General features: G+C 64.6%; 43 protein-coding genes and 1 tRNA gene (1 of these 44 cut by a window edge). 30 read left to right on the top strand and 14 right to left on the bottom strand.

Going from position 1 to position 57,671, the window contains the following annotated elements; all coding sequences use genetic code 11:
* Nucleotides 1-184: 184 nt before the first annotated feature.
* Nucleotides 185-559 (bottom strand): hypothetical protein, encoded by a 375-nt coding sequence (locus ACQR13_RS08005; protein WP_316172064.1) that lies wholly within the window; start codon nucleotides 557-559, stop codon nucleotides 185-187.
* Nucleotides 560-1,221: 662 nt separating this feature from the next.
* On the opposite strand from ACQR13_RS08005, the gene ACQR13_RS08000 reads away from it, so the two are divergent.
* From ACQR13_RS08000 to ACQR13_RS07985, 4 genes are all read left to right on the top strand, one after another.
* Complete coding sequence (locus ACQR13_RS08000) at nucleotides 1,222-2,214, top strand: AraC family transcriptional regulator (RefSeq protein WP_315714599.1); 993 nt, start codon at nucleotides 1,222-1,224, stop codon at nucleotides 2,212-2,214.
* Nucleotides 2,215-2,652: 438 nt separating this feature from the next.
* On the top strand, nucleotides 2,653-3,645 hold the full coding sequence (locus ACQR13_RS07995) for an AraC family transcriptional regulator (protein ID WP_315714598.1): 993 nt from the start codon (nucleotides 2,653-2,655) through the stop codon (nucleotides 3,643-3,645).
* Between the two features lie 502 nt (nucleotides 3,646-4,147).
* The gene (locus ACQR13_RS07990; RefSeq protein ID WP_315714597.1) at nucleotides 4,148-4,519 is read left to right on the top strand and encodes a tRNA-binding protein; all 372 of its coding nucleotides are present in this window, start codon (nucleotides 4,148-4,150) and stop codon (nucleotides 4,517-4,519) included.
* 20 nt (nucleotides 4,520-4,539) lie between these two features.
* Nucleotides 4,540-6,501, top strand: coding sequence for an alpha amylase C-terminal domain-containing protein (locus ACQR13_RS07985; RefSeq protein ID WP_434862721.1), 1,962 nt, complete (start codon nucleotides 4,540-4,542; stop codon nucleotides 6,499-6,501).
* A 105-nt stretch (nucleotides 6,502-6,606) separates the two neighbouring features.
* On the opposite strand, the gene ACQR13_RS07980 is transcribed toward ACQR13_RS07985, so the two are convergent.
* Entirely contained in the window at nucleotides 6,607-7,539 is a 933-nt protein-coding gene (locus ACQR13_RS07980) for a sugar kinase (protein ID WP_316192734.1), read from the bottom strand.
* Nucleotides 7,526-8,563, bottom strand: a complete 1,038-nt coding sequence (locus ACQR13_RS07975) for an SPFH domain-containing protein (protein WP_434862720.1) — start codon at nucleotides 8,561-8,563, stop codon at nucleotides 7,526-7,528. The genes ACQR13_RS07980 and ACQR13_RS07975 overlap by 14 nt, the downstream gene beginning before the upstream one ends.
* A gap of 107 nt (nucleotides 8,564-8,670) precedes the next feature.
* On the opposite strand from ACQR13_RS07975, the gene ACQR13_RS07970 reads away from it, so the two are divergent.
* Nucleotides 8,671-9,411: an NUDIX hydrolase gene (locus ACQR13_RS07970; protein WP_315749553.1), complete on the top strand. Its 741-nt coding sequence runs from the start codon at nucleotides 8,671-8,673 to the stop codon at nucleotides 9,409-9,411.
* Between the two features lie 119 nt (nucleotides 9,412-9,530).
* On the opposite strand, the gene ACQR13_RS07965 is transcribed toward ACQR13_RS07970, so the two are convergent.
* On the bottom strand, nucleotides 9,531-10,097 hold the full coding sequence (locus tag ACQR13_RS07965; RefSeq protein ID WP_434862719.1) for a hypothetical protein: 567 nt from the start codon (nucleotides 10,095-10,097) through the stop codon (nucleotides 9,531-9,533).
* A 346-nt stretch (nucleotides 10,098-10,443) separates the two neighbouring features.
* On the opposite strand from ACQR13_RS07965, the gene ACQR13_RS07960 reads away from it, so the two are divergent.
* Nucleotides 10,444-11,670: a CaiB/BaiF CoA transferase family protein gene (locus ACQR13_RS07960; RefSeq protein WP_434840914.1), complete on the top strand. Its 1,227-nt coding sequence runs from the start codon at nucleotides 10,444-10,446 to the stop codon at nucleotides 11,668-11,670.
* Between the two features lie 236 nt (nucleotides 11,671-11,906).
* On the opposite strand, the gene ACQR13_RS07955 is transcribed toward ACQR13_RS07960, so the two are convergent.
* Together ACQR13_RS07955 and ACQR13_RS07950 are read right to left on the bottom strand one after the other, a co-directional pair.
* Entirely contained in the window at nucleotides 11,907-12,146 is a 240-nt protein-coding gene (locus ACQR13_RS07955) for a hypothetical protein (RefSeq protein ID WP_315749556.1), read from the bottom strand.
* A gap of 51 nt (nucleotides 12,147-12,197) precedes the next feature.
* The gene (locus ACQR13_RS07950; RefSeq protein ID WP_315714589.1) at nucleotides 12,198-12,860 is read right to left on the bottom strand and encodes a TetR/AcrR family transcriptional regulator; all 663 of its coding nucleotides are present in this window, start codon (nucleotides 12,858-12,860) and stop codon (nucleotides 12,198-12,200) included.
* A 230-nt stretch (nucleotides 12,861-13,090) separates the two neighbouring features.
* On the opposite strand from ACQR13_RS07950, the gene ACQR13_RS07945 reads away from it, so the two are divergent.
* Together ACQR13_RS07945 and ACQR13_RS07940 are read left to right on the top strand one after the other, a co-directional pair.
* Nucleotides 13,091-14,326, top strand: coding sequence for an acyl-CoA dehydrogenase family protein (locus tag ACQR13_RS07945; protein ID WP_315749560.1), 1,236 nt, complete (start codon nucleotides 13,091-13,093; stop codon nucleotides 14,324-14,326).
* 280 nt (nucleotides 14,327-14,606) lie between these two features.
* A complete protein-coding gene (locus tag ACQR13_RS07940) occupies nucleotides 14,607-15,665 on the top strand; it encodes a phosphotransferase family protein (RefSeq protein ID WP_315714587.1) in 1,059 nt (352 codons plus the stop codon).
* Between the two features lie 117 nt (nucleotides 15,666-15,782).
* Here ACQR13_RS07940 and ACQR13_RS07935 read toward each other — a convergent pair whose 3' ends face one another.
* The gene (locus ACQR13_RS07935) at nucleotides 15,783-16,064 is read right to left on the bottom strand and encodes a hypothetical protein (RefSeq protein ID WP_315749562.1); all 282 of its coding nucleotides are present in this window, start codon (nucleotides 16,062-16,064) and stop codon (nucleotides 15,783-15,785) included.
* A gap of 303 nt (nucleotides 16,065-16,367) precedes the next feature.
* On the opposite strand from ACQR13_RS07935, the gene ACQR13_RS07930 reads away from it, so the two are divergent.
* Nucleotides 16,368-17,324, top strand: a complete 957-nt coding sequence (locus tag ACQR13_RS07930; RefSeq protein ID WP_315749563.1) for a phosphotransferase family protein — start codon at nucleotides 16,368-16,370, stop codon at nucleotides 17,322-17,324.
* A 963-nt stretch (nucleotides 17,325-18,287) separates the two neighbouring features.
* Here the strand turns inward: ACQR13_RS07930 and ACQR13_RS07925 are convergent.
* The gene (locus tag ACQR13_RS07925; protein ID WP_315827325.1) at nucleotides 18,288-19,073 is read right to left on the bottom strand and encodes an SDR family NAD(P)-dependent oxidoreductase; all 786 of its coding nucleotides are present in this window, start codon (nucleotides 19,071-19,073) and stop codon (nucleotides 18,288-18,290) included.
* A gap of 146 nt (nucleotides 19,074-19,219) precedes the next feature.
* Here ACQR13_RS07925 and ACQR13_RS07920 point away from each other — a divergent pair, with 146 nt between their 5' ends.
* Both ACQR13_RS07920 and ACQR13_RS07915 read left to right on the top strand, forming a co-directional pair.
* On the top strand, nucleotides 19,220-19,927 hold the full coding sequence (locus tag ACQR13_RS07920) for a histidine phosphatase family protein (RefSeq protein WP_316188416.1): 708 nt from the start codon (nucleotides 19,220-19,222) through the stop codon (nucleotides 19,925-19,927).
* Between the two features lie 172 nt (nucleotides 19,928-20,099).
* Nucleotides 20,100-20,867: an SDR family NAD(P)-dependent oxidoreductase gene (locus ACQR13_RS07915; protein ID WP_315714582.1), complete on the top strand. Its 768-nt coding sequence runs from the start codon at nucleotides 20,100-20,102 to the stop codon at nucleotides 20,865-20,867.
* A gap of 105 nt (nucleotides 20,868-20,972) precedes the next feature.
* Here the strand turns inward: ACQR13_RS07915 and ACQR13_RS07910 are convergent, their stop codons facing one another.
* Complete coding sequence (locus ACQR13_RS07910; RefSeq protein WP_434862718.1) at nucleotides 20,973-22,208, bottom strand: serine hydrolase domain-containing protein; 1,236 nt, start codon at nucleotides 22,206-22,208, stop codon at nucleotides 20,973-20,975.
* A 150-nt stretch (nucleotides 22,209-22,358) separates the two neighbouring features.
* Between ACQR13_RS07910 and ACQR13_RS07905 the strand changes: the two genes are divergently transcribed.
* Nucleotides 22,359-22,434: transfer RNA gene (locus ACQR13_RS07905), tRNA-Trp, on the top strand.
* An 89-nt stretch (nucleotides 22,435-22,523) separates the two neighbouring features.
* On the opposite strand, the gene ACQR13_RS07900 is transcribed toward ACQR13_RS07905, so the two are convergent.
* The gene (locus ACQR13_RS07900; protein ID WP_315749604.1) at nucleotides 22,524-23,765 is read right to left on the bottom strand and encodes an ABC transporter substrate-binding protein; all 1,242 of its coding nucleotides are present in this window, start codon (nucleotides 23,763-23,765) and stop codon (nucleotides 22,524-22,526) included.
* Nucleotides 23,766-24,190: 425 nt separating this feature from the next.
* On the opposite strand from ACQR13_RS07900, the gene secE reads away from it, so the two are divergent.
* The 4 genes from secE to rplA all read left to right on the top strand — a co-directional run bounded on the left by secE (nucleotide 24,191) and on the right by rplA (nucleotide 26,302).
* Nucleotides 24,191-24,382 carry a preprotein translocase subunit SecE gene (gene secE, locus ACQR13_RS07895; protein ID WP_006611822.1) on the top strand — a complete coding sequence of 64 codons (192 nt, stop codon included), beginning with the start codon at nucleotides 24,191-24,193 and terminating at the stop codon, nucleotides 24,380-24,382.
* The gene (nusG, locus tag ACQR13_RS07890; RefSeq protein ID WP_284423110.1) at nucleotides 24,382-24,939 is read left to right on the top strand and encodes a transcription termination/antitermination protein NusG; all 558 of its coding nucleotides are present in this window, start codon (nucleotides 24,382-24,384) and stop codon (nucleotides 24,937-24,939) included. The genes secE and nusG overlap by 1 nt, the downstream gene beginning before the upstream one ends.
* 235 nt (nucleotides 24,940-25,174) lie before the next feature.
* Nucleotides 25,175-25,603, top strand: a complete 429-nt coding sequence (gene rplK, locus ACQR13_RS07885; RefSeq protein WP_012045056.1) for a 50S ribosomal protein L11 — start codon at nucleotides 25,175-25,177, stop codon at nucleotides 25,601-25,603.
* A 6-nt stretch (nucleotides 25,604-25,609) separates the two neighbouring features.
* On the top strand, nucleotides 25,610-26,302 hold the full coding sequence (gene rplA, locus ACQR13_RS07880; RefSeq protein WP_315714579.1) for a 50S ribosomal protein L1: 693 nt from the start codon (nucleotides 25,610-25,612) through the stop codon (nucleotides 26,300-26,302).
* A gap of 132 nt (nucleotides 26,303-26,434) precedes the next feature.
* On the opposite strand, the gene ACQR13_RS07875 is transcribed toward rplA, so the two are convergent.
* From ACQR13_RS07875 to nirB, 3 genes are read right to left on the bottom strand one after another with little or no spacing between them, the layout of a single operon-like run.
* Nucleotides 26,435-29,119 (bottom strand): nitrate reductase, encoded by a 2,685-nt coding sequence (locus ACQR13_RS07875; protein WP_315749605.1) that lies wholly within the window; start codon nucleotides 29,117-29,119, stop codon nucleotides 26,435-26,437.
* A gap of 10 nt (nucleotides 29,120-29,129) precedes the next feature.
* Nucleotides 29,130-29,456 carry a nitrite reductase small subunit NirD gene (nirD, locus tag ACQR13_RS07870; protein ID WP_315749607.1) on the bottom strand — a complete coding sequence of 109 codons (327 nt, stop codon included), beginning with the start codon at nucleotides 29,454-29,456 and terminating at the stop codon, nucleotides 29,130-29,132.
* Nucleotides 29,453-31,912, bottom strand: a complete 2,460-nt coding sequence (gene nirB, locus ACQR13_RS07865) for a nitrite reductase large subunit NirB (RefSeq protein WP_315827329.1) — start codon at nucleotides 31,910-31,912, stop codon at nucleotides 29,453-29,455. Before nirB ends, nirD begins: the two co-directional genes overlap by 4 nt.
* A gap of 601 nt (nucleotides 31,913-32,513) precedes the next feature.
* Here nirB and ACQR13_RS07860 point away from each other — a divergent pair.
* The 12 genes from ACQR13_RS07860 to ACQR13_RS07805 all read left to right on the top strand — a co-directional run bounded on the left by ACQR13_RS07860 (nucleotide 32,514) and on the right by ACQR13_RS07805 (nucleotide 55,363).
* Nucleotides 32,514-33,773, top strand: a complete 1,260-nt coding sequence (locus ACQR13_RS07860; protein WP_315714575.1) for an MFS transporter — start codon at nucleotides 32,514-32,516, stop codon at nucleotides 33,771-33,773.
* Between the two features lie 38 nt (nucleotides 33,774-33,811).
* Entirely contained in the window at nucleotides 33,812-35,524 is a 1,713-nt protein-coding gene (locus ACQR13_RS07855) for a bifunctional protein-serine/threonine kinase/phosphatase (protein WP_315714574.1), read from the top strand.
* Between the two features lie 35 nt (nucleotides 35,525-35,559).
* Entirely contained in the window at nucleotides 35,560-36,510 is a 951-nt protein-coding gene (locus ACQR13_RS07850) for a 2-hydroxyacid dehydrogenase (protein ID WP_316204153.1), read from the top strand.
* 174 nt (nucleotides 36,511-36,684) lie between these two features.
* The gene (locus tag ACQR13_RS07845; protein ID WP_316171205.1) at nucleotides 36,685-37,149 is read left to right on the top strand and encodes a (2Fe-2S)-binding protein; all 465 of its coding nucleotides are present in this window, start codon (nucleotides 36,685-36,687) and stop codon (nucleotides 37,147-37,149) included.
* A 2-nt stretch (nucleotides 37,150-37,151) separates the two neighbouring features.
* Complete coding sequence (locus ACQR13_RS07840) at nucleotides 37,152-39,335, top strand: xanthine dehydrogenase family protein molybdopterin-binding subunit (protein ID WP_316171206.1); 2,184 nt, start codon at nucleotides 37,152-37,154, stop codon at nucleotides 39,333-39,335.
* Nucleotides 39,332-39,979, top strand: a complete 648-nt coding sequence (locus ACQR13_RS07835; RefSeq protein ID WP_315749613.1) for an Isoquinoline 1-oxidoreductase subunit — start codon at nucleotides 39,332-39,334, stop codon at nucleotides 39,977-39,979. The genes ACQR13_RS07840 and ACQR13_RS07835 overlap by 4 nt, the downstream gene beginning before the upstream one ends.
* Nucleotides 39,980-40,692: 713 nt before the next feature.
* Nucleotides 40,693-41,211 (top strand): 50S ribosomal protein L10, encoded by a 519-nt coding sequence (rplJ, locus tag ACQR13_RS07830; RefSeq protein WP_008963452.1) that lies wholly within the window; start codon nucleotides 40,693-40,695, stop codon nucleotides 41,209-41,211.
* Between the two features lie 60 nt (nucleotides 41,212-41,271).
* Nucleotides 41,272-41,649 carry a 50S ribosomal protein L7/L12 gene (rplL, locus tag ACQR13_RS07825; protein WP_172108050.1) on the top strand — a complete coding sequence of 126 codons (378 nt, stop codon included), beginning with the start codon at nucleotides 41,272-41,274 and terminating at the stop codon, nucleotides 41,647-41,649.
* Nucleotides 41,650-42,198: 549 nt separating this feature from the next.
* Complete coding sequence (gene rpoB / locus ACQR13_RS07820) at nucleotides 42,199-46,317, top strand: DNA-directed RNA polymerase subunit beta (protein ID WP_315714569.1); 4,119 nt, start codon at nucleotides 42,199-42,201, stop codon at nucleotides 46,315-46,317.
* Nucleotides 46,318-46,448: 131 nt separating this feature from the next.
* On the top strand, nucleotides 46,449-50,648 hold the full coding sequence (gene rpoC / locus ACQR13_RS07815; RefSeq protein WP_315714568.1) for a DNA-directed RNA polymerase subunit beta': 4,200 nt from the start codon (nucleotides 46,449-46,451) through the stop codon (nucleotides 50,646-50,648).
* Nucleotides 50,649-50,986: 338 nt separating this feature from the next.
* Nucleotides 50,987-53,050, top strand: a complete 2,064-nt coding sequence (locus ACQR13_RS07810; protein WP_315714567.1) for an FAD-dependent oxidoreductase — start codon at nucleotides 50,987-50,989, stop codon at nucleotides 53,048-53,050.
* 240 nt (nucleotides 53,051-53,290) lie between these two features.
* Nucleotides 53,291-55,363 (top strand): ABC transporter ATP-binding protein, encoded by a 2,073-nt coding sequence (locus ACQR13_RS07805; protein WP_434862717.1) that lies wholly within the window; start codon nucleotides 53,291-53,293, stop codon nucleotides 55,361-55,363.
* Here the strand turns inward: ACQR13_RS07805 and ACQR13_RS07800 are convergent.
* Nucleotides 55,300-56,523, bottom strand: a complete 1,224-nt coding sequence (locus ACQR13_RS07800; RefSeq protein WP_434862716.1) for an FAD-dependent oxidoreductase — start codon at nucleotides 56,521-56,523, stop codon at nucleotides 55,300-55,302. The genes ACQR13_RS07805 and ACQR13_RS07800 overlap by 64 nt on opposite strands.
* Nucleotides 56,524-57,166: 643 nt before the next feature.
* On the opposite strand from ACQR13_RS07800, the gene rpsL reads away from it, so the two are divergent.
* Together rpsL and rpsG are read left to right on the top strand one after the other, a co-directional pair.
* The gene (gene rpsL / locus ACQR13_RS07795; protein ID WP_006611834.1) at nucleotides 57,167-57,538 is read left to right on the top strand and encodes a 30S ribosomal protein S12; all 372 of its coding nucleotides are present in this window, start codon (nucleotides 57,167-57,169) and stop codon (nucleotides 57,536-57,538) included.
* 30 nt (nucleotides 57,539-57,568) lie between these two features.
* On the top strand, nucleotides 57,569-57,671 hold the 5' portion of the coding sequence (rpsG, locus tag ACQR13_RS07790; RefSeq protein WP_006611835.1) for a 30S ribosomal protein S7. The gene runs 368 nt beyond the window's last position; 103 of the gene's 471 nt are visible here — the first part of the coding sequence; the start codon lies at nucleotides 57,569-57,571; its stop codon lies off the right edge, out of view.

Below are 57,671 nucleotides of genomic sequence, written 5' to 3'. Positions count from 1 at the left end.
TTGAATTTCGTCCAATAGAACGTCGCAAAGCGCGATCTGCGACAGCAGGGCGGCCTCTGTCGATTGGTGCGACGTCGGCCGATCGAGGTGTAGCTTTGCTGTGCGGATTCTGCTTAGCGATTTCAATACCGAATGATTGGACAGGTCGCCGCCTCGAATATCGGTCATTTTGCCTGCACCACCACTACACGAGATCTGTCGCATCAGGACCAATTTGGTTCAAAACAATCGGTATGCCGCGAAGGGGGCCGCGAGCGGACAGCGCGACCTTGCGGGTCCCTCCGGCGTCTGCAAAGCAGCGCCCACGGACATCAATCGGCGGTTTACAGTTGGTTCCGAAATTGAAACTTGGCACGTTGAGTTGACGCTTTGCCTGCCTGATTGGCAACTTATCGCTCTTGGTCGAGCGATTGGCGACCTGCTGATGACCTATTGCAGCCGTGCCAGACTGGAAGACGCTCGCTGTGCCCGGCGAGGGGATGACCTGGTGCACCGCCACTGAACTGGTAATGCCTACAAGATAACTAAGAGAATGCAACGTGACCGTCTTGATCAGCATGATTGGACTCACTTCATCTCGCCTCATATCGACAGGCGTGTGGACGTTGCCAGGTTCGCGTTGTGACAAGGGCATAAGTTCATCGCTTCGGTGACCTGCTTCGCAAGATCGAGAATCTCAAGCGCCGAGCGTCGCCGGTTAGGTGTGTTGGTGTTCCGAACATTATCGTCTCCCCAAAATGCCGCGGGTCTCGGCTCGCTCGGTCACGTTCAACCCTGTCTGTCGCTGCGAGGATGCGCTTAGCGAGTCTTGATTTCGTGGTGGAGTTTTGCCCGGCCTTGGGCAGGGGATCACCGCCTCGTCCAGCACGGAACTCATGAGTTCCACTTCGCCGGGATGCCGGTTCCCGTGCCGCCACGTTCATCTCCTCTCTTACGGTCGCACTCTACAGAACCTGCTGCCTGCTCATCTCAACGAGATTGAAGCGCGTCGCGCGGCGATTTTGAAGTTATTCTCAAGTCCAAACTCTGCAAACGTTGCTCAGAATTAGCCGCAACACTAGCCAGTTACCTGCTCAAGTTAACATGTGAGAAGTCGGGAACATGATCGAGCTGCGGCGCCTGGCCGCCTCCCGCGTGACGGGAGTTTCTCGGAGTTGACTTGGATCAGTCCGGAGGACGTACTCTTCAGTATTCAAGCGAGCCGTGAGCGAGGACAGACCGATGAACTTGGACCGATCCGTGAGCCTATTGAGCCGGGCTCCCGTCATTCGTACGGACGATCCGGAGGCGATGGAGCACGCGTTGCGTACGGTCTACGGGGCAACTGGCTTCGCAGTCACCAAGGCAGATGGCTTCCAGGGGGTGGGCAACTACCTTCAGCTTGCGAATATCGGCCTTGGCTTTTGTGCCTATGGCGGGGCGAGGGCGGTCGTCAAGTTCCCGGAAAGCGACTACGCGCGCCTGCAAATTGGCCTCAAAGGCAGCGCTTTGACCGTTCTGAATCGCACGGCGATCGCGATAACCGAGCGGCAGTCCTGCATAGTTGCGCCTGGCGAACCCAACAGGATTGTGTTCGAGCCAGGTTATGAGCAGCTCATTCTTCGAATAAGCGCGAGGGCGTTGGAGCAGACATTGACGACGCTGCTCGGTGCAAAGCCAGCCGGTGTCCTCAAGTTTGATCCCATAGCGGCTGCGGTGCAGCCGAACGCTCTGGTCTTGCGCGATCTGGCGATGTTCCTCGCTCATCAGCTGGATGCGACGGCGACAGAGCTGCCGCGCGCGGTGCTGGCCGAACTGGAGCAGGCTCTCATCGTTTCCTTCCTGTCGGCTCACCGCCACAATTTCAGCGAGCTGTTGGAGAGAGCCGAAAAGGATGTCGTGCCGCGGATCGTCCGGCTGGCCGAGGAGTATATCGAGGCCTCTTGGGACCGCGCCATCACGATCGAGGCGCTGGCGTCGCAGACAGGCGTCAGCATCCGCGCGCTCTATACTGCGTTCAAGAAGAGCCGCGGATACTCGCCGATGGCGTTTGCGAAAACGGTGCGATTGCGACGGGCAAAGCAGATGCTCTCGGGGGCAGATCAGCGCACCTCCGTCTCTGCAGTCGCCTACAATTGCGGCTTCGGAAATCTCGGACACTTCGCAAGAGACTATCGCGAGATGTTCGGTGAGCTTCCATCCGAAACTCTGTTGCGCTCGCGACGAGCCGCCTAGCTCGCCTTACAGAAGCGTCGGTCAGGCCAGTCCCAATAGCGCTTGGGCAGCGGCGAAGCAAAGCGCGGGTCGCCAACTCAAGCTGAGAGCCAATCATGATGACGCCGTCCGACTGCGGCGAGGCGCCAAGAAGCGGGTCAGGTCTTTCGAATATTCTCGTCTCGTAGAAAGCGCCGCGCTTTTCAACTTGTTCGGGTCACGTTCACCTGACGTCGCTGCTGGATATACGCGTAGCGAGCTTCAACTTCATGGCGGATATTCTCTCGGGGGTAGGCGGGAGGGTTGCCGCGTCGTCCAGCGCAGACCTCAGATGAGGCCAAGTAGTAATCTGGAAGGAAATTGAAGCGCGTCGATGAAGAAGATGGAACTGCGACACCTCGCCGCTGACCGGTGTTTTCCCGGAGTATCAGTTCGGTCAAACCGAGGTACCATCTTCCGATGAACCTAGATCAATCCGTAAGCCTGCTGAGCCGCGCTCCCGTCATTCGTACAGACGATCCGGAGGCGATGGAGCACGCGTTGCGTACCGTCTACGGGGCAACTGGCTTCACAGTCACCAAGCCAGATGGCTTCCTGGGGGTGGGCAACTACCTTCGGCTTGCGAATATCGGCCTTGGCTTTTGTTCATATGACGGGGGAACGTCGGTCGTTAAGTTCCCGGAGGGCGACTTCGCGCGCCTGCAAATTGGCCTCAAAGGCAGAGCTTTGACCGTTCTAAATCGCACGGCGATCGCGATAACTGAGCGGCAGGCCTGTATAATTCCGCCGGGTGAACCGATCAGGATTGTGTTCGAGCCAGGTTATGCGCAGCTCATTCTTCGAATAAGTACGGGGGCGCTGGAAAGGTCGTTGACGACGCTCCTGGGCGCAAAGCCGGCTGGCGTCCTCAGGTTTGATCCCATGGCGGCTGCGGTGCAGCCGAACGCTCTGGTTTTGCGCGATCTGACGATGTTCCTCGCTCATCAGCTGGATGCGACGGCTACAGAGCTGCCACGCGCGGTGCTGGCCGAACTGGAGCAGGCTCTCATCGTTTCCTTCCTGTCGGCTCACCGCCACAATTTCAGCGAGCTGTTGGAGAGAGACGAAAAGGACGTCGCGCCGCGGATCGTTCGGCTGACCGAAGAGTATATCGAGGCCTCTTGTGGGCGCGCCATCACGATCGAGGAGCTGGCATCGCAGACAGGCGTCAGCATCCGCGCGCTGTATGCGGCGTTTAAAAAAAGCCGCGGATACTCTCCGACGACGTTTGCAAAAACGGTGCGATTGCGACAGGCAAAACAGATGCTCTCGGGGGCAGATCAGCGCACCTCCGTCTCTGCAGTCGCCTTCAATTGCGGCTTCGGAAATCTCGGACACTTCGCAAGAGACTATCGCGAGATGTTCGGTGAGCTTCCATCCGACACTCTGTCGCGCGGGCGGCGAGCCGCCTAGCTCGCCTGACAGAGGCGCCGGGCAGGACCATTCCAAAGAGCGCCGGGGCCAGCAACGCGCGGTGGGCGGTTGTGCCCGGCGAAGCTTGCTGATGATGTCCAGTATTCGCAGCCAGGCTGGGCCACCGTGCTGGGTCTGGAGGCAAAGCGACCGAACTGCGACATTACGGGCGACGTGTCATAGTCATGCGCTCGGCGGCGGACATGCTGCAGGGCGGGTCAAGGCGTGCACGCGGCCATTCGCCGCTAGCGACATGCCATGGCGATTCACGCACCTCCCGCTCGGCGATGGGGGGCAGCTGCACCCCCGCTTGCCTGGCCTGCGATTGAAGGCTCCGCAGGCTGCGACCGGCCTGCCACACCAATACAGCCAATCGTCCATATGCCGTGCCGTCGCCGGGCGCGTGCATTGTCAGGAGCCCTTATGGCGATTAAAGATTCCGACCCAGACCGCGTCGGCACCGCTAGCCTTCCCGCGCGGTCGCGCATTCGATGAGGCCGCCATGCATCTTGCCCATGATCCCACAGCGCCGGTGGCGGCAGGGATCAGCTTCGACCAGTTCCTGGCCGTCGACATCCGCATCGGCACCATCGTCGCGGCCGAGCCCTATCCGGAGGCGCGCAAACCGTCGCTGAAGCTGACCATCGATTTCGGGCCCGGCATCGGCACCAGGCGCTCCAGCGCCCAGATCGCCACGCTCTACGATCCGGCCACCCTGGTCGGCCGCCAGGTGGCCGGCGTCGTCAACTTCCCGCCGCGCCAGATCGGCAAGTTCATGTCCGAGGTGCTGACGCTCGGCTTTCCCGATGAACAGGGCAACGTCGTGCTGTTCCAGCCCGACAAGCGCGTGCCGAACGGCGCGCGGCTGTTCTGACGCGCGGAGAGCCGACCGCCATGGATATGCTGCTCGAACCTGTTACGCTGCCGCCGTTTCCCGAAGGCCTCAGGATTTCGCTCAGGCAGATGCATCTTCTCCAGGCTCCCATGGGCGGCACCCTGGTGACCGGCGGCGCCACCTTCCGCGTGTTCGCGCCGCATGCCAAGGCGGTCTACGTCTCCGGCCCGTTCAACGACTGGGCGCAGGACGCGAGCTGCCGGCTGGCGCCGATCGGCAACGGCCATTGGGCGATCTTCGTGCCGTCTCTGAAGGACGGCGACGCCTATATGTACTTCGTTGAGGGTGAAGGCAGCTCCGGCTACAAGCGCGATCCGCATGCACGGCTGCTCACGGTCGATCCGCCGTTTCCGCAGGCGCATTCGGTGCTGCGCAATCCGCACGCCTTTCCCTGGCACGACACCGACTACACGCCGCCGCCCAACAACGAGCTCGTGATCTATCAGCTCCATGTCGGCACCTTCGACATGAAGGCGGGCAATCCCGACGGCTGCTTCTTCGACGTGATCGAGCGCGTGCCGCATCTGGCGAAGCTCGGCGTCAACGCGATCGAGCTGCTGCCGGTGCAGGAATTCCCCACCATGTTCAGCATGGGTTACAACGGCACCGACCTGTTCAGCCCGGAGAGCGAGTACGGGGAGGCAGAAGACGCGCATCTCGCGGCCTACTTCAAACGCACCAACGAGATCCTCGTCGCAGCCGGCGCGACACCTTACGCCGATATCGGCGTGGTGCGTCACTGTGACGACCAGCTCCGCGCGCTGATCGACGTCTGCCATGTCCATGGCGTCGCCGTGCTGTTCGACGTCGTCTACAACCACGCCGGCGGCGGTTTTGACGAGAGCAGCATCTGGTTCTTCGACCGTCAGGCCTATGGCGATCCCAATCGCAGCCTGTATTTCACCGATCAGGGCTGGGCGGGCGGCCAGGTGTTCGCCTACTGGAACGCCGACGTGCGGCGGTATCTCGTCGACAACGCCGTGATGTTCTATCGCGAGTATCACGCCGACGGCCTGCGTTTCGACGAGGTCAGCGTGATGGACCGCTTCGGTGGCTGGGCGACCTGCCAGCAGCTCACCGAAGCGCTGCGCGCGGAGAAGCCGGATGCGATCCAGATCGCGGAATACTGGCCGGTGAACCCGTGGGTGGTGAGGGACATCGCGCATGGCGGCGCCGGCTTCGATGCGACCTGGAGCGACGGATTGCGGCTCGCGGTGCGCGGCGCCGTCGCGAGCGCGGCCGGCGGCGCGGGCGCCGTCGTCCCGATGCAGCCGATCGCCGCGGCGATCGCCGATCTCAGCCTCGACAAGCGCTGGCGCGCGGTCAACTCGATCGAGAACCACGACATCGTCTATGCGGGCCGCGAGCCGCGCATCCCGCGCCTCGCCGATCCCGTCGACAGCCGCTGCTGGTATGCGCGCAGCCGCAGCCGCGTCGCCACGGGCCTGTTGCTGACCGCGCCGGGCATCCCGATGCTGTTCATGGGCCAGGAACTGTTCGAGGACAAACCATGGAGCGACACGCCGAACCCCGACACGACGATCAGTTGGGGGCTGCTCGACGGCGAGGACAAGATCACCGCTGATGCGATCCGCTTCACGCGCGAGCTGATCGCGATCCGCCGCACCCATCCGGCGCTGACCGCGGAGGGATGCGCCATCGTCCACGTCCATGACGGCAACCGCGTGCTCGCCTTCCACCGCTGGGACGGCCAGGGCGACGACGTGATGGTGATCGTCAGCCTCAGCGAGACGCCATGGCGCGACTACGCGATCGGCTTTCCGGCCGCGGGGCAGTGGAAGGAGGTATTCAACAGCGACGTCTATGACAACTGGGTCAATCCGGATGTGGTTGGTAACAATGGCTCGGTCACCGCAGGCGGCCCGCCGCTGCACGGCCAGCGCAGCTCGGCTGACGTGACGATTCCGGCGAATGGCGTGCTGGTGTTCGCGAGGGAGTGACGGACGCGTAGCCCGGATGAGCGCAGCGATATCCGCGGTCCCACGACTGTTGCGATGATCCCGGATGTCGCTGCGCTCATCCGGCCTACGAGCTTCGCCGTGTGGCTACACGATCAACCGCCCCTGGCGCTCCGCGATCCCGATCACCGCTTCCGTGCCCGCATTGAAATCGAGGTGATCCGCCTCGATGCCGTCGGAGAAAATGACGCCGTTCTCGGGCATCAGCGAGCGCAGGCGCAGTGTTTCGGCGCCGTTCAGTCCTCCGCAGACCAGGGATGTCTGTGACGTCTTGCTCGGGAACGGCTCGCGCACGGCAAAGCGCAAGCTCCGGGCGTCCCAGGGCAGGGCGGTGTAGTCGCCGCCCGTCGTGGGGCTGCCGAAGTTGCGGGCGATCGCCAGCGCGCCGGTGACGATGCTCTTGAACCACGCAGTCGAGCCGAGTCCGGTCGCGACGATCAGGCCGCTGGAGGACTGCCGCTCCTGATGCTCGCGGGTCGCGATCTCGTAGCGGGCCGAGACATGCGTGCGCGCGCCGATGAAGAGGTCGTTGACCGCATGGAGCACCTGGCCGTCGGCGAGGCTCGCGCGCGCCATGGTCACCGTCTTGGCCGCGCGCCGGTCGGCAGCAACCTCCGGCAGCAGGTTCGCGAGATCGGCCGGCGCGAACGGCAGCAGCACGCCGTCATGCCGGGCCGCGTCCGGGTTCAGGCCGAGCAGCGGCTGGCCGTCGAGATATTTCATGGTGTTGGCGACGAGCCCGTCGGGGCCGAGCGCCGCGACGATGTCGGCGGGGCCGAAGATGAAGTTCGGCAGGAAGCCGCGGTCGACGATCTGGTAGCGGCCCCAGCGCTCCAGCGTCTGGACGCTGGTCAAGCGCGCGGCCTGGTAGGCCGCGTGCTCGCGTTCGTAGTCGGAGAAGTCGGCGCCGAGATGCTCGACATAGAAGCGGGCCTGGTCCGCGGTGAGGAATCTGGTGATCAGCTCCTCGAGCCGCGTTCTCCTGACAACCAGCACCACCTTGCGGTCATTGCCGGACACGGGCGGCCTCCGCGGGCTTCTGCAGCAGGCTGTTCAACAGCTCCGGCGAGACGTTCAGCTGCCCGATCTTCTCGGCCTTTTCGGCGAGGCCCGAGAACGCCTGCGCGATCAACTGGCCGGGTTGCATGCCGGTGGCGGCGAGCGCCTGGATCACGCGGGTGTCGACGCCCTCGAAGATCTTCATCAGCGCGCCGACGCGATAGGCTTCGGCAGCCGCCAAAGTGCGGGTGTTCGCCGCATTCAGCGACACGAAATCCTTCCGCCTGGCCTCCAGCCCGATATCGGCGACCATGCCGGCCTCGCGCAGCTGGTTCTTCTTCGCGGCGACGCTGGCCTCGGCATCCATCTGCGTCTCGCGGATCGAGCGCTTCTTCTGCTCGACCGCGATCTCCGTGTCGAGCTCGCTCTCGCGGATCGCCCGCTCGCGCTCGACGGCGAAATTGCGCCGCGCGAAGATGGCTTCGTCCGCGGTCCTCAGGATCGCCTCGCGCGCCTCGGCCTCCAGCGCCTTGGCGGTCTCCGGCGTCGGCTTCACCGCGCGCACGGCGACGCCGAGGATCTCCAGGCCCAGCGCCTCGATGTCGGCGCGCCGCTTCAATCCGGCCGCAATCGTCTCGGCGATGCGGTCGGAGGCACGCAACGCCTCTTTCAGGGTCATGTCCTTGACCGCCTGCTGCGCCAGCACCTCGACCGCGCCGAGCACGCGCTGCGGCAGCTCCTCCGAGTCATCGGACTCGTAGGTCTTGCCGTCGCGCTTGAGCGTGAAGTTGAGCATCGCCGCCGCCTTCCTCGGCTCGCCGATGCGGTAGGTCACCTGGCCCTGGATCGTCAGCGTCTGAAAGTCGCGGGCGATCTGCTGGAAGATGAAGGCGGCGTCGCGGCTGCCGATGGGGATCGCGACCAGGGAAGTGGCGGGCCCGTAATAGAAGGTGGAGAGCCCGGCACCTTCCTCGACCACGCTGCCGGCGCGGTACTTGAGGAGATAGGTGGTGGGTTGGGCCTTGATGAAGCGTAAGCCGAACATGGCGGCCTCCTGACGTTCAATGGCATAAGTGTGTCACGCCAACTTAGTAAGTTGGACAGTACAACTAAGTGTGCTAGTGTCAAGGGACAAATTCGGGGGCGGACGGTATGGCAGCACGGCAGGGGCAGGGCGGCGGAGCGGCTGCGAGAGCGGGCGGACTGGATTTTCCGCGGCCGCTGACCACGGTGGACATCGTCATCTTCACGATCCGGCTGGAGGCGCTGCACGTGCTGCTGGTGCGGCGCGGCCACGGCGAGGGAGAGCCGTTCCCGGACGCGTTTGCGCTCCCGGGCGGCTTCGTCGATGTCGACAAGGATCGCGATCTCGAAGCCTGCGCGCGGCGCAAGCTTGCCGAGAAGACCGGCGTCATCAGCACCTATCTGGAGCAGCTCGGCAGCTGGGGCAGTGCGCACCGTGACCCGCGCGGCTGGTCGGCGACGCACGCGTATTTTGCGCTGATCCCGGCGTCAGCGGCGGAGGCCGCGCTCGCGGCCGATGCGCAATGGTTTCCGCTCGCGGGCATGAGCGTGAAGCCGAATCTCGCGTTCGATCATGCCGAGATCCTGCAGGCCGCCGTGCGGCGGCTGCGCAACAAGGTCGAGTACACCTCGCTGCCGGCCTATCTGATGCCGGAGGAGTTCACCTTGCCCGAGCTGCAGCGGACTTACGAGATCGTGCTCGATCGTCCGCTGGAAAAGAGCGCCTTTCGCACCCGCATGCTCTCGGCCGACCTCATCGAGCCGATCGCCAAGATGCGCAAGGGGCCAAACCGGCCGGCGCAGCTCTATCGGCTGAAGGCGGCGGCGGCGCCGGTGTATTTCGCCAGAACGTTCAACGCGCCGGATTGACGGCGTGTCGCCTCTTCCAGCCCCGCATGAGCGAAGCAACATGCGGGTCTCACGCGGAGTCTCGGAGAACCCGGATGTCGCTGCGCTCATCCGGGCCAAACGGCTCCATCTCTCGCCGGTCAGGCCGAGAAATCCACCACCAGCGACTTGCTGGTCGAGCTCGACGAGCTGGTGCCGCTGGCGCTGTACGAGGAGGTCGTGCTGCTGTTCGAGCTCTGCAGCGCCTCGAGCAGCTTCTTCAACAGCTCCTCGACCTGGGATGAGGACGATGAAGACGACGAGGAGGAGGTGCTCGACGTGGTGTCGGTGCTGGAGTCATCGCTCGGCGGGGCCGGCGGCGGGCCGCCGGCGCCACCCGCGCCGCCCGGACCGCCGGAGAAGGCGTTGGCAAATACGTTCTTCAGCTCGGTCGCCTGGTCCGAGGTCAGCTTGCCGCTGTCGACCTCGCTCTGGATGAGATCGTCGATCTTCGACTGCATCTCCTTGGGCGACGGCGGCGCGCTGGAGCTCGACGATGACGACGAGCTGCCGCTCTGCAATGCGGAATCGATGTCGTCGAGCGCCGAGGACAGCGCAGTCTGGTCGGCGGAGCTGACCTTGCCGGCCGAGACTTCCTTGGTGAGTTCCTGCTTGAGCAGGTCGAGCGGCGAATATCCGCTCATGGAGGATGCAGAGATCGACGTCATGGCGTGCTCCGGGGTGCGACATCAAACCTGCGCCCAGGTGCGACCGGAACGCTTAACAGCTCCTTGTTCCGTGTTTCTGGATGTGTCCCGCCGCAGGCTGCACACAAAACGAAGCAAGAAAGTCAGCATGGCTGCGTAGCCCGGATGAGCGCAGCGACATCCGGGTTCGGCACGAGCGCGGGTGGAGACCCCGGATATCGCTGCGCGCATCCGGGCGACGGTCCGCGGCAAGGCGGCATGCCGCCAGCGCAGTGCTCCGGCGCGGGAAATGGTGTATCCGCGGGTGACAGGCGGGGCTCTCGCTCGGGATGTCCGCCACAAGGAATAAAGCCCCCGGAGGAACTCCATGTCGGCCCTGCCGCTTTCTGGCATCAAGATTCTCGATCTGACCCGCGTGCTGGCCGGACCGCTGTCCGCGCAGATGCTGGCCGATCTCGGCGCCGAGGTGATCAAGATCGAGCGGCCCGGCACCGGCGACGATGCGCGCGCGTTCGGTCCGCCCTACCTCAGGGACCCCGATGGCAAGGCCAACAACAACAATTCCTTCTACATCTGCGCCAACCGCAACAAGAAGTCCGTCACGGTCAACATCGCCTCGCCGGAGGGGCAGGAGATCATCCGCGCGCTCGCCAAGGACTGCGACGTGTTCATGGAGAACTACAAGGTCGGCGATCTCAAGCGCTATGGCCTGGACTATGAGGCGATCCGCGCCGTCAATCCCGAGGTGATCTATTGCTCGGTCACCGGCTTCGGCCAGACCGGGCCGTATGCACCGCGGGCGGGCTACGATGCGATCTTCCAGGCCATGGGCGGGCTGATGAGCGTGACCGGCCACATGGACGGCGAACCGGGGGCGGGGCCGATGAAGGTCGGTCCCTCGATCGTCGACTACATGACCGGCATGAACACCTCGATCGGCATCCTCTCCGCGCTGTATCACCGCGACGTCAATGGCGGCGGCGGCCAGCACATCGACGTCTGCCTGTTCGACACCGTGATCGCCTCGCTGTCGCACTATGCCCAGATCTTCCTGATCAACGGCAAGTCGCCGCCGCGCCGCGGCACCTGGGGCAATGGCGGCATGCCGGCCGGCGTGTTCCGCTGCACCGACGGCGAATTGATGCTGGTGGTCGGCAATGACGCGCAGTTCGCGCGCACCTGCGCGGTGTTAGGGGCGCCAGAACTGGCGACCGACCCGAAATTCGTCAGGAACAACGACCGCGTCGTCAACGGCAAGGAGATCATGGCGATCTTTGCCGGCCTGTTCCTGAAGAACTCGGTGGCGCATTGGCTGGAGGAGCTGGAGAAGGCGGGCGTGCCGTGCGGGCCGGTCAACGATTTTGCGCACGTGTTCGCCGATCCGCATGTCCGCTCGCGCGGCATGGAGGTGAAGGTCGAACACCCGTTCGAGCCGCATCTGTCCCTGATCCGCAACGCGCTGACCTTCTCCGGTACCCCGATCACCGAGTATCGCGCGCCGCCGCTGCTCGGCGAGCATACGCAGGACGTGCTGTCGGGGCTCGGCTACGACGCGGCGAAGATCGCGGCGCTGAAGCAGCAGGGCGTGGTGTAGCTCCTCCGGATCCCCGCTCTCTCCGTTTGTCATTCCGGGGCGCGCGTAAGCGCGAGCCCGGAATCCATAGCCACAAGCGGTCATGGTAGAGCGAGCTGGACGTGGCCGCTGTCTCCGAACGACTGCTGTTCGTGGTTATGGATTCCGGGCTCATTCGCGCTGTTTCAAGATGGCTTCGCCATCTTGCGCGCGAATGCCCCGGAATGACAGCGGGAATGGAGCAGGCGGACGCGCGGCTATCGCGTGCGGTGATGCCTATGCCGCTTCGATTTGGGGCGGTGATAGCGCGGCTCTGCCACGTATGGGGCAGGCGGCGGCGTGCCGAGCTGCTGCCGGGATTCCTGCAAGCGGCGCTGATAGCCGGGCGAGTTCATGATGCTGGCGGCGGCGCCGCGCGCCAGCGCCGGCTCGCTCGCCATCATCATGGCGAGCGCACTGGCCGCAGCGGCCAGGATCAATCGCGAACGGACCGTCATCGGGCGAGTTCCATTGTCATTGGTGGCGACGTCATCTGTGGCGATCGGCGCTCAGCGCGCTGCAATCCTGGCCTTCGACTTTGCCGTCTGATCGCGCGTGGTCAAGCCGAGCACGGCGCCGCGCACCACCCGCGCGATCACATCCTCGACATCGTCGAGGTCGCATCGGCCGTCGGAGAGCTTGGTGAGGCGCTCGCTCTCGCGGATGGTGTGATGCGCCATGGCGAGCGCAAAATGCAGGCCCCAGAACAGATCGACCTCGGAGCTGTCGGGCAGGGCGCGCTGCATTGCGCCGGCGAATTTGCGCAAATGGTCGATTTCCTTGGTCTTGATGCGGCGAATTGGCGGCACCGATTCGATCGAGGCGCGGATCATGAACTGCGCCACCGCCGAGCGTTGGTTCTCAGGGCCAAGGCAGCCGCGCAGGATCGGGCCCACGAGGGCGCGCAGGATGTCGGAGATGTCGGCGCGACCGCCGCCCGCATCCTCGGCTTCACGCAATTCGCGCAGGCGCTCGCGGTTGAGCGCGATCGAGCGGGTCACGAACAGTTCGGCGATCAGCTCGTCCTTGGAGCCGAAATGATAGTTCACCGCGGCGAGATTGACGTTCGCCTCCGCCACGATGTCGCGCAAGGTCACGTCGGAGAAGCCGCGTTCGGCATAGAGCCGCTCGGCGGCGATCAGGATCGCAGTCCGGGTCTGGTCGGTCGCCATGCTCGTCCTCCCGAACGATGAAGCGGGGTGGGAGTTGCGTTTCAAACAATTGTATGAAACTATTGTTTGAGACGGCCGCAATGTCAATCACGGTTCTTCCGTGGGGCGACATTTCGGCGCTGCAGCGACGGTTCGCGCGGTCGTGTCGCGCAAGATCACACTTGCACGGACGCCGTGGGCGGGCCGACACTGCGGCCAAAGTTTCAGAGGAAACACCCAAGGAGAGTCCCATGGACTTCACGATGTCGGCGAAGCAGCAGGAATGGCTGGAGCGCGTGCGCAGCTTCATGACCAAGCATGTCCGCCCGGCGGTGCCGATCTACAAGCAGCAGGACGCCGAGGGCGACCGCTGGAAGGTGATCCCGATCCTGGAGGACCTCAAGGCCAAGGCGAAGGCGGAAGGCCTCTGGAACATGTTCATGCCGCCGTCGCCGCATGAGGACGACGAGTTCCGCGGCGCCGGCCTCACCAATCTCGAATATGCGCTGCTGTCCGAGGAAATGGGCCGCATCTCCTGGGCGTCCGAGGTGTTCAACTGCTCGGCGCCCGACACCGGCAACATGGAAGTGTTCATCCGCTACGGCACCAAGGAGCAGAAGCGCAAATGGCTGCGCCCGCTGATGGACGGCGAGATCCGCTCGGCCTTCCTGATGACGGAGCCGGCGGTGGCCTCGTCGGATGCCACCAACATCGAGACGCGGATCGTGCGTGACGGCGATCATTACGTCATCAACGGCCGCAAATGGTGGTCGTCGGGCGTCGGCGATCCCCGCTGCAAGATTGCGATCCTGATGGGCAAGACCGATCCGTCGGCCGCCAAGCATCAGCAGCAGTCGCAGATCCTGGTGCCGCTCGACACCCCCGGCATCAAGGTCGAGAAGATGCTGCCGGTGTTCGGCTTCGACGACGCGCCGCACGGCCACGCCCAGGTGCTGCTCGAGAACGTCCGCGTTCCTGCGGAAAACATTCTGCTCGGCGAGGGCCGCGGCTTCGAGATCGCGCAGGGCCGTCTCGGTCCGGGCCGCATCCATCACTGCATGCGCACCATCGGCAAGGCCGAGGAGTCGCTGGAGAAGATGGTGCGCCGGCTGATGACGCGCCAGGCCTTCGGCAAGAAGATCATCGAGCATTCGGTGTGGGAGCAGCGCATCGGCGAGGCCCGGACCAACATCGAGATGTGCCGGCTATTGTGCCTCAAGGCGGCCGACATGATGGACAAGGTCGGCAACAAGACCGCACAGGGCGAGATCGCGATGATCAAGGTCGCTGCCCCCAACATGGCGCTGAAGATCATCGACGACGCCATCCAGGCGTTCGGCGGCGCCGGCGTGTCGGATGATGCGGGTCTCGCCAAGGACTACGCCAACATTCGCACGCTCCGTCTTGCCGACGGCCCGGACGAGGTGCACAACCGTGCCATTGCCCGGCTCGAGATGAAGAAATACGCCAACGAGCCGCGGCATTGAGCGTCGACTTCTAGGGTGGGCAAAGCGTCCGTCGCCGCGCAGAGCGCGGGGGCGGATGCGTGCCCACCCACTTTCGAGTTCAAAGCAACATGGTGGGCACGCTTCGCTTTGCCCACCCTACGAATTCTAATGCCGAGCGGTGACTCACCACTTGCGTCATTCCGGGGCGACGCGCAGCGTCGAACCCGGAATCCAGAGATGGGTCCGCCAAGATAGAGATTCCGGGTTCAGCCCTGCGGGCTGCCCCGGAATGACGAACACGTGAGAAGGGAGCCTCGTCGTGGCCGACGGCGTCAAGAAGGACGAAGAATTCTCCGGCACCAAGCCGGTCGAGGAGCGGCATCGTTTCGACGAGGCCAAGCTCGCGGCCTGGATGGCCGAGCATGTCGAAGGCTATCAGGGCCCGCTGACCGTGCTGCAGTTCAAGGGCGGCCAGTCGAACCCGACCTATCGTCTGAACACGCCGGCGCGTTCCTACGTGCTCAGGCGAAAGCCGTTCGGCAAGCTGCTGCCGTCGGCGCACGCAGTCGATCGCGAATTCCGCGTCATCGCCGCGCTCGGCAAGCAGGGCTTTCCGGTCGCCAAGGCCTATGCGCTGTGCAACGACGACAGCGTCATCGGCGCTGCCTTCTACATCATGTCGATGGAGGAGGGCCGGGTGTTCTGGGATCCGACCCTGCCGCATGTCGCAGCGCCCGAGCGGCGCGCGATCTTCACCAGCAAGATCGAAACCTTGGCCAGGCTGCACAGCTATGATCCGGCGGCGATCGGCCTTGCCGACTTCGGCAAGCCCGGCAACTACTTTGCCCGCCAGGTCGACCGCTGGACCAAGCAATATCGCGCCTCCGAGACCGAGCATCTGCCGGAAATGGAGAAGCTGATCGAGTGGCTGCCGCGCACCTTGCCGGCGCAGCAGCGCGTCTCGATCGTGCATGGCGACTACCGGCTCGACAACATGATCTTCCACGCGACCGAGCCGCGCGTCATCGCGGTGCTCGACTGGGAGCTGTCGACGCTTGGTGATCCCATGGCGGACTTCACCTATTTGCTGATGCAGTGGATCATGCCGGGCCTCGACGGCGTCGACCTGAAAGCGCTGAACATCCCGACCATGGAAGAGGCGGCGGAGATCTATCGTGGGGTCACCGGCACCGAGCTGCCCGATCTCAACTGGTACTTCGCCTACAATCTGTTCCGGCTCGCCGGCATCCTGCAGGGCATCATCGGCCGCATCCGCGACGGCACCGCCGCCAACGACAAGGCGATCGAGTCGGTCAAGCGCATGGTGCCCATGACCAAGCAGGCCTGGTCCTATGCGCAGAAGGCGGGGGCGGTGTAGTCTCCTGTAGCCCCGGATGAGCGAAGCGACATCCGGGGTCTCACGCGCTGCGGCGATGAACCCGGATGTCGTTTCCGCCCATCCGGGCTACGAATTCCGCGCGCCGGCTAGGGCCAATCACCGCCCACCGCCGCCACCGCCGCCACCACCACCGCCGCCACCGGCCGTGGTCATCGCGCCGCTGTAGCGCGGATCGGTCTGCTTCATGTAGATCGGCGAGGTGTCGCGGCTCTGACGGCGCATGGCTTGCTGCACCTGGACCTCGGTGCCGCAGGCTGTCCAGGAGACGAGCTCACAGCCCGGCCACTGGAATTCACGGGCGCTTGCGTTCGTCACCGGCGAGCCAGCCGCCGTGGCGGCCATCAGGGTGAGCAGCGCGAGCTTCGATAGTCTCGACATGTTAACCATCCTTCGTTTCGGCGAGGCCGGAATGGTCCGCTTGCGAGGTTCGACGGCGGCTCGGAGAAGGGGGTTCGAGGACGTGGGCGTAAAAAATCGCCGGTCATTAGGGGGGCATGCTTGAACCCGAGCGTGGCTCATGGCGACGCGATGGTCTTGCCGCCACGCTCCATGGACACGGGTTGGTCCGCGCGGCGCATTGACCTGACTGACGGGAGCTTGACCACGACGGGCGCGCGCAGTTAGGAAACGGTCGTCGCAGGCCATCTCGCAAGAATGTCCCGCGAGCGGAGCTTTGCTGCCATGTCGCCGGTTTCGATTCGCCCGGATCTCGAGGTCGATCCCGCAACCGCCGATGCGATGCTTGCGCGCGCGGAGATCGACGCGCGGGTCGCTTCGGTGTCGCTGTTGCATGGTGGGGAGATCAGTGCCGTGTATGCGCTGGCTCTGCAAGGCAGCCAGCCGTCGCTGGTGCTGAAGATCTATCCTGACAGCATGAGCTGGAAGATGCGCAAGGAGGCGCGCCTGCTCGATCTGGTCCGGGACCGCCTGCCGGTGCCGGCGCCGCGGCTGCGCGCGGCGGACGCCTCGCGCGAGCTGATCGGCCTGGACTACGTGGTCATGAGCCGGCTCGACGGCGATCCGCTCGGTCCTCTCGAACAAGCGCTGTCCGCGCCGGAGCGGCGTGAGGCTTTCGAGCAGCTCGGTCGATTGTCGCGTGCCTTTCACGACATTGCGATGGATGCGTTTGGCTACATCGGCGCCGACGGCATCATGTCGGGCCATGCCGACAATCGTAGCTATCTCACCTCCCAGTTCGAACGCAAACTGGGCGAATTCCGCAGCCGCGGCGGGCCGGCTGATCTCGCCGCGCGCATCGCGCGCCAGGTGGCCGACGCGAGTGATCTGTTCGCCGCCTGCGGCGCGCCGGTGCTGTGTCACAATGATCTTCATCCCGGGAACGTGCTTGCGCGCGTCACCGGGGGCCGGGTCGAGCTCACCGGTGCGGTCGATTTCGAGGGCGCGCTGGCCGGCGACCCGCTCAAGGATGTCGCCAAGGCGATCTACTATCTCTCGCCGGAGCAGCGCGAGGCGTTTCTGGGCGGCTATGGTCCGATGAGCCGAACGAAGATCGAGCCGACGCTCGCGATCTATCGTCTGCTGTTCTCGCTGGAGCTGTGGTGCTGGTATCGGCAGTTTGGGGCGGCCGAAAAGCTCGCGCCGCTCATCGAGGACCTCGACCGCCTTGTGAGCGGCTAGAGCATGATCCGGAAAAGTGGAAACCGGTTTTCCGAAAGGATCATGCTCAAACAAAAAGAGATGAGATCATGATGCGTTTCCTTGGAAGCGCATCGTGATCCAGGTCCGTTCGGCCAACGCTTGCCCGTCGGGCAAATCGGCATGTGCGAGCGTGGCGTTGTCGGCCCCGCGCAGGCTGCGGTTATGACTGCAATCATCGTCGCCGATGAAGAAAGTTCGCGAGCGCGGTCAATGTGATGGTCTCGTCCAGTCCGGAAGGCTAAAAGATTTTGCTTTCGCTTTTTCGGAATTTATGATCTGATGCGCCCATCCCGTCCCACCGAAGGGGCGTTGCGCGCGATCGTCACGACACGCGGGGCGGGGAGCGGTGGCCGCGATCATGTCGCAGCGTGTCCGGAGGGATGCGCGGACGAACGGCATGGCGCGGACGTGAAGTCGCAGCGTGCTGGCACCCCGATGCTGGTGCTACGTCGCGACGGCGCTTGCGCGCCGCGCGGGCAATGGTGGCCAGAAAGCCCGGCGCACCAGGCAGACTGCGTATAAGCGTGAAGACCATCGCGCAGGGAAGGCCGGGCGTTTTCCGGCTGCACCTGTGGTACCTGCCGCCTGCATTTTTTTACGCAGGCGGGCCGCAGGCGTCAGCCGACGCCTGGCCTTCCCTGCGCCCTTCGATGGAAGGGCGGTGAAATTCAGGATCACTCGGGCGCGGGGGCGTCGCGAGATCGCTCACGCATGTCGATGAGTTCGACAGCGAGCGATTTGTGGGGCGCGATGCCGGCAGTCCCAAGCTCGTCATGCCCGGGCTTGTCCCGCCTGCGCGGCCGAAGCCGCTTCGGCGCGGCGAAGGCCCGGGCATCCACGTCGCTCCTCGCGTGCCGACCGACGTGGATGGCCGGGACAGGCCCGGCCATGACGGATGACAGAGGAGAGGCGATGTCGACACCAGTGCGAGGGGCGACAGCGCTAGATCGGTTTTCCCGCGTACGGCATCGACGCCGTGAGGCCGCCGTCGACCGGGAAAGCCTGGCCGTTGACGTAGGAGGCCTCGTCGCTGGCGAGGAACAGGGCCATGGCGGCGATCTCATGCGGCTGGCCGGCGCGCTTCAGCGGATTGAGCTGGCCGATCTTGCCCTCGGTGCCGCGCTCCTTGGCGCCGTCGAAGATCGGCTTGGTCATGCCGGTCTCGATCAGGCCGGGACACACCGCGTTGATGCGCACGCCAGTGCCGGAGAGGGAGTACGCCGTGGTCTGCACCAGGCTGATGACGCCGGCCTTGCTCGCCGCGTAGGGATGGCCCGAGGCGCCGGATTTCAGGCCCGCGACGGAGGCCGTGCAGACGATCGCGCCGCGCTGTTGCCGCACCATGTGCGGCATCGCGTATTTCACCGCGAGGAACGGGCCGATCAGGTTGATGCGCAGGATCTCCTGCCAGTGCTCGACGGTCTGCTCGGCGATCGGGATCAAGCCGCCGGAGATGCCGGCATTGGCCCAGATCACGTCGAGCTTGCCGTAGGTCGCCACGGCGCGGTCGATGAAGCCCGAGACATCGGCCTCGGAGCCGGCGTCGGCGAGCACGGCTTCGGCAATGCCGCCCTGCTGCTTGACCATCTCGACCGTCTCCTTGACGGCCTCGCTGCGATCGACCGCGATCAGTCGCGCGCCTTCTTTCGTGAACATCAAGGATGCGGCGCGGCCGATGCCGCTGCCGGCGCCGGTGATGATGACGGATTTGCCTTCGAGGCGGCCCATGTTTCCTCCTGCTTCAATTGTGATCAGTTGCGTGCCGCGCAACGGAATTCAAACGCCGTTTCAAACGTGCTGAGATCGCCAAGCGGCTTGAGACGATCTGGGCCTTCACGTACAGCGGGAGACGAGCGGAGGGAAGGGTTTGAGCGATGTCGGCTGATGGAACGAAACCTTCTGTCGTCACCACGCGCTGGTGGTGGGTGCGTCACGCGCCGGTGCGCAGCGACGGCGGCAACATCTACGGCCAGTCGGACATCGCCTGCGATACCTCCGATCGCGAGGTGTTCGAGGCGGTCGCGAAAATCCTGCCGCGCCGCGCGGTGTGGTATGCGAGCAATCTGATGCGCACGCATCAGACGGCGGAGGCGATCTGGGCCGCCGGATTCCCGCGTCCCGCAGCAATGATCAGGGAGGCCGCTTTTGCCGAGCAGCATCTCGGGCAATGGCAGGGCATGAACCGCGCCGCGTTCCTGGCCAGCCGTCCCGCGGGCAGCCACTGGTTCGCCGACATCGATGAGCCGGCGCCGGGCGGCGAGAGCTACATGGATCTGTACACCCGCGTGACAGCGGCGATTGCGCGCATCACGGTTTCGGAAGCCGGCCGCGACGTCATCGCCGTCGGCCATGGCGGCACCATCAAGGCGGCTGTTGGCCTGGCGCTCGGCGGCCTGGTCGAGAAGGGGCTCGCCTTCGACATCGACAATTGCTCGGTGACCCGGCTCGACCACATCGTGGCCGGCGAGACGAGTACATGGCGGCTGCCGATGGTCAATCAGCAGCCCTGGATCGCGGACGCCGCGCACCGCGCGATGCACCAGCCGGCCGGGCCGGAGGTGACGACGAGCAAGCTGGCGTGAAACGAGATAGTGAGTTGCTATGCGCGTCGTTCAAAAATCTCGCCCGCACGGGCAGTGCACCCTCTTCCCTTGTGGGAGAGGGCGCAGTCACTGGCACCGCGGAAAAGTCTCGTGGACGTCGCCGTGCCAATTTCGAAACCGACAACAGCCAAATAAGTAGGAGGAACTCCCCATGACCCTGTTCGACATGACCGGCAAGGTCGCCGTCATCACCGGATCCACGCGTGGCATCGGGCTCGCCATTGCCGAGCGCATGGCCGAGCACGGCGCCAAGGTGGTGATCTCCTCGCGCAAGGCCGATGTCTGCGACCAGGTGGCGCGCGAGATCAATGACCGCTTCGGTGCAGGCACGGCGGCGGCAGTCGCCGCCAACATCTCCAGCAAGGAGAACCTGCAGAACCTCGTCGACGAGGCCAACCGCATCTACGGCAAGATCGACGTGCTGGTCTGCAACGCGGCGTCGAATCCTTACTACGGGCCGCTCGCCGGCATCTCCGACGATCAGTTCCGCAAGATCCTCGACAACAACATCGTCGCCAACAACTGGCTGATCAGCATGGTCGTGCCGCAGATGATCGCGCGCAAGGACGGCTCGATCATCATCGTGTCGTCGATCGGCGGCCTGAAGGGCTCGACCATCCTCGGTGCCTACGCGATCTCCAAGGCTGCCGACATGCAGCTCGCGCGCAACCTCGCCTGCGAATACGGCCCGCACAATGTGCGCGTGAACTGCATCGCGCCCGGCCTGATCAAGACCGATTTCGCCAAAGCGCTGTGGGACAATCCGGAGAACCTCAAGGCCTCGACCGCGCGCTCGCCGCTGCTCCGCATCGGCATCCCCGACGAGATCGCCGGCGCCGCGGTCTTCCTGGGCTCCGCCGCGGGCAACTTCATGACCGGCCAGACCATGGTGATCGACGGCGGCGCGACGATCAGTTGAGGGGGACATACGGGTGTGGTGCGCGGTGATGCCGCCACACTCTCAACTGTCGTCCCGCGAACGCTAGGCGTTCGCCGGGACGACAGCATTTGCTGCGCGCCGCCCTCATTCCACCGCCGCGTACACCACGTCGCGCACCAGCGTGCGCAGGTAGTCGCGCTGCCCGGGGGCCTGCGCCATGAACACGCAGAACAGCTCCTCCTTCGGATCGATCCAGAAGAACGTGCCGGCGATGCCGCTCCAGAAGAAGGTGCCGGGCGAGCCGGGGAAGGGCGCGATGCCGGCCTCGCGGCGCACCGCGAAGCCGAGGCCGAAGCCGTGACCGGGCGCCAGCAGCGTGCCGACCGTCTTCACGTGCGGACCGAGATGGTCGGAGGCCATCAGCTCGAGCGTCTTGCGGCCGACCAGCCGGGTGCCGTCGAGGCTGCCCTTGCTGAGCAGCATCGCGCAGAACCGGGCGTAGTCCATCGTGGTCGCCACCAACCCGCCGCCGCCGGATTCCATCAGCGGCTGCTCGGTCATCTTGAACAGGTTGACCGCCTCGCCGGTCCACGGGTCCTTGGCGAACGGCTCGGCCAGCCGGCCAGCATTCGCCTCGGCGGTGGAGAAGCCCGTCTCCTTCATGCCGAGCGGCTCGAGGATGCGCTCGGAAAGGAAGGGGCCGAGCGTCTGGCCCGAGACGACCTCGATGATGCGCCCGAGGATGTCGGTCGAGCGGCTATAGTTGAACTCGGCGCCCGGCTGGCAGATCAGCGGCAGGCCGGCGACGATCGTCGCGTGCTCGGCATTGGTGATCTTGCGGCTGCGCACCCGCGATTGCTGGTAGAGCTGGTGCACCGGCCCGGTGCCGGTGTGCTCATACGTCAAGCCCGAGGTGTGGCGCAGCAGGTCCTGGACCGTCATCGGCTGGGCGACCGGGACCAGCTCCAGCTTGCCGCCGGTCTCGACGCCCACTTTCTGCTCGCCGAATTCCGGGATGAACTTGGCGACCGGATCGGACAGCAACAGCTCGCCGTCCTCGACCAGCATCATGATCCCGAGCGAGACGATCGGCTTGGTCATCGAGAAGATGCGGAAGATCGAATCCGGCCGCATCGGCGTGTCGGCGTCGGGCGCTTGCCGGCCGATGGCGTCGAACCAGCCGATCCGGCCGCGGCGGCCGACCAGCAGGGTGGCTCCGGGGATGGTTCCCTTGTCGGCCTCGCGCTTGAACGCATCCGAAGCTCGCTGCAGCCGGGCCGCGGAGAGGCCGAGCGCCTCCGGCCGGTCATCGGGCAGCGGCGGGCTCAGGGAGCGCAGCGCAGAGAAGGGCACGCTGGATGCTGCAGTCGGCGGGGTCATGGGCTCTCCCTGAAGGCGCGTTGTCGGCTTGCATCAAGTCTGGCGCGGAAGTTGTGGTCTGACCAGTCGATTTGCCCCATTGCACCCTTGCATTCGGGGGGAGGTCTATGCTTCAAAGCGCGCGAACCGGCGACACTGTCCCGGCTCGCTAGGAGTGTAGCTCAATTGGTAGAGCACCGGTCTCCAAAACCGGGGGTTGGGAGTTCGAGCCTCTCCACTCCTGCCAGCGAGATCAAGCACTTAAGCCAAAAATCGACGAGACAGGTGAGGCCGGGGCCCGCAACGCGCGAGCCCCGAATGCATTTCAGCAACCCCTTATTGTTTCACATAAGGACAGTTGCCGTCCTTCATCGGCCGGAACACCTGGTCGCCGGCCACCTCGGCCAGCACCTTGTAATAGTCCCACGGGCCCTTCGACTCCTCGGGCTTCTTCACCTCGAACAGGAACATCGAGTGCACCATGCGGCCGTCCTCGCGCAGGATGCCGTTGTCGGTGAAGGCGTCACGCACCGGGGTCTCGCGCATCTTGGCGAGCACCGGCTTGGTGTCGCGGGTGCCGGCGGCCTTGACGGCATTGAGATAGTGCAGGGTGGCGCTGTAGGTCGCGGCCTGGTTCATGGTCGGCATCCGCTTCATGCGCTCGAAGAACGTCTTGCCGAAGGCGCGGGTGCGGTCGTTGAGGTCCCAGTAATAGGCCTCGGTGATGATCAGGCCCTGCGCCAGCTTCAGGCCGAGGCTGTGGATGTCGGAGATGAACATCACGATGCCGGCGAGGTTCTGGCCGCCGGCGACGATGCCGAATTCGGCGGCCTGCTTGATGGTGTTGATGGTGTCGCCACCGCCGTTGGCCATGCCGATGATCTTGGCCTTACTGGCCTGCGCCTGCAGCAGGAAGGACGAGAAGTCCTGATTGTTGAGAGGATGCCGGGCGCTGCCGACCACCGTGCCGCCGGCGGCGCGCACGACGTCGCCGGTGTCGCGCTCGATCGAATGGCCGAACAGATAGTCGGCGGTGATGAAGAACCAGGTGTTGCCGCCGTTCTTGACGATCGCGCTGCCGACCGTGTGCGCGTTTCCATAAGTGTCGTAGGTCCAGTGCACGGTGTAGGGCGAGCAGGACTTGCCGGTGATGTCGGAGCTCGCGGCATCCGTCACGATCATCAGCTTCTCGAACTGCTTCGACATCTCCATGCCGGCCAGCGCGGTGGCCGAGGTCGGCATGTCGATCACCATGTCGACGGCCTCGTTCTCGTACCATTTGCGCACGATCGCGGCGGCGATGTCGGCCTTGTTCTGCGGATCGGCGCTGATGACCTCGATCGGCTTGCCGAACATGCTGCCGCCGAACGCCTCGACCGCGAGCTTGGTCGCCTCGAGATTGCCCTGGCCGCCGATGTCCGAATAGACCGACGAGAAGTCGCTGAGCACGCCGATCTTGAGCGGGGCTTGGGCCTGGGCACAGGCAGGGACGGCGGTGAGGGCGAGAGCGGCAAGACCGAGAGCAGCAAGGCTGACGGCGGCAAGGCGCGTCCGTCCCTTGCGCGGGGCAAAGGTCATGGGTTTCCTCCGGATTGTTCTCGTGCGGACGAGAATGAGCGGGCGCCGCAGGTCCGGCAAGAGCAGGAACCGCTCCACCGCGGGCATTTCGTCGCGGCAACTGCTCAACCTGCCGTGGTGCGGAAATGGCCTGCCGCGACACGAAAAACCGCGTTGTTGCGAGCCTGGCGGGGGCCTGCCACGGGAATGACCGCCGACGCCCGGCATGCCCATATCTTGACCTTTGACCGGCCGGACAGTAGATATCTTGGCAACCTGCAGCCGGCCCGCGATAAAAGCGGATATCCGGCGCGGCTTTTCACTCCCCGAACAAGCGAGCCCGTGGATTCGGCTCATCTCTCCGACAAGAGGGTGGGCCAAGGACGGCTGTTCGGTTTTCCCAGTCAACTCTTCAATCGTCCGATGACGGACGCGGACCCCTGACGATGGCTACCAGCCCGTTCAAATTCCTGCAGGAAGTGCGCTCGGAGACCGCCAAGGTCTCGTGGCCGAGCCGTCGCGAGGTCACCATCACCACGATCATGGTGTTCGTGATGGTGGCGCTGGCCTCGGTGTTCTTCTTCGCCGCCGATCAGATCATCCGTTATCTCATCACCCTCGTGCTGGGCATCCACTGATGGCAACCGCAACGCAAAGCTCCGACAAGCGCTGGTACATCGTCCACGCCTATTCGAACTTCGAGAAGAAGGTCGCGGAGTCGATCCGCGAGCAGGCCAAGCAGCGCAATCTCGAGGACCTGTTCGAGCAGGTGCTGGTGCCGATCGAGAAGGTCACCGAGGTGCGCCGCGGCCGCAAGATCGACGCCGAGCGCAAGTTCTTCCCCGGCTACGTGCTGGTGAAGATGAAGCTGACCGACGAGGCGTTCCACCTGATCAAGAACACGCCCAAGGTGACCGGCTTCCTCGGCGCCGAGAACAAGCCGATGCCGATCTCCGAAGGCGAGGCGATGCGCATCCTGAACCAGATGCAGGAAGGCGTGGAGCGGCCGAAATCCTCGGTGTCGTTCGAGATCGGCGAGAACGTCCGCGTCGCCGACGGCCCGTTCGCCTCGTTCTCCGGCGTGGTCGAGGAAATCGACGAGGCCCGCTCGCGCGTCAAGGTCGCGGTGTCGATCTTCGGCCGTGCGACGCCGGTCGAACTGGAATTCAACCAGGTCGAGAAGATCGTCGGTTAAGGGCCGGGCTGCCGGCTCTCTCGGCGTCCCGGGCTTTCCTTTTCGTCCGATCTCGTGTATCGGGCGCGCTTCGCTCCCCGAACGGGGGGCGATTTCGTTCGTGGGAGGCGTGACCGGCTTTGCCAGCCGGGCCAAGCGCGCCGGACCACGGTCCCAAACCTCGCCTGACGGGTTTTGTCGCCCCAAGGCGTTGCGTTCGCATCAGGCAGAATCGCGAACGCATTGGAGAGTCATAATGGCAAAGAAAGTAACCGGTTACCTGAAGCTTCAGGTTCCGGCCGGCGCGGCCAATCCGTCGCCGCCGATCGGTCCGGCGCTCGGTCAGCGCGGTCTCAACATCATGGAGTTCTGCAAGGCGTTCAACGCCCAGACCCAGAAGGAAGAGAAGAACACCCCGATCCCGGTGGTCATCACCATCTATGCGGACCGGTCCTTCACCTTCGAGATGAAGACCCCGCCGATGTCCTACTTCCTCAAGCAGGCCGCCAAGATCCAGTCGGGCTCCAAGGCCCCGGGTCGCGACAAGGCCGGCAAGGTGACCAAGGCGCAGGTGCGCGAGATCGCCGAGAAGAAGATGAAGGACCTGAATTGCGACTCGATCGAGTCGGCCATGAAGATGGTCGAGGGCTCCGCCCGCTCGATGGGTCTGGAAGTTGCGGGGTAAGGCGCCATGGCACTCGGAAAGCGTTTGAAGAAGGCCCGCGAGGGCATCGATCGCACCAAGCTCTACCCGCTTGCTGACGCGATCAAGATGATCAAGGAGCGGGCCGTGTCGAAGTTCGACGAGACCATCGAGGTCTCGATCAACCTCGGCGTCGATCCGCGCCACGCCGACCAGATGGTCCGTGGCGTCGTCACGCTGCCGAACGGCACCGGCCGTACGCTCCGCGTCGGCGTGTTCGCCCGCGGCGCGAAGGCCGAGGAAGCCAAGGCCGCCGGCGCCGACGTGGTCGGCGCGGAGGACCTGGTCGAGAAGGTGCAGAACGGCAATATCGACTTCGACCGCTGTATCGCCACCCCCGACATGATGCCGCTGGTCGGCCGTCTCGGTAAGGTGCTCGGTCCGCGCGGCATGATGCCGAATCCGAAGATCGGCACCGTAACCATGGACGTCACTGGCGCCGTCAAGGGCGCCAAGGGCGGCTCGGTCGAGTTCCGCGTCGAGAAGGCCGGCATCATCCAGGCCGGCGTCGGCAAGGCCTCGTTCGCCGAGGACAAGCTGGTCGAGAACATCAAGGCGCTGGCGGATGCGGTGGTGAAGGCCAAGCCGGCCGGCGCCAAGGGCACCTACGTCCAGCGCGTCGCCGTGTCTTCGACGATGGGCCCGGGCGTCAAGGTCGAGCCGGGCACCTTGCTCGCGTAACACCTTCGGACATCGTCAGCATTCAGTGGGGCGGGATCGGCAATCGATCCCGCCCTTCGCATTTCCGCACCCCAAGTGAGCGGCACGCCCGCTGCAAAATTGCAGCCGGGCCGGCGCAAAACACAACGAGGCTCAGCCCCGGGCGCCTTCGGATGTCCGGGCCTCGGATCGCATGCTGGGCCTCGCAGCCGCCAGCAGCTTGCCGATCTCGGGCTTGCAGGCGCCGCAATTGGTCCCGGCCTTCAGACGTTGGCCGACGGCCTCGACGCTCCCTGCGCCGTTCTGGATCGCCGACGAGATCTGGTTACGACCAATGCCGAAACAGGAGCAGATGACCGCACCGATGTCGTCGGCGGCCGCCAATGGCTGGCCCGCGAGCAGGGCGTTGCGGGCGTTCGGTGACAGCCGCTGCTCGGCAAACAGGCCGATCAGCCACGACCGCGATCCCAGCCGCTGGTCGGGCGCGACGAAGACGCAGCCCTGCAGCCGGCCATCCGATACGCCTGCGTAGCGGAACCGGCCGGCGGCCGGGTCGCGATACGCAATCCAATCGATCTCCGTTCCGGCGATCCCAAGCTGTTCGGCGGCCCACTCGCGCCAACTCGCAGGCCGCTGGTCGAAGGCAAGCTCGAGCCGGAAACACGCTCCGACCTTGCCCTGCACCCAGTACTCGCATGGCGGACGGCGGATCTCCTGCCGGCTCAGGATGAAGACGTGCCAGTTCGGCGCATAGGGCTCCGCCTTCACCGGCGTATGCTTGGACTCGGGCTGACCCGACAGCGGATCAGTCGCGGGATTGACCAGCGCGTTGACACGGCCAGCGCCGGCGAACTCCTCGTTCCAATGCATCGGAACGAACACGCAGCCCCGCCGCTGCTCGGTCGAGATCGCGACGCGCGCCACCATCTTGCCCCAGGGGCTCGTAAGCCGCACCAGCGCCTCGTTCTCCAGACCGGCCAGGCGCGCATCCTCCGGGTGGAATTCGGCGCAAGGCTCGAAGATGTGCGCGAGCAGCCGCGCGGATTTTCCCGTCCGCGTCATGGTGTGCCACTGGTCGCGAATGCGCCCGGTGTTCAGGACCAGCGGATAGTCCCGGCTGGTGGCGTTCCGCGCCGGTCGCGGCGTGACTGCCACGAAACGGGCTCTGCGATCCCCGGTGAAGAATTGCCGGTTCTCGAACATCCGCGCCGTGCCGGTCGGAAAGTCCCGCGTCACGGGCCACTGGATCGGCGCCAGCGCCTCATAGGCGCGGCCGTCGAGCGTGCTCAGGGCCGAGATGTCGAAATCGCGCGTGCCATTGTTCTCGAAGCCGGACAGTGCCGCGTGCTCGCGAAAGATCTCGGCGGCGCTGCCATAGTCGAAACCGGCAAACCCCATCCGCTGCGCGACGTCGCAGATGATGCGCCAATCGGCACGCGCCGAGCCTGGTGCGGGCAGGAACGCCCGCTGCCGCGAGATCCGGCGCTCCGAATTGGTCACCGTGCCGTCCTTCTCGCCCCAGGCGAGCGCGGGCAGCAGGACATCGGCATGCCGGTTGGTGTCGGTGTCGCGCATGCAATCGGACGCGACCACGAACGCGCAGTGATCCAGCGCGGCACGAACCCGATCGGCGTCGGGAAGGCTGACCACGGGGTTGGTCGACATGATCCAGACTGCCTTGATGCGGCCATCGGCAATCGCATCGAACATTTCGACCGCCTTCAGCCCCGCTTTTGGCGCGACCACCGGTGACCGCCAGAATCGCTTCACCAGCTCGCGGTGCTCGGCATTCTCGATATCGAGATGCGCGGCGAGCTGGTTGGCGAGGCCGCCCACCTCGCGGCCCCCCATCGCGTTGGGCTGGCCGGTCAGCGAGAACGGTCCCATGCCGGGACGGCCGATACGGCCAGTCAGGAGATGGCAGTTGATGATCGCATTGACCTTGTCGACCCCGCTGCTCGACTGATTGACGCCCTGGGAATAGAGCGTGACAACGCGTTCCGTCTTCGCGAACCATGAAAAGAACAGCTCGACCGCGCCCTCGCTCAGCCCGCAGGCCGCCGCGGTCTCGGCGACTGTCTGCCGGCCGGCGACCTGCAGCGCCGATTCAACGCCGCTGGTGACCTCACTGACAAAGCCGTCGTCCGCATAGCCGCCGCGTGCGAGATAGGCGAGCAGGCCGTTGAACAACACCGCGTCACTTCCGGAACGCAGCGGCAAATGCAGGTCGGCGCCTTCGCAGGTCGCGGTCCTCCGCGGATCGACAACGACGATATGGCAGCCGGGATTGTGCTCCTTGGCCGCCAGCATGCGCTGGTGCAGCACCGGATGGCACCACGCGGCGTTGGAGCCGACCAGGACCAGCAGGCCGGCCTGCTCAAGGTCCTCGTAGCAGCCCGGAACGGTGTCGCTGCCGAACGCGCGCTTGTGGCCCGCGACGCTCGACGCCATGCACAGGCGCGAATTGGTGTCGATGTTCGCCGTCCCGACGAAGCCCTTGGCGAGCTTGTTGACGACGTAATAGTCCTCGGTCAGCAACTGCCCCGAAACATAGAATGCGACGGCATCCGGTCCATGGTCGCGGATGATTTCGGTGAAACGGCTCGCGACGAGGTCGAGCGCCTCATCCCAGCCGGCTGCCCGTCCGTTCACGACCGGCTCGAGCAGACGTCCCCCGAGATCGATCGTTTCCGCCAGCGCCGATCCCTTGCCACACAGCCGGCCGAGATTGGCGGGATGCTGCGGATCGCCTCGGACGCTGATGGTCCCTGAGCCGTCCCGATCGGCGACGACGCCGCAACCGACGCCGCAATAGGGGCATGTCGTCCTGACGCTCATGCGATACCGTTCAGGCCGCGGCCGTCTGCTGCAGGGACAGCCATACCACGCCATCCTCGACTTTCGCGGGATAGGATGGCGTGCAGCCCTGGTCGGGTGCCACGGCCTGTCCGGTCGCGAGCTCGATGACGAAATTGTGCAGCGGGCAGGTCACACGGCGGTTGTGGACGATGCCCTGCGACAAGGGGCCTTGCTTGTGCGGACAGCGATCGTCCAGCGCAAAGACTTCGTCACCATCGGTGCGGAAGACCGCGATGTTGCCGCGCGGCGTGCGCACGACGCGCGAGCCGAGCGGGGGAATGTCGTCGAGCGGGCCGACTTGAAACCAGGTGGTCATGCGAGCTCCAATTCGGCCATCGGCGTAAACTCGTTGCGATCGACGCCGCGACGGGCGCGCGCCGCCCATGGATCGCTCTGCGAGAATTGCTGCGAATAGGCGAAGCGTTCAAACAGCGCCTTGCGGTTCTTGACGTCCTCGACCACCTGCTTGTGGATGTTGTCGAAGCCGACGCGGTCGCACCATTTGTACATCCGTTCCAGGTACCAGCCCTGTTCACGATAGAGCTGGGTCAGCGCGACGATGATCTCGAGCGCCTCGTCCTCGGTCGCCGTCTTGGTCAGGAATTCCGTGCCCTTGATGTGCAGGCCGGCGGCGCCCGCAAAATGGATCTCGTAGCCTGAATCGACGCAGATCACTCCGACATCTTTGCAGGTCGATTCCGCGCAGTTGCGCGGGCAACCGGAGACGGCGAGCTTCACCTTCGCGGGCGTCCATGATCCCCACATGAACTTCTCGATCTTGATGCCGAGGCCGGTGGAGTCCTGGGTGCCGAAGCGGCACCATTCCGACCCGACGCAGGTCTTCACGGTGCGCAGACCCTTGGCGTAGGCGTGGCCGGAGACCATACCCGCATCGTTGAGATCGGCCCATACCGCCGGCAAATCTTCCTTCTTGACGCCGAGCAGATCGATACGCTGTCCGCCGGTCACCTTGACGGTCGGGATGTTGAACTTGTCGGCGACGTCGGCGATCGCGCGCAATTCGCCGGGCGTGGTCACGCCGCCCCACATCCGCGGCACCACGGAGTAGGTGCCGTCCTTCTGGATGTTGGCGTGAACGCGCTCGTTGATGAAGCGGGATTGCTGGTCGTCGCGATACTCGCCGGGCCAGGTCGCGAGCAGATAGTAGTTCAAGGCGGGTCGGCAGGAATGGCAGCCGTTCGGCGTCTTCCAGTCCATGAATCGCATGACAGCGGGGATCGACTTCAGTTGCTGTTCGATGATGACGCGCCGGACGTCGTCATGGCTGTGGTCGGTGCAGGTGCAGACCGGCTTCACCTTGGGCGCCGCCGAGTAGTCGCCGCCGAGCGTGAACGCCAGCACCTGCTCGACCAGGCCGGTGCACGAGCCGCATGAGGACGACGCCTTGGTATGGGCGCGCACGTCGTCGAGCGTGAACAGCTTCTTTTCGCTGATCGCCTTGACGATCGCGCCCTTGCAGACTCCGTTGCAGCCGCAGATTTCGGCCTCGTCGCTCATGGCGGCAACCGAGTTCTGTCCGCCGTGGCCACCGTCGCCGAGATGCGCCGAGCCGAACACCAGACGTTCGCGCATGTGGGAGACATCGGTGCCGTCGCGCATGTGCTGGAAATACCAGGGCCCGTCGATGGTGTCGCCGTACAGCACGGTGCCCACGATCTTCTTGTCGCGCAGGATGATCCGCTTGTAGACGCCGCGATTGGCATCCTGCAGGACGATCTCCTCCTTGTCGGGTCCCGGCGCGAAGTCGCCGGCAGAGAACAGGTCGATGCCCGTGACTTTCAGCTTGGTCGAGACCACTGACCCGTCGTAGGTGGCGAATCCCTTCATCGCCAGATGATTGGCGCAGACCTTCGCCTGGTCGAACAGCGGCGCCACCAGACCATAGGTCTGACGGCGGTGCTGCACGCATTCGCCGACGGCGTAGATGCGACCGTCATAGGTCTGCATCGTATCGGAGACCACGATGCCTCGCTCGCAGTACAGCCCGGCCTTCTTTGCCAGTTCGATATTGGGACGGATGCCCACGGCCATCACCACGAGATCGGCCGCGACCTCGGTGCCGTCGGTGAAGCGGACGCCGGTGACGTGCGTTTCGCCGAGGATGGCCTGCGTCTGCGCCGGCATCTTGAACTCCAGCCCGCGCTCCTCCAGCGATTTGCGCAGCATGCCGCCGGCGACCGGGTCGAGCTGGCGCTCCATCAACGTGTCGAGAAGATGCACGACCGTGACCTTCATGCCGCGCTTCATCAGACCATTGGCGGCTTCGAGGCCGAGCAGGCCGCCGCCGATCACGACCGCGTGGCGATGTCGCGTCGAGGCTTCGACCATGTGCTCGACGTCCTTGATGTCGCGGAAGCCGATGACGCCGGGCAGGGCGGCGCCGGGGACCGGAAGAACGATCGGGCTCGAGCCGGTCGCGATCAGCAACCGATCATAAGGATAGCGTTCGCCAGTTTCGGTGACCACCTCGCAGCTCCGGCGGTCGATCATCGTGACCGTCTCGCCCTTGCGCAGGGTGATCTGGTTGTCCTCGTACCACTGCTCCGTGTTCAGCATGATGTCGTCGACGGTCTTCTCGCCCGCGAGCACCGGCGACAGCAGGATGCGGTTGTAGTTGCCGTAGGGCTCGGCGCCGAAGACGCTGATGTCGTAGAGATCAGGCGCCCGTTCCAGCAGTGCCTCCACCGTGCGAATGCCGGCCATGCCGTTGCCGATCACCACCAGTTTCTGCTTGATCGTCTTGTCGAGCATGGTCTGCCTTTCGAATGCCAGCGACATCCAGCGGCGACGCGAACGGGCATCGGCCCATCGGTCGCTGTGGTCATGTTTGAATTTTGGGGGAGGCCCAACTGCGGGCAGAGCTGATCGTCGCCAATGACGGTCGCGAGCCAACTAATTCAAATCTCGTGCCATTCGGGTCGTCGCCGGAAATCGCGGTAATTCAAGGGTTGAGCCGCCGCTTGCGCGCGCCGCTGGCGACACCTGCGCTCAAATAGTAGCCGCGGCAGATCAGATTATGTGCATCCTCGATGGAGGCCCTTCCGTTCGAGTACCGATCGCGTCGGCTTCGGCGGGCGCTCAAAAAGCCATCAGTGTGCGCGCGGTGCAGGCGGGCTCTGCGTTCATGTTGAGCATCAGCGATCCGTAGAACTGCGGCTTCGAAGTCCCAAGCGCCGGTACGGGTTGAGAAAAACGTGAATCACCAAAGTTGGTGCGAAACTTGCTGAAAGGCGGGCAGGACCGGGCGTATCTCAACGACGAGACCGCCGCTCAACTCACCCGACAATTTGTCCCCTTTACGCAGCTCCTGCCGAGCCTGCTCGCGCGCGCCTGCGTCACGAGGTTTGAGACCATGAAGCTCGACGACTTCAAGAAGGCCGGTCATTGGCCGACACTGCTGGCTGCTTTCCTCTATTTCGACATCAGCTTCATGGCCTGGGTCGCACTCGGACCGCTGATCGTCTATGTCGCCCGCGACATGAATCTTGCGGTCAACGAAAAGTTCACGCTGGTCGCGATCCCCGTGCTGGCAGGCGCGCTGCTGCGTGTTCCCATGGGCATTCTGGCCGACATCATCGGCGCCAAGCGCACGGGCGTGATCGCGCAGCTGGTGGTCATGACGGCGACCGCCTGCGTTGCCTATTTCGGACTCCCCAGCAAGCTGGCCGTCGAGCTGTTCGGCGTCGTGCTCGGCATCGGCGGCGCCTCGTTCGCCGTCGCGCTGCCTCAGGCCAGCCGCTGGTATCCGCCGCAGTATCAGGGCATCGTGATGGGGATCGCAGGGGCCGGAAACATGGGCGTCGTGCTCGACACGCTGCTCGCGCCGACCATCGCCGAACATTGGGGCTGGCAGGCCGTTTTCGGGGTGCTGCTCATCCCGATGGTCATGGTCCTGATCTACTACATCGTCGCCGCGAAGGATGCGCCCGGTGAACGCAAGCCGGTCTCGCTCAAGGCCTATGGCGGCCTGCTGCGCGATCCCGACAGCCGCTGGTTCATGTTCTTCTACTTCATCACCTTCGGCGGCTTCGTCGGCCTCGCCAACGCCCTGCCGCTGTACTTCTCGGTGCAGTATCATGTCTCCGGAGTGGCGGCCGGATTGCTGGTGGCGCTGATCGTCGCTTTCGGCTCCGGCTTCCGTCCGGTGGGCGGTCTCATTGCGGACCGGATCGGTGGCATCCGGTCGCTCTCGATCCTGTTTGGCATTGTGGTCGCCGCCTATGTCGTGATCGCCTTCATGCCGGAAGGGCCGGCTGCGCCGACCCAGGCGGGCTGGGAGCTCATGAACATGCCACGCATTGCGTGGATTTCGGTGCTGTTGTTCTCGGTCGGCGTGCTCGCGCTCGGGATGGGCAACGGCGCGGTGTTCCAGCTCATTCCGCTGCGCTTCCGCCACGAGATCGGCCTGATGACCGGTCTCGTCGGCTGCGCAGGCGGCATCGGCGGATTCTTCCTCGCCCAGGCGCTCGGCACGGCCAAGGGAATGACCGGCGGATTCGGCGCCGGCTTCCTGTTCTTTGGTTTGCTGGCATTGCTCGGCTTCGTCGGACTTGCCATGGTCAAGGTCCGTTGGCGCACCACGTGGGGCGCCGTTTCCGGCGCGCGCGTCTGACCCGACGCGCCGTCGCTCCATAGGCAAGGTGTTCAGGCGTGGCCGGCGCGCATCGCAATCTTCAGGTTCGCGTCGGCTTCGCTAGCGAGACCGGCAAGCGACCGAACAATGAGGATTACGTCGGCGCCCGCCTTGGCCTGCAGGGGGCGACGGATCGCGATATCGTCGCCGCCGTCGCCGACGGCGTCGGCGGCCACAAGGGTGGGCGCGAGGCGGCGGAGCTCGCCGTCCGCGGCTTCATCGATGCCTATCATTCTCTGCCCGAGACGGCGGGCGTGCGAAGCCGAGCCGCGCGTGCGCTGGAAGCCATCAATAGCTGGATCCATGCGCAGGGCCGCGTCGACCCCGAGTTGCATGGAATGAGCTGCGCCTTCTCCGCGGTGGTGCTGTCGCGGCGAACCTGCCACGTCGTCCACGTCGGGGACACGCGCGTCTACCGCCTGAGCGAAGGGCGCCTCGAGCGTCTGACGACCGACCATGTCGCGGGCCGCGCTGACCTTGCCCACGTCCTCAACCGGGGCATCGGTTTCGAGCAGTTCGCCCGCTTCGACTACACGACGCTCGGCATGCGTCAGCACGACCGGTTTCTGATCTGCAGCGACGGCATCCACGGCATCCTGCCGGATTCGCGCCTTCAGGAGATCCTCGCCGAGCGCACGCCCCCGGACGATTCCGCGCGCGGGATCGTCGCCGCCGCGCTCGCGGCCGGCAGCAATGACAATTCGACGGCGCTGGTGCTCGACGTCGTCGATCTTCCGCCCGCTGACCGCGACGAGCTCACCGGTTCGATCTCGTCCCTGCCGATCGGCGAGCTGCCTTCGCCCGGTGACGTGATCGACGGATTCCGGCTTGGCGAACTCCTGTCCGATGGCCGCTACTCCCGGCTGTTCAAGGCGATCGACGCGGGGCAGGGTGACAGGGAGGTCGTCCTGAAATTTCCGCATCCGCGCGTCGCGAGCGAAGGTTCGTTCCGCCTGGCGTTCATTCGCGAAGCCTGGGTCGCCGCGCGTGTGCGCAGCATCTGGATCGGCGAGATCATCGAGCTTCCCGTCGAGCGCCAGACCCGGCTCTATTCGGCAATGCCATTCTACGCGGGGGAGACGCTCGAGCAGCGTCTGAACCGGCCGCCCCGATTGTCGCTTGCGGAGGGCACCGCGATCGCGACCAAGCTCGTGCGCGCGGTGGTGGCGTTGCACCGGGCCGGCATCATCCATCGCGACATCAAGCCGGACAACGTGATCCTGCTCGAGAACGGCGGCTTGCGCCTGATCGATCTCGGGGTCGCGCGCGTGCCGCGGTTCGAGGACTTTCCGGCCGAGGATATTCCGGGGACCCCGAGCTACATGGCGCCGGAGCTGTTCGCCGGTAAGCCGGGTGACGAAGCGTCCGACCTGTTCGCCCTCGGCGTCACCGTCTACCGCATGTTCACGCGCTCTTATCCGTTCGGCGAGATCGAGCCGTTCTCGCGCCCGCGCTTCGGCAAACCGGTGCCGATTTCACGCTACCGGCCGGAACTGCCGGCCTGGCTCGACGCCGTGATCGGAAAGGCGTTGAACGTCGATCCTGCACAGCGTTACGGTGATGCCATCGAATTCGCCCACGAGTTGGAGAACGGTGCGTCATGGGCGGGTCCGGCGATCGCCAAGCGTCGCTCGCTTCACGACCGCAATCCGCTGTTGTTCTGGAGGATGCTCTGCGCGCTTCAATTCATCATCATCATCATTCTGCTGAGCCTGCTGACGCGACACTGAGTGGCGACGTGCGACCGCCCGAATAGGTAATCCCGATGCCCGAGAAGGTCCTGATCTATTCCCGCCTGCCGAAGTCGCTGACCCAGCGCTTCGCCGATCGCTTCGAGCTGCTCGACAGCGGCGGCAAGCCGGCGCACGAGGTGTTTCCGGCGGACGAGGTCGCGCGGATCCGGGCGCTGATCACGGCCGGCGGCACGCCGCTGGGGGCTGCCGACATGGACAGGCTCCCGGCGCTCGGGGCCATCGTCTGCTATGGCACCGGTTACGACGGCGTCGACCTGAAGGCGGCCGCGGCGCGTAACGTCGCCGTCGGCCACAGCCCGGGCGCCAATGCCGCGGCGGTCGCGGACGTCGCTGTGATGCTGATGCTGGCGAGCACGCGGCGGCTGACGGTGGCAGACGCCTATGTCCGCGACGGGGGCTGGGCGTCCGCAAAACCGTCGCCGCTGATGAAGCCGCCGCCGAGCCTCGTCGGCTGCAAGGTCGGCGTCTACGGCATGGGCGAGATCGGCCGCAAGATCGCCGCCCGGGTCGCGGCGTTCGAGACTGAGGTCGGCTATTTCAACCGCACCCGCTACGACGATCTGCCGTATCAGTACCTCCCGAGCCTCGATGCGCTCGCCGAATGGTGCACCGTGCTGATGATCGCGGTCCGTGCCAGCGCCGAGACCACGCACGTCATCAACGCTGAGCTGCTGAAGAAGCTCGGTCCCGACGGCCATGTCGTCAACATCTCGCGCGGTTCCGTCATCGACGAGCGGGCGCTGCTGGCGGCGCTGAAGGACGGCACCATCGCTGGCGCCGGTCTCGACGTGTTCGAGACCGAGCCGCATGCGCCGGATGAGCTGACCACGCTGCCAAACGTGGCGGTGACCCCGCATATCGGTGGCAACACCAGGGAGTCGCACGTCGCCATGCAGGCCTGCGTGGTCGCCAACCTCGCGGCGTTCTTTGCAGGCGAGACGTTGCCCTATCAGGTGAAGTAGCTGTCTCGCCTTGCGGGACCGCGGTAGCGTAATCGTGAGCGATTTTGCATCGGCTATAGAACGTTCCGTCCCCGCGCAGAAATTTTTCGATGCACTGCACATCTCTGTGAGTTGCGAACCATTATCGAATGCTTCTAACTCTTGCTCTTCGAACGATGGATAGCGAGGGCGGCAATGGCGGCGTTCACATTGAAGATCAACGGGCGCGAGCATCAGGTCGATGTCGATCCCGGAACTCCCTTGCTCTGGGCCATCCGTGACAATGTCGGGCTGACCGGTACGAAGTATGGCTGCGGCGTCGCGCAGTGTGGCGCCTGCACCGTCCATGTCGATGGCCAGACCGTGCGCTCCTGCTCGTTGCCCGTCTCGGCGGTCGGAAAAAGCGAGGTGACCACGATCGAGGGGCTGACCAGCAAGGAAGCCGTCGCCGTGCAGAAGGCCTGGGCGGCGCACGATGTGCCGCAATGCGGCTACTGCCAATCGGGGCAGGTCATGAGCGCCGCTGCGCTGCTCGGTCTTAACCCCAAGCCGACCGATCAGGACATCGACCTGGCAATGAACGGCAACATCTGCCGCTGTGCGACCTATGTCCGCATCCGCGCCGCGATCCATTCCGCGGCCAAGTCGCTGGAGGGTTGACCATGAATGCACATGTGAAGCCCGCTGCCTCAACCGCATTGTCCCGGCGTTCGCTGCTGAAAGCAGGCGCAGGTCTGGTGCTTGCCACGTATCTCGCCCGCAGCGGTGTCGCTTACGCGCAGGATGGCGCCGCGGCCAAGTCCGTCAACATCGCGCCGAACACGTTTCTGGTGATCGGCCAGGACGACACTGTCACCGTTCTCTGCAAGCACATCGAGTTCGGGCAGGGCCCGTTCACCGGCATGGCCACGCTGGTGGCCGAGGAGCTCGATGCCGATTGGTCGCAGATGCGCGCCGATCATGCGCCCTCGAATCCGGTGCTCTACAAAAACCTGCTGTTCGGGGTGCAGGGTACCGGCGGCTCCAGCGCAATCGCCAATTCCTACGAGCAGATGCGCAAGGTCGGCGCCGCCGCGCGCGCGATGCTGGTGGCCGCGGCCGCCGACGAATGGAAGGTCCCGGCCGAGGAGATCACGGTCGAGAAGGGCCTCATCAAGCATCCGTCCGGCAAGCAGAGCGGCTTCGGCGCGCTGGCCGCCAAGGCGATGCAGCAGCCGGTGCCGGCGAACCCGCAGCTCAAGGATCCCTCCGCCTTCAAGCTGATCGGCAAGGAAGGCGCGGTGACCCGGCTCGACAGCGTGGCGAAGTCGAACGGCTCGGCCGAGTACACGCTCGACATCAAGGATCCGGGGACGTTGACCGTTCTGGTGGCGCGCTCGCCGCGGTTCGGCGGCACGGTGGCGTCGTTCGACGCGTCGGCGGCCAAGGCCGTGTCGGGAGTGGTCGACGTCAAGGAGGTGCCGAACGGTGTAGCCGTCTATGCCGAGGGGTTCTGGCCGGCGAAGACGGCACGTGACCTTCTCAAGATCACCTGGGACGACAGCAAGGCGGAGACGCGCGGCACGGCGCAACTGCTGGAGGAGTTTCGCGCCCGTGCGAAGAAGCAGGGCGCCCTGGTGAAGCAGGAGGGCGACGTTGACGCCGAGATCGCCAAGGGCGGCAAGCTGATCGAGACCGAGTTCGTCTTTCCCTATCTGGCCCATGCGCCGATGGAGCCAATCAACGCCTTCATTCACTGGAAGGGCGATACCGCCTCGGCGCGCTATGGCAGCCAGTTTCCGACGCCTGATCACGCCGTGATCGCGCAGGTGCTTGGGCTCGACATCGCCAAAGTCGATCTCAAGACGATTCTCGCCGGCGGCAGCTTCGGCCGGCGGGCGCAGCAGTCGACCCACGTCGCCATGGAGCTGGCGCAGGTCGCCAAGGCGATCGGGCCGGGACGTCCGGTCAAGCTGGTGTGGACCCGTGAGGATGACATGCGCGGCGGCTACTACCGACCATTCAGCCTGCACCGAATGCGCGGTGTGGTCCGCGACGGCAAGATCGTGGCGTGGTCGGATACGATCGTCGGGCAGTCGATCATGAAGGGCTCGCCGTTTGAGGCGATGACCATGAAGAACGGCCTCGATTCGACGGCCTATGAGGGCTCCAACGAGATCCCTTACCAGGTGCCGAATTTCCGCTGCGACCTGCATCAGGTCGATGTCGGCGTGCCCGTGCTGTGGTGGCGCTCGGTCGGCCACACCCATACTGGCTACGCCGTCGAGGCGTTCGTCGATCAGTTGCTCGAAGCCGCCGGCCAGGATCCTGTGGAGGGACGACTGGCGATGATGGCCGACAAGCCGCGTCACGCCGGTGTGCTCAAGGCGGTCGCCGAGCTCGCGGACTGGAAGGGCGCCAAGCTCGAGGCGGGCCGCGCCCGCGGCGTTGCCGTGGTCGAGAGCTTCAACACCTACGTCGCCCAGGTGGTCGAGCTGTCGATGGGGGCCGACGGACCGGTCGTGCACAAGGTGTGGTGCGCTGTCGACTGCGGCGTCGCAGTCAATCCCGACATCATCCGCGCCCAGATGGAGGGCGGCATCGGCTTTGCGCTCGGCCACATCCTCTATGCGCAGCAGCCGCTCGACGAGGGACGACCGGTGTCGGGCAATTTCGACACCTACCGCTCGCTGCGCATCCACGAGATGCCGCAGATCGAGGTTGCGATCGTGCCGTCGACCGAGAAACCTTCGGGAGTCGGCGAGCCCGGCGTGCCGCCGCTGGGACCTGCCGTCGCCAACGCCATGGCCAGGCTGGGTCTGCCGCGCCCGACCCAACTGCCGATCCGGCCGGGAGACACCGCATGAGCCTGTTCAGAACGGCGACGATGGCGCTGCTCGCTGGCAGCCTGGCTGCGGTTGCGATCGTAGCCCTGCCGGCACTGCGGCGCGCCGATGCGGCGCCCGAGGCCACGCACGTCGCCGGCGGGCTCAAGCCGGTGGCGGACTTCGCCAGGATCAAGAGCAAGGACGAGCGCGCCGTGGCGCTGTTCGAAGAGGCCGGCAAGGTGCTGCAGTCGCCGCGATGCATGAACTGCCACCCGGCCGGCGACCGGCCGACCCAGACCGATAGGATGATTCCGCATCAGCCGCTGGTGGTCCGCGGCGAGGCTGGCATGGGTGCGCCCGGCGGGCTCGCCTGCACGACCTGCCACCACGAGGCCAATTTCGACGCGGCGCGCGTGCCCGGTAATCCCAAGTGGCAGCTGGCCCCGATCGAGATGGCTTGGCAGGGCAAGTCGCTCGGCCAGATCTGCGCACAGATCAAGGATCCAAATCGCAACGGCGGCAAGACCATGGCGCAGCTGATTCACCATATGGCTGAGGATGAGCTGGTCGGCTGGGGCTGGAATCCGGGAGCTGGGCGGACCCCGGCCCCGGGAACCCAGAAGCAGTTCGGCGAGCTGATCAAGGCCTGGGCCGACGCCGGAGCGGCCTGTCCGAAGGGCTGAGGCGGGATTGTGCCCCTGCGCGTGCAATGCCCCGTGGCCCTGATGAGCGCTGCCGACATCCGGGGTTTCCGGCAGAGCACGTGAGACCCCGCATGTCGCTATCGCCGACGCGCGTCCCGCGCGCCGGCTGTCGCTCATCCGGGCGACGGGGCTCCCACCCGGCTCCACGGCATGGCCCAACTGGTGCGATTTTTGCTCTTGGGGTCTTGGCAAGTCGCAATGGACCCGTTAAAGAACCGGCTTCCAGGCGGGCCGGCTGTTGCTGGCGCGCCTGTGCGCGCATTCCGAAAGTTGAGAGGAGCCAGCATTCCTTTTGAGGATATCCGTTTGGATTTCTCGGAAGGAAGAAGGATCTTTCTGCTCTCGAATGCCGCAGGGGAGGTCGGTTCGCCGATCACTCCGAATCCTGTCCGAGACTGCAGGCGCCGGCGCGGAAATCCAGTTTCCTCAATGGCTTAATCATCCAGCCTGCATAGACGGGTGAAGACCGGATTTCGGCATGTCCACTGCCTTTGTCGTGGTGGCATGCAGGTTTGGTTCGAACCTCGACACTCCGCGGGCTCTCAGGGCTTTCGGAAGGGCAGGCTATTCATCGCCGTTTTGCCTTTCGTGTCCTCGGGTTCTTCCGTCCGGAGGTCAGGTTTGGTGGGATGGCGGGTGCAACCCGGCGGTCCCGCTTTCGGGCGAAGGCCGCCAACCGGAGAGAGCTTGCTGTGGAACGAGCGGCAAAAAAAGAGGCGGTCGAGCAGCTGCACGAGGTCTTCAAGACCACGGGCGTTGCCGTCGTCGCTCACTATTCCGGCCTCACCGTGGCTCAGATGCAGAACCTGCGCAAGCAGATGAAGCAGGCTGGCGCATCGGTGAAGGTCTCGAAGAACCGTCTCGCCAAAATTGCTCTTGAAGGCACGGACGTCGTCGGCATCGGTCCCCTGTTGAAGGGGCCGACCGTGATCGCAACTTCGAACGATCCTGTCGCGGCGCCCAAGGTTGCCATCGAATTCGCCAAGGCGAACGAAAAGTTCGTCATTCTCGGCGGCTCGATGGGCTCAACCGTCCTGAATGTCGACAGCGTGAAGGCTCTGGCCTCGCTGCCGTCGCTGGACGAACTGCGCGGCAAGCTCGTCGGCCTGATCCAGGCTCCGGCGACCAAGCTGGCCCAGCTCGCCAACGCTCCCGCGGCCAAGGTCGCGCGCGTCATTCAGGCTCATGCCTCAAAGGGCGAAGCGGCCTGACGCCCTTCGCAAACACTCACAACCTGGTTTCGAACCGAACCACACTAAAGGACTACATCAATGGCTGACCTGCAGAAGATCGTCGACGACCTCTCGGCCCTCACCGTTCTCGAGGCTGCTGAGCTCGCGAAGCTCCTGGAAGAGAAGTGGGGCGTGTCCGCCGCGGCCGCCGTGGCCGTCGCCGCTCCGGGCGCTGGTGGCGCCGCTGCCGCTCCGGCGGAAGAGAAGACCGAGTTCACCGTTGTCCTGGCTTCGGCCGGCGACAAGAAGATCGAGGTCATCAAGGAAGTCCGCGCCATCACCGGCCTGGGCCTGAAGGAAGCCAAGGACCTGGTCGAGGGCGCTCCGAAGCCGGTCAAGGAAGGCGTCAACAAGGACGAGGCCGAGAAGATCAAGGCTCAGCTCGAGAAGGCCGGCGCCAAGATCGAGCTCAAGTAATCGCTTCGATTGCGCGAACGAAGTCCCCGGGCTGCCATGGGCGGGTCCGGGGGCTTTCGACAGATTATGATGACCGGGTGGTAACATCGCCCGGTCATCATGTGGACAAGGAGTTTTGCAGGGGTATTGGGCGCGGCTCGGAATCACTGCAAAAGGCGTGCAACGGAACCGTCCGTTGTGGGCCGAACACGGAAAAGTGTGGAGATTTAGGGGCTTCGCTCTCGAATCTCGATTATTGTCAACCCATATTGGGTCGGCAGCACGAAAAGCCGGTTGATCGGTGGAGTGGCGTCTCCGTCCGTAAGCCGTTGGGAGATAGGCAATTTCGGGCTTTTGCAGTCCGTGACGAGATGGTTGTGACGAGCGGGTGCGTCCTCGCGCCTCGCGCGTCGTTTTGCGTTTTGCTGGTCTGAAGAACAGATCTGGGACATTTCCGTTCCGGCTCTGGGCCTCAGATCCTCGAAATGGATCGAAATTCAACCCGAAGGGGCGGTGGCAGCCGCTGTTTCGGAAGGTTCGCCCCTCCGGGCGACGAAATGAGAGGCCACGATGGCGCAGCAGACATTCACCGGTCGCAAACGCGTTCGCAAGTTCTTTGGACACATCAAGGAAGTCGCGGAGATGCCGAACCTCATCGAGGTTCAGAAGGCGTCCTACGACCAGTTCCTGATGGTGGACGAGCCCACGGGTGGCCGGCCGGATGAGGGCCTGCAGGCGGTGTTCCGCTCGGTATTCCCGATCTCCGACTTCTCCGGCACCTCGATGCTGGAGTTCGTCCGCTACGAGTTCGAGCCGCCGAAATATGACGTCGACGAGTGCCGTCAGCGCGGCATGACCTTCGCTGCGCCGCTCAAGGTGACCTTGCGCCTCATCGTGTTCGATATCGACGAGGAGACCGGCGCGAAGTCGGTCAAGGACATCAAGGAGCAGGACGTGTACATGGGCGACATTCCGCTCATGACCATGAACGGCACCTTCATCGTCAACGGCACCGAGCGCGTCATCGTCTCGCAGATGCACCGTTCGCCGGGCGTGTTCTTCGACCACGACAAGGGCAAGACCCACTCGTCGGGCAAGCTGCTGTTCGCCGCCCGCGTCATCCCGTATCGCGGCTCCTGGCTCGACATCGAGTTCGACGCCAAGGACATCGTGTTCGCGCGCATCGACCGTCGCCGCAAGCTGCCGGTGACGTCGCTGATGTTCGCGCTCGGTCTCGATGGCGAGCAGATCCTGTCGACCTTCTACAAGAAGCTGATCTACAAGCGCATCAAGGAAGGCTGGCGCGTTCCGTTCGACGCCAACCGCTTCCGCGGCTATTCGACCGTCAACGACCTGATCGACGCCGACACCGGCAAGGTCGTGCTCGAGGCCGGCAAGAAGCTCACCGTTCGCGCCGCCCGCCAGCTCCAGGAGAAGGGGCTGAAGGCGCTGCGCATGTCGGACGAGGAGCTGCTCGGCAACTACATCGCCGAGGATCTCGTCAATCCGAAGACCGGCGAGATCTATGCCGAGGCCGGCGAGGAGATCACCGACAAGCTGTTCAAGGTGCTGAACGAGCAGGGCTACAAGGACCTGCCGCTGCTCGACATCGACCACGTCAATGTCGGCCCCTACATCCGCAACACGCTGTCGGCCGACAAGAACATGACGCGTGAGGACGCGCTGTTCGACATCTACCGCGTGATGCGTCCGGGCGAGCCGCCGACGCTCGATTCGGCGCAGGCGATGTTCCAGTCGCTGTTCTTCGATGCCGAGCGCTACGACCTCTCCGCGGTCGGCCGCGTCAAGATGAACATGCGCCTCGAGCTCGATGCGCCGGACACCCAGCGCACTCTGCGCAAGGAAGACATCCTGGCGGTCATCAAGACCCTGGTCGACCTGCGCGACGGCAAGGGCGAGATCGACGACATCGACCATCTCGGCAATCGCCGCGTCCGCTCGGTCGGCGAGCTGATGGAGAACCAGTACCGCATCGGTCTCTTGCGCATGGAGCGCGCCATCAAGGAGCGCATGTCGAGCGTCGACATCGACACCGTGATGCCGCAGGACCTGATCAACGCCAAGCCTGCCGCGGCCGCGGTGCGCGAGTTCTTCGGCTCGTCGCAGCTGTCGCAGTTCATGGACCAGACCAACCCGCTGTCGGAGATCACCCACAAGCGCCGCCTGTCGGCGCTTGGACCGGGCGGTCTGACGCGCGAGCGCGCCGGCTTCGAGGTGCGCGACGTGCATCCGACGCATTACGGCCGCATCTGCCCGATCGAGACGCCGGAAGGTCCGAACATCGGCCTGATCAACTCGCTGGCGACGTTCGCCCGCGTCAACAAGTATGGCTTCGTCGAGACGCCGTACCGCAAGGTCAAGGACGGCCGCGTCACCGACGAGGTGGTGTATCTGTCCGCCATGGAGGAGGGGCGCTACCGCGTCGCGCAGGCCAACGTGCCGCTCGATGCCAAGGGCCGCTTCACCGAGGACCTCGTGGTCTGCCGTCATGCCGGCGAAGTCGTGCCGATGACGCCCGACAAGGTCGACTACATGGACGTGTCGCCGAAGCAGCTGGTTTCGGTTGCCGCGGCCTTGATCCCGTTCCTCGAGAACGACGACGCCAACCGCGCGCTGATGGGCTCGAACATGCAGCGCCAGGCGGTGCCGCTGGTTCGCGCCGAGGCGCCGTTCGTCGGCACCGGCATGGAAGGCGTGGTTGCCCGTGACTCGGGCGCCGCGATCGCGGCGCGCCGCTCGGGCGTGATCGACCAGATCGACGCCACCCGCGTCGTCATCCGCGCCACGGAAGATCTCGATCCGACCAAGTCGGGCGTCGATATCTACCGGCTGATGAAGTACCAGCGCTCGAACCAGTCGACCTGTATCAACCAGCGTCCGCTGGTGAAGGTCGGCGACATCGTCAAGAAGGGCGACATCATCGCTGACGGTCCGTCGACCGATCTCGGCGAGCTCGCGCTCGGCCGCAACGTGCTGGTCGCGTTCATGCCGTGGAACGGCTACAACTTCGAGGACTCCATCCTGCTCTCCGAGCGGATCGTGAAGGAGGACGTCTTCACCTCGATCCACATCGAGGAATTCGAGGTGATGGCCCGCGACACCAAGCTGGGTCCGGAGGAAATCACGCGCGACATTCCGAACGTGTCGGAAGAGGCGCTGAAGAACCTCGACGAAGCCGGCATCGTCTATATCGGCGCGGAGGTGCGCGCCGGCGACATCCTGGTCGGCAAGATCACGCCGAAGGGCGAGAGCCCGATGACGCCGGAAGAAAAGCTCTTGCGCGCCATCTTCGGCGAGAAGGCCTCCGACGTTCGCGACACCTCGCTGCGGGTGCCGCCGGGCGTGCAGGGCACGATCGTCGAGGTCCGCGTCTTCAACCGTCACGGCGTCGACAAGGACGAGCGTGCGCTGGCGATCGAGCGGGAAGAGATCGAGCGTCTGGCCAAGGACCGTGACGACGAGCAGGCGATCCTGGACCGCAACGTCTACAGCCGTCTCGCCGACATGCTGGACGGCCGCCAGGGCATCTCGGGGCCGAAGGGCTTCAAGAAGGACACCAAGATCACGCGCGCGGTGCTCGACGAGTATCCGAAGTCGCAGTGGTGGCTGTTCGCCTCGCCGAACGACAAGCTGATGGCCGAGATCGAGGCCATGCGGAAGCAGTACGACGAGTCGAAGAAGGGGCTGGAACAGCGCTTCCTCGACAAGGTCGAGAAGCTGCAGCGTGGCGACGAGCTGCCGCCCGGCGTGATGAAGATGGTCAAGGTCTTCGTCGCCGTGAAGCGCAAGATCCAGCCGGGCGACAAGATGGCGGGCCGTCACGGCAACAAGGGCGTCGTGTCCAAGATCGTGCCGATCGAGGACATGCCGTTCCTCGAGGACGGCACCCATGCGGACATCGTGCTGAACCCGCTCGGCGTGCCCTCGCGCATGAACGTCGGGCAGATCCTCGAGACCCATCTCGGCTGGGCCTGCGCCGGCCTCGGCAAGCGCATCGCCCAGACGGTCGATGCCTACCTGTCGAAGCAGGACGTCAAGCCGCTGAAGGAGACCTTGAAGCGGATCTACGGCGATGACGAGACCATCAAGTCGCTCAACGACAACGAGTTGATCGAGCTTGGTCACAATCTGAGCCGCGGCGTGCCGATCGCCACGCCGGTGTTCGACGGCGCCAAGGAGGCCGACATCGAGGAGATGTTGAAGCTCGCCGGCCTCGACGCATCCGGTCAGTCGACGGTCTATGACGGCCGCACCGGCGATGCGTTCGATCGCAAGGTGACGGTCGGCTACATCTACATGCTGAAGCTGCACCATCTGGTCGACGACAAGATCCATGCGCGTTCGATCGGCCCGTACTCGCTGGTCACCCAGCAGCCGCTGGGCGGCAAGGCCCAGTTCGGCGGCCAGCGTTTCGGCGAAATGGAGGTGTGGGCGCTCGAAGCCTACGGCGCGGCCTACACGCTGCAGGAGATGCTGACGGTGAAGTCGGACGACGTCGCCGGCCGCACCAAGGTCTACGAGGCGATCGTGCGCGGCGACGACACGTTCGAGGCCGGTATTCCGGAATCGTTCAACGTGCTGGTCAAGGAAATGCGCTCGCTCGGCCTCAACGTCGACCTGCACAACTCCAAGCTCGGACCGGCGCCGACGTCGGAAGCCGCCGAGTAGTTCAAGAGGTCATGCCCGGCCGTCTCGGACGGCCGGGTGCCGGTGCCTTCCCCCGCGGGTCAGGACAAGGCGCCCGTTGAGAGATTTTCGAATTTGCGGCCGACCCCCGATCGGCCCGCGAGGAGAATACGATGAACCAAGAAATTATGAATCTCTTCAATCCGACGACGCCGGCTCAGGTCTTCGACCAGATCCGGATCTCGATTGCGTCTCCGGAGAAGATTCTGTCCTGGTCCTATGGCGAGATCAAGAAGCCGGAAACGATCAACTACCGTACCTTCAAGCCCGAGCGCGACGGCCTGTTCTGCGCCCGCATCTTCGGGCCGATCAAGGACTACGAGTGCCTGTGCGGCAAGTACAAGCGGATGAAGTACAAGGGCATCATCTGCGAGAAGTGCTCGGTCGAGGTGACCCTGTCGCGCGTCCGGCGCGAGCGCATGGGCCATATCGAGCTCGCCGCTCCCGTCGCGCACATCTGGTTCTTGAAGTCGCTGCCCTCGCGCATCGGCCTGCTGCTCGACATGACGCTGAAGGATCTCGAGCGGATTCTGTACTTCGAATACTACGTCGTTCTCGAGCCGGGTCTGACCGCGCTCAAGGACCGTCAGCTGCTGTCCGAGGACGAGTACCTCAAGGCGCAGGACGAATACGGCCAGGACAGCTTCACCGCCATGATCGGCGCCGAGGCCATCCGTGAGCTCTTGCGCGGCCTCGAGCTGGAGAAGCTCGAGCAGACGCTGCGTGCCGAGATGCAGGAGACCGACTCCGACATCAAGCACAAGAAGCTCGCGAAGCGCCTGAAGATCGTCGAGGCGTTCCGCCACTCCGGCAACAAGCCGGAATGGATGATCATGACCGTGGTTCCGGTGATCCCGCCGGACCTGCGTCCGCTGGTGCCGCTCGACGGCGGCCGTTTCGCGACCTCCGACCTCAACGACCTCTATCGCCGCGTCATCAACCGCAACAACCGCCTGAAGCGGCTGATGGAGCTGCGCGCGCCCGACATCATCATCCGCAACGAGAAGCGCATGCTTCAGGAGGCGGTGGATGCGCTGTTCGACAACGGCCGCCGCGGCCGCGTCATCACCGGCGCCAATAAGCGTCCGCTGAAGTCGCTCGCCGACATGCTCAAGGGCAAGCAGGGTCGCTTCCGTCAGAACCTGCTCGGCAAGCGCGTCGACTACTCCGGCCGTTCGGTCATCGTGGTCGGTCCCGAGCTGCGCCTGCACCAGTGCGGCCTGCCGAAGAAGATGGCGCTCGAGCTGTTCAAGCCGTTCATCTATTCGCGGCTCGACGCCAAGGGCCTGTCGACGACGGTCAAGCAGGCCAAGAAGCTGGTCGAGAAGGAGCGTCCGGAGGTCTGGGACATCCTGGACGAGGTCATCCGCGAGCATCCGGTGCTCCTGAACCGCGCGCCGACGCTGCATCGCCTCGGCATCCAGGCGTTCGAGCCGGTGCTGATCGAGGGCAAGGCGATCCAGCTGCATCCGCTGGTCTGCTCGGCCTTCAACGCCGACTTCGACGGCGACCAGATGGCCGTGCACGTTCCGCTGTCGCTCGAAGCGCAGCTGGAAGCGCGCGTCCTGATGATGTCGACCAACAACATCCTGCATCCGGCCAATGGTCAGCCGATCATCGTGCCGTCGCAGGACATCGTGCTCGGCCTCTACTACGTCTCGATCATGCGCGAGGGCATGCCCGGCCAGGGCATGGCGTTCGGCAACATGGCCGAGCTCGAGCATGCGCTGCACGCCAAGGCCATCCATCTCCACAGCAAGATCAAGTACCGCTGGGAGGGGATGGACGAGACCGGCAAGATCGCCAAGCGCTGGATCGAAACCACCGCGGGTCGCGTGATGCTCGGCAATCTCCTGCCGAAGCATCCGCGCGTCACGTTCGAGGTCATCAACAAGCTGATGACCAAGCGCGAAATCTCGGGCGTGATCGATCAGGTCTATCGTCACTGCGGCCAGAAGGAGACGGTGATCTTCTGCGACCGCATCATGGCGCTCGGCTTCTACAACGCCTTCAAGGCGGGCATCTCGTTCGGCAAGGACGACATGGTCGTGCCGGCGGGCAAGTGGAAGATCGTCGACACCACCCGTACGCTGGCGAAGGATTTCGAGCAGCAATACAATGACGGTCTGATCACCCACGGCGAGAAGTACAACAAGGTCGTCGACGCCTGGTCGAAGGCCAGCGAAGAGATCGCCAAGGAGATGATGAAGGAGATCTCCGTCACCAAGAAGACGGCGACGGGGGCGGATGCCGACATCAACTCGATCTACATGATGTCGCATTCCGGTGCCCGCGGTTCGCCGGCCCAGATGCGTCAGCTCGCCGGCATGCGCGGCCTGATGGCCAAGCCGTCGGGTGAGATCATCGAGACGCCGATCATCTCGAACTTCAAGGAAGGTCTCTCGGTTCTCGAGTACTTCAACTCGACCCACGGCGCCCGCAAGGGTCTCGCGGACACCGCGTTGAAGACCGCGAACTCGGGCTACCTGACCCGTCGTCTGGTCGACGTCGCGCAGGACTGCATCATCACGCAGGACGATTGCGGCACCCATCTCGGCATCAAGATGCGCGCCATCGTCGATGCCGGCACGGTCGTGGCCTCGCTCGGCTCGCGCATCCTGGGCCGCGTGCCCTGCGACGACGTGCGCGATCCCGCGACCAACGCGGTGCTGGTCAAGGCCGGCACCTTGATGGAGGAGAGCCACATCGACGCCATCCAGCAGGCTGGCGTGCAGGAGGTGAAGATCCGCTCGGCGCTGACCTGCGAGCTGGTCAACGGCATCTGCAAGATGTGCTACGGCCGCGATCTGGCGCGCGGCACGCCGGTCAACCACGGTGAGGCCGTCGGCGTCATCGCCGCGCAGTCGATCGGTGAGCCCGGCACCCAGCTGACGATGCGCACTTTCCACATCGGTGGTGCGGCGCAGCTGAACGAGCAGTCCTTCGTGGAATCGAACTTCGAAGGCAAGGTGGTCATCAAGAACAAGGCGATCGCCCGCAACAGCGAGGGTCATCTGATCGCGATGGTCCGCAACATGGTCGTGACGATCGTCGACCCCGACGGCACCGAGCGTGCGACGCACCGCATCCAGTACGGCGCGCGCATGCATGTCGACGACGGCGACATGATCAAGCGCGGCCAGCGCATCGCCGAGTGGGACCCTTACACCCGTCCGATCCTCACGGAAGCCGAGGGTACGATCGGGTTCGAGGATCTGACCGAGGGTCTGTCGATCTCGGAAACGCTCGACGAGTCCACCGGTATCGCCAAGCGCGTGGTCATCGACTGGCGTGGAACGCGCGGTGGCGCGGATCTGCGTCCGGCCATCGTGATCAAGGGCAAGGACGGCAAGGTGCTCAAGCTCGCCCGCGGCGGCGATGCCCGCTACATGCTGTCGGTCGACGCGATTCTGTCGGTCGACGTCGGCTCGACGGTGAAGCCGGGCGACATCCTCGCGCGTATCTCGACGGAAAGCGCCAAGACGCGCGACATCACCGGCGGTCTGCCGCGGGTGGCGGAGCTGTTCGAAGCGCGTAAGCCGAAGGATGCCGCGATCATCGCCGAGATCGCCGGCACCATCCGGTTCGGTCGCGACTACAAGAACAAGCGTCGCATCTCGATCGAGCCGGTCGACAAGACCGAGGAGCCGCGCGAGTACCTGATCCCGAAGGGCAAGCACATCCATCTGCAGGATGGCGACATCGTCGAGAAGGGCGACTTCATCGTCGAAGGCAACCCGGCGCCGCACGACATCCTGGCGATCAAGGGCATCGAGGAGCTCGCGGCCTATCTGGTCAACGAGATCCAGGAGGTCTACCGGCTGCAGGGCGTGCTCATCAACGACAAGCACATCGAGGTGATTGTCCGCCAGATGCTGCAGAAGGTTGAGATCACCGACCAGGGCGATACCGACATGATCTCGGGCGAACAGGTCGACAAGATCGAGTTCGACCTGCTGAACGCGAAGGCCGTGGAGGAGGCGAAGAAGCCGGCCACGGGCACTCCGGTTCTGCTCGGCATCACCAAGGCGAGCCTGCAGACCCGGTCGTTCTTCTCGGCGGCCTCGTTCCAGGAGACCACCCGCGTTCTCACCGAGGCGGCGGTCAACGGCAAGATCGATCCACTCGAGGGTCTCAAGGAGAACGTCATCGTAGGACGCCTGATCCCGGCCGGCACCGGCGCCTCGATGGCCCGCATCCGCGAAGTCGCTTTGAAGCGCGACAAGCTGATTCTCGACGAGCGCGAGAAGCAGGCGGCGATCGTGCCGGCGCAGCCCGAGCCTCAGCCGCTCGCGCTGCCGCCGGCGGAGTAAACGGACGGTTGCGGCATGACCCCGACGGTGTCGGGGTCTGCCGTGCGTTCATCGCGTGTAGAAAAGGCCGGCGTTTGCCGGCCTTTTTTTGACATTTTCTTCTCCTGTTGCCGCGCTGCTGCCCCGTTGTTCATCTTCCCTTCAGGGACAGAGGCGCTTTTGGAAGCATCAGATCCGCTGAGCTGATTTCCGTCGATTCCCGTGGCGATGCGCCGATTTGCTCCGGCGCAAATCTTTTGCGGGCCGGTTACGCTATGGCCGATCGAGCCCCGAGGGTGGCAGGACCCCTGTATGGACGACCGGCAACGTCGCTGACAGCCGGAGATGGCGGAACTTCGATGCTTGACCTTGCGATTGTTGGTGGCGGTCCGGGTGGCCTGATGAGCGCCTGGTATCTGAGGCGCAAACTCGGCGATCTCTGCAAGGTGACGATCTACGAGGCATCCGACCGGCTCGGCGGCAAGATCGTGACGCGCAAGTTCGATACCGCACCGGCGATGTATGAGGCTGGTGTCGCGGAAATCTACGACTACTCGATGACCGGCCCTGATCCGCTGCGCGAGCTGATCCAGCATTTCGGGCTGCAGACGATTCCGATGGATGCGCTGCAGGTGCAACTCGACGGCGAGCTGCTCGACGACGTGCCGGGGCTGCGCCGCAAATACGGCCCGAAGACGGCCGCTGCGGTCGAGGCGTTCCGCAAGCGTTGTACCGACGTGATGTCGCCGGTCGAATATTACGAGGGCGTCGGCGCCCACGATAACGAGCACCCCTGGGCCTACAAGACCTGCGAAGAGCTGCTCGACGAGGAGGTCGAGGATCCCACGGCCAAGCGCTTCTTCAAGGTGATGTCGCGCTCCGACCTCGCGACCGAGGCCCACAACACCAACGGCCTCAATGCGCTCAAGAACTTCGTGATGGATATCGACGACTATATCGGCCTGTACTCGATTCAGAACGGCAACGAGCAACTGATCGAGTGCCTGCGCTCCGAGGTCGATGCCGACATCCAGCTCAATCATCGCGTGCTCCGCATCGGCAAGACCGAGGCGGGTCGCTACCGGCTCAACATGATGAACGGCAAGGGGCCGGAGACGCGCGAGTTCGATCTCGTCCTGGTGTGCCTGCCGCATTCCTGGCTGTCGACGGTCGGCTGGGAGGGCGAGAAGCTGCGCCAGTCCATGGTCAAGCACATCGCCTATTTCGATCGTCCCGCGCATTATCTGCGCGTCTCGATCCTGTTCGACGAGCCGTTCTGGGGCGAGAAGATTCCGGGCTCCTGGTTCATGTCGGAGGCGTTCGGCGGCTGCTGCATCTACAACGAGGGCTCGCGCCACGATGTCGGCAAGCACGGCGTGCTCAACTGGCTGATCGCGGGCTCGGATGCGCTCGCCTTCGCCAACCTCTCGGACCAGGAGCTGATCGATGCCGCGCTGAAGTCGCTCCCTGCTGCGCTCGGCGACGCGCGCGCACACTTCATGGAAGGCAAGATCCACCGCTGGCTGTCGTCCGTCAACGCGCTGCCCGGCGGTCTGCCGGTACGCGACGTCATGACCAATCACCGGCCTGAGCCGAAGGAGCACCCCGGCATCGTCGTGGTCGGTGACTATCTGTTCGACTCGACCCTGAACGGGCTGCTCGATTCGTCGGACGCCGCCACCGACATCATCCTGACCGAAATGATGCGGCTGCGCCGCGCCCGCTCGCAGGCCGAAACGCCGCTGTCCGACAAGATCGACCGTGACTATTTCGACAATTATCGCGGGCAGGGGCCGTACAGCGAAGCGTGGTCGCAGTTCACCGATCCGGACTATCTGACCAGCCTGATCAAGATCGTTTGGAACCGGGCCGGCAAGGGCAAAGGCTACAAGCTCTTGGTCGCCGGCTCCGCGAGCGGTGAACTGGTGGGAGCGCTCCGCGAGCGCGGCATCGATGCCTGGGGCATCGAGAACAACCGCTACATCCATGGCAAGACGCCGAAGGCGCTGAGGAAATACAACAAGCTCGGCTCGATCACCGATATGCCATTCAAGACCGGTGAGTTCGATTTCGTGTTCGAGACCAGCCTCTGCCATCTCGGTGACAAGCAGGTTGCGCGCGCGATCCGCGAGCTCAACCGCGTCGTCAAGACCGGCCTCGTGTTCGGCTCGATCACCTCGGACATGGCTCCGGCGCTGGTCGACCGCTACGACCTGCTGCGTGGGGTCAAGAAGCTCGGCACCTGGTGGGAGTGGTCGGAGCTGTTCTTCGGCAACGGGTTCGATCTGGCCATGCACCGCCGCGATTGCACCGACGAGGTGTGGGCAGCGACACTCGCGGCCAACAAGGGGCCCGGCCAGTGGTACGCCGACGCCGACAGCCTGCGCTATTCGTTCTTCGACAAGGTCGAGGACGAAGACTAGGCTCGCGGCACAGCCGCCGGCATTTCGAGGCAGGGCCGCGGGCGTTGAACCCGGCATCTCGATGCTGTCTTGCGTCCGCGGCGCTTGTGACCGTGCTGGTTGCGTAACAGGGCCGCGTCTTGGTCGCGGCCGGTGCGGCACTGTATGGCGAGAATGCTGGCGGCAGGCGGACACAGGTGGTAAAGCCGAGCCGCTTTAATCCGTTACGGTCATACTGGCCGTGCAGGATCGGTTCGTTGAATGGCGCCCAAATCTTCACCGCCGCGAAATCAGACGTCCGCAACGGCACCTGATCCTGCCGATGATTTGGACAAGCGGGGGCCGGCGGCGGCCGTGCCTGCCGTTCCAAAACCCGGAACAGCGAAGACGTCGGCGACAGAGAAGGCTGATGTCGTCGGCGACGATGAGGACGATGACGAGGAGGACGGTGAAGAGGCCGGCCTCGACCTCGACGATGATGACGACGACGAGGATCTCGTCGTCTACACGGCCCGCGAGGCCGCCGGTGCGCTTGCAACCATCTACGGCTTCGTCTCGCCGCTGCTCGCCAGATACAAGAAGATGCTGGCTTTCGTGTCGATCGGCGTCCTGATCGAGACGCTGTTCAACGTCATCATGCCGCTCAGCCTCAAGTTCCTGATCGACGATGCGCTCGGCGAAGAGGATTTCGAGGCGCTCTATCGCATCCTCGGCGTGCTGGCCGCTGCGGGCATCTTCACCTCGATCATTGCCGTGCTCTACGAGCGCTGGGATGCGCGGCTCGCGGCCTGCGTCATCTCGGACGTCCGCACCCGTCTGTTCGATCACGTGCAGAACCTGCCGGCCGCCTATTTCCAGCGCACCAAGCGCGGCGAGATCCTGTCGCGCTTCTCGGTCGACATGTCGGCGTTCGAGAACGTCGTGAAGAGTTTCGCCAACAGCGCTGTGCTGCCGTTCCTCGAGCTGATTGCGGGCATCATTCTGATGCTGTTCCTGAACTGGCAGCTCGCTGCGATCGCGCTGCTGGTGTTTCCGATCACCCTGATCGGCCCGCGTATCCTGACGCCGAAGGCGGTTCAGGCCAATTACGAGCAGAAACTGAACGAAGCGTCGCTGCTCGGCGTGATCCAGGAGAACATCGCGGCGCAAGCCGTCATCAAGGCCTTCAGCCTGCACCGTAAGGTATTCGGCTGGTTCAGCTTCCGCAACGACGCGGCGCGGCGCAAGATGGCCGATGCGATGTTCCTGTCGACCATGGTCGAGCGCACCGTCACGATCTCCGTGCTGCTGCTGCATCTCGTCGTGCTCGCTCTCGGCGCCTATCTCGCCACCAAGGGTCAGATCACGATCGGCACCTTCGTCACCTTCGAGAGCGCATTCTGGGAGGTGTCCTACAACATCGCCCATGTCATGCATTTCGTGCCGGTGTCGATCTCCTCGGCGGCCGCGATCCGGCACATGCAGGAGCTGTTGGACGAGCCGACCCGCGGCGCCGACCGGCCGGGCGCGCCGGATCTGCCCCGCATCAGCCACGACATCACCTTCGAGCGCGTGACCTTCCAGTACGAGGGCAGCGAGACGCCGGTGCTCGACAATCTGAGCCTCAAGCTCGACGTCGGCAAGCGGATCGCGATCGTCGGTCCGTCGGGCTCGGGCAAGAGCACGCTGCTCAACCTGATCCTGCGGCTCTACGTACCCGATGAAGGCCGCGTCACCATCGACGGCGTCGACATCCGCAAGGTGACGCGCGATTCGCTTCGCGGCAGCATGGCCGTGGTGTTCCAGGACAACATGCTGTTCAACATGTCGCTGCGGGAGAACATCCGGCTCGGCAAGGAGGGCGCCACCGACGCGGAGGTGGAGGAGGCGGCCAAGAAGGCCGAGATCCACCGCTACATCATGAGCCTGCCGCAGAAATACGACACCATCGTCGGCGAGCGCGGCGACACGCTGTCCGGTGGACAGCGCCAGCGCATCGCGATCGCCCGCGCCATCATCCGCAACCCGTCCGTGCTGCTGCTCGACGAGGCCACTTCGGCGCTGGACCAGACCACGGAAGCCGCGATCAACCGCACCCTGCTCAAGGTCGCCAAGGGCCGCACCATGATCTGGTCGACCCACCGCCTGACCTCGGTGGTCGAGATGGACGAGATCATCGTCATCTCCGGCGGCCGGGCGATCGAGCGCGGCAGCCACGCCGAGCTCTTGGCGAAGAATGGGACCTATCGCAAGCTCTGGGATGACCAGGGCCATCAGCCGAGCCGGCAGGATCAGGCCGACGACGACAGCGATGACGAGGAGGACGACGACGAGGAGGATGATGACGAGGAATAGACGTTGAGCGGCGCATTGGTCTTCGTCAGCCGCTGCCGAACCCCGCGGCCGAGCGAGACGGCAAAGCGCGCCCAGCGTTGCGCCTGCCAATAGGGGCTGGCCCCGATCGAGACCGATCGGAAATTCCATGCCTTCTCGAGCGACCACGCATCGCAGGCCGTCTTGACCGGGTCCTCATAGAAGGCCGCGATCTTGGCCTCGCCCATGCCGTCAGTCGCCAGCCAGCGCGGAATGTGGACGTTGCAGAGGCGCTCGACATCGGTGAACACCTTGTCGGAACCGGTGCCGGTGACGGGGCAGGTGGTGCAGAAGGCGTCGCCGACGAGCACGACACCCGGCATGCGGTACCCGCTGTTGATGGTGAGATCGGCGGGCCGGACCCGCACCTCGCCGCTCACGGCGTACTCGCCGGTGATCCGCCGCAGGCCGGGCAGGGCGGCGGCCAGCGTTTCGACTGGGTTGCGGCGGATCGCCCGAAGCCAGGGATCATCGACCTCGCGGTAGGCGAACAGGTTCGCCCGCATGCGCTCGCCGATCGGGAACAGGGTGATGTAGGGCACCCGCGCCTTGGCTCGTTCCTGGAAATAGGTCATGGCCGGGAATGGGAAGGCGGAACGGCCGACCGGCGTCAGGTCGAACCCGATCGAGATCGAATGGGCGGGGCTGGTGATCGTGCGGGTGATTCCCAGCATGTGCCGCAGCCCGACGTTCAGCCCGTTGGCGAGCACGACGAGGCGGGCGGAGATCGTCTGCCCGTTGGACAGCACGACCGACTGGCGATCCTCGGTTGGCGTGATCGCTACGGCCTTGGCGACGATTCGCGTCACAGCGCCTGGGATCTGGTCGCGCACCGCCGTCACGAGCGCATCATACGGAATGCCGTATTGCTGGACCTGAGCCCGTTCGAGCACGTAGCCGAATCGGGCGATCCAGTTCTCCGGGGCCAGGGTGGCTTGGGTCAACGCCTTGTCGGCGATCCCGGTGCGACGGAATCGGCCGATCTGCTCGGCACCGGAGATCTTCTCGATTCGAAAGTCGGGCGGGGAGACCGCGTGGGGATCGACGAGAATCGCGGGGATGCCGGCCATTCCGAGCATGGCGGCCGTGATCGAGCCGCTCAGGCCGCCGCCAATGATCGCAATGTCGGTATATTCTGTCACCAGGCGCCTCGTCGCGGCGCCATCCTTGTCGGCCAAAGCCGAAAAAAGCCTTATCTTCGATGTTTCTGGACATGTCCCGGGCTGGAGAGGCGCCTGCACTCGCAGGGCTGTGCGGTCTGCAGATACCTCGGACGGCGGGGGCCCTGTCGGGACCGGAAACCGCAGCGGCCAGAAGCGCTTCTTTGCGCGTCCCGCGGCGTCGTTTTGCTTGACTTGGATATTTACCGCTTATAAAAGGCCGGCACTCAACGACAGGCGGTGAGCTTCGCCAGCGTCGGTACGGATCACCCAGACCACCCGAAACCGGGCGGGACGGGCACAACCCTCGACGAATGCCGCTCAAACGCTGTCGATCATAGCTAGGCAATGCCAAAACGATATTAGATCTCTCGAGCTCGTTCTCCTGAGACCAATTTCGGATGCATGACCTCGGTAGGCCGCCCGCCAGCGCAAGCTGACTGGTGGTGATCGCGGTCCTCTGTGGCGTCAAGCGCTTTCCGTTCAGCGATGGACGGTTGGCGCGATTTCGTTTTGCGTGGGTTTTGATCGCGCGAAACGGCCCGGTGAGGCGGGGAACCTCGAACAGAATTTGCGGAAGCCGGTCGCGGTCTCCGTGCGAACGTTGAGAAGGGTGAAGGCCAAGATGCCGACGATCAACCAGCTGATCGCAAATCCGCGCGAAGTGCAGAAGTCGCGCAAGAAGGTGCCGGCGCTGCAGCAGTCGCCGCAGAAGCGTGGCGTTTGCACGCGCGTCTACACCACGACCCCGAAGAAGCCGAACTCGGCGCTTCGTAAGGTCGCCAAGGTGCGCCTGACCAACGGCTTCGAGGTGATCGGCTACATTCCGGGTGAAGGCCATAACCTGCAGGAGCACTCGGTGGTCATGATCCGCGGCGGCCGCGTCAAGGACTTGCCGGGCGTGCGCTACCACATCCTCCGCGGCGTGCTGGATACCCAGGGCGTCAAGAACCGTAAGCAGCGCCGTTCGAAGTATGGCGCGAAGCGTCCGAAGTAAGACGTTCGAGAGAAGCGGGAACAAGATCACATGTCGCGTCGCCATTCAGCCGAAAAGCGTGAAGTGCTTCCGGATCCGAAGTTCGGGAACATCATTGTCACCAAGTTCATGAACTCGGTGATGTACGCCGGCA

Source organism: Bradyrhizobium sp. HKCCYLRH3059, assembly GCF_051168035.1.
Classification (GTDB): domain Bacteria; phylum Pseudomonadota; class Alphaproteobacteria; order Rhizobiales; family Xanthobacteraceae; genus Bradyrhizobium.
Note: the sequence above shows the minus strand (reverse complement) of the source record. Positions and strands in the feature narration are given on the sequence as shown.

Coding starts and splice junctions, on each gene's coding strand:
- ACQR13_RS08005 (WP_316172064.1), bottom strand. CDS start 559: ATGCTGATCAAGACGGTCACGTTGCATTCTCTTAGTTATCTTGTAGGC.
- ACQR13_RS08000 (WP_315714599.1), top strand. CDS start 1,222: ATGAACTTGGACCGATCCGTGAGCCTATTGAGCCGGGCTCCCGTCATT.
- ACQR13_RS07995 (WP_315714598.1), top strand. CDS start 2,653: ATGAACCTAGATCAATCCGTAAGCCTGCTGAGCCGCGCTCCCGTCATT.
- ACQR13_RS07990 (WP_315714597.1), top strand. CDS start 4,148: ATGCATCTTGCCCATGATCCCACAGCGCCGGTGGCGGCAGGGATCAGC.
- ACQR13_RS07985 (WP_434862721.1), top strand. CDS start 4,540: ATGGATATGCTGCTCGAACCTGTTACGCTGCCGCCGTTTCCCGAAGGC.
- ACQR13_RS07975 (WP_434862720.1), bottom strand. CDS start 8,563: ATGTTCGGCTTACGCTTCATCAAGGCCCAACCCACCACCTATCTCCTC.
- ACQR13_RS07970 (WP_315749553.1), top strand. CDS start 8,671: ATGGCAGCACGGCAGGGGCAGGGCGGCGGAGCGGCTGCGAGAGCGGGC.
- ACQR13_RS07965 (WP_434862719.1), bottom strand. CDS start 10,097: ATGACGTCGATCTCTGCATCCTCCATGAGCGGATATTCGCCGCTCGAC.
- ACQR13_RS07960 (WP_434840914.1), top strand. CDS start 10,444: ATGTCGGCCCTGCCGCTTTCTGGCATCAAGATTCTCGATCTGACCCGC.
- ACQR13_RS07955 (WP_315749556.1), bottom strand. CDS start 12,146: ATGACGGTCCGTTCGCGATTGATCCTGGCCGCTGCGGCCAGTGCGCTC.
- ACQR13_RS07950 (WP_315714589.1), bottom strand. CDS start 12,860: ATGGCGACCGACCAGACCCGGACTGCGATCCTGATCGCCGCCGAGCGG.
- ACQR13_RS07945 (WP_315749560.1), top strand. CDS start 13,091: ATGGACTTCACGATGTCGGCGAAGCAGCAGGAATGGCTGGAGCGCGTG.
- ACQR13_RS07935 (WP_315749562.1), bottom strand. CDS start 16,064: ATGTCGAGACTATCGAAGCTCGCGCTGCTCACCCTGATGGCCGCCACG.
- ACQR13_RS07930 (WP_315749563.1), top strand. CDS start 16,368: ATGTCGCCGGTTTCGATTCGCCCGGATCTCGAGGTCGATCCCGCAACC.
- ACQR13_RS07925 (WP_315827325.1), bottom strand. CDS start 19,073: ATGGGCCGCCTCGAAGGCAAATCCGTCATCATCACCGGCGCCGGCAGC.
- ACQR13_RS07920 (WP_316188416.1), top strand. CDS start 19,220: ATGTCGGCTGATGGAACGAAACCTTCTGTCGTCACCACGCGCTGGTGG.
- ACQR13_RS07915 (WP_315714582.1), top strand. CDS start 20,100: ATGACCCTGTTCGACATGACCGGCAAGGTCGCCGTCATCACCGGATCC.
- ACQR13_RS07910 (WP_434862718.1), bottom strand. CDS start 22,208: ATGACCCCGCCGACTGCAGCATCCAGCGTGCCCTTCTCTGCGCTGCGC.
- ACQR13_RS07900 (WP_315749604.1), bottom strand. CDS start 23,765: ATGACCTTTGCCCCGCGCAAGGGACGGACGCGCCTTGCCGCCGTCAGC.
- secE (WP_006611822.1), top strand. CDS start 24,191: ATGGCTACCAGCCCGTTCAAATTCCTGCAGGAAGTGCGCTCGGAGACC.
- nusG (WP_284423110.1), top strand. CDS start 24,382: ATGGCAACCGCAACGCAAAGCTCCGACAAGCGCTGGTACATCGTCCAC.
- rplK (WP_012045056.1), top strand. CDS start 25,175: ATGGCAAAGAAAGTAACCGGTTACCTGAAGCTTCAGGTTCCGGCCGGC.
- rplA (WP_315714579.1), top strand. CDS start 25,610: ATGGCACTCGGAAAGCGTTTGAAGAAGGCCCGCGAGGGCATCGATCGC.
- ACQR13_RS07875 (WP_315749605.1), bottom strand. CDS start 29,119: ATGAGCGTCAGGACGACATGCCCCTATTGCGGCGTCGGTTGCGGCGTC.
- nirD (WP_315749607.1), bottom strand. CDS start 29,456: ATGACCACCTGGTTTCAAGTCGGCCCGCTCGACGACATTCCCCCGCTC.
- nirB (WP_315827329.1), bottom strand. CDS start 31,912: ATGCTCGACAAGACGATCAAGCAGAAACTGGTGGTGATCGGCAACGGC.
- ACQR13_RS07860 (WP_315714575.1), top strand. CDS start 32,514: ATGAAGCTCGACGACTTCAAGAAGGCCGGTCATTGGCCGACACTGCTG.
- ACQR13_RS07850 (WP_316204153.1), top strand. CDS start 35,560: ATGCCCGAGAAGGTCCTGATCTATTCCCGCCTGCCGAAGTCGCTGACC.
- ACQR13_RS07845 (WP_316171205.1), top strand. CDS start 36,685: ATGGCGGCGTTCACATTGAAGATCAACGGGCGCGAGCATCAGGTCGAT.
- ACQR13_RS07840 (WP_316171206.1), top strand. CDS start 37,152: ATGAATGCACATGTGAAGCCCGCTGCCTCAACCGCATTGTCCCGGCGT.
- ACQR13_RS07835 (WP_315749613.1), top strand. CDS start 39,332: ATGAGCCTGTTCAGAACGGCGACGATGGCGCTGCTCGCTGGCAGCCTG.
- rplL (WP_172108050.1), top strand. CDS start 41,272: ATGGCTGACCTGCAGAAGATCGTCGACGACCTCTCGGCCCTCACCGTT.
- rpoB (WP_315714569.1), top strand. CDS start 42,199: ATGGCGCAGCAGACATTCACCGGTCGCAAACGCGTTCGCAAGTTCTTT.
- rpoC (WP_315714568.1), top strand. CDS start 46,449: ATGAACCAAGAAATTATGAATCTCTTCAATCCGACGACGCCGGCTCAG.
- ACQR13_RS07810 (WP_315714567.1), top strand. CDS start 50,987: ATGCTTGACCTTGCGATTGTTGGTGGCGGTCCGGGTGGCCTGATGAGC.
- ACQR13_RS07805 (WP_434862717.1), top strand. CDS start 53,291: ATGGCGCCCAAATCTTCACCGCCGCGAAATCAGACGTCCGCAACGGCA.
- rpsL (WP_006611834.1), top strand. CDS start 57,167: ATGCCGACGATCAACCAGCTGATCGCAAATCCGCGCGAAGTGCAGAAG.